At 27.4% G+C, this 57,671-nt stretch carries 45 protein-coding genes (1 of these 45 running past the window's edge); 5 read left to right on the top strand and 40 right to left on the bottom strand.

Annotation, left to right across the window (positions count from 1 at the left end; genetic code table 11):
• The 5 genes from KQI77_RS10225 to KQI77_RS10205 form a co-directional block, all read right to left on the bottom strand.
• Positions 1 to 377: the 5' end (the start) of a MoxR family ATPase gene (locus KQI77_RS10225; protein ID WP_216390330.1), read on the bottom strand. Its footprint begins 571 nt before the window's first position; only the first 377 of its 948 coding nucleotides appear in the window; it begins with the start codon at positions 375 to 377; its stop codon lies beyond the left edge, outside the window.
• Between the two features lie 89 nt (positions 378 to 466).
• Positions 467 to 1,537, bottom strand: coding sequence for a hypothetical protein (locus KQI77_RS10220; RefSeq protein WP_216390329.1), 1,071 nt, complete (start codon positions 1,535 to 1,537; stop codon positions 467 to 469).
• Positions 1,538 to 1,547: 10 nt separating this feature from the next.
• Entirely contained in the window at positions 1,548 to 2,555 is a 1,008-nt protein-coding gene (locus KQI77_RS10215; RefSeq protein WP_216390328.1) for a phosphodiester glycosidase family protein, read from the bottom strand.
• 281 nt (positions 2,556 to 2,836) lie between these two features.
• The gene (ilvC, locus tag KQI77_RS10210) at positions 2,837 to 3,853 is read right to left on the bottom strand and encodes a ketol-acid reductoisomerase (RefSeq protein WP_216390327.1); all 1,017 of its coding nucleotides are present in this window, start codon (positions 3,851 to 3,853) and stop codon (positions 2,837 to 2,839) included.
• A gap of 84 nt (positions 3,854 to 3,937) precedes the next feature.
• Positions 3,938 to 4,405 (bottom strand): MarR family winged helix-turn-helix transcriptional regulator, encoded by a 468-nt coding sequence (locus KQI77_RS10205; RefSeq protein WP_216390326.1) that lies wholly within the window; start codon positions 4,403 to 4,405, stop codon positions 3,938 to 3,940.
• A 348-nt stretch (positions 4,406 to 4,753) separates the two neighbouring features.
• Here KQI77_RS10205 and KQI77_RS10200 point away from each other — a divergent pair, with 348 nt between their 5' ends.
• Complete coding sequence (locus tag KQI77_RS10200; protein ID WP_216390325.1) at positions 4,754 to 5,725, top strand: HD domain-containing protein; 972 nt, start codon at positions 4,754 to 4,756, stop codon at positions 5,723 to 5,725.
• 93 nt (positions 5,726 to 5,818) lie between these two features.
• Here the strand turns inward: KQI77_RS10200 and KQI77_RS10195 are convergent, their stop codons facing one another.
• The 16 genes from KQI77_RS10195 to KQI77_RS10120 form a co-directional block, all read right to left on the bottom strand.
• Positions 5,819 to 5,977 (bottom strand): hypothetical protein, encoded by a 159-nt coding sequence (locus tag KQI77_RS10195; protein WP_216390324.1) that lies wholly within the window; start codon positions 5,975 to 5,977, stop codon positions 5,819 to 5,821.
• 214 nt (positions 5,978 to 6,191) lie between these two features.
• Complete coding sequence (locus tag KQI77_RS10190; RefSeq protein WP_216390323.1) at positions 6,192 to 7,202, bottom strand: WYL domain-containing protein; 1,011 nt, start codon at positions 7,200 to 7,202, stop codon at positions 6,192 to 6,194.
• Positions 7,186 to 8,475 (bottom strand): YafY family protein, encoded by a 1,290-nt coding sequence (locus KQI77_RS10185; protein WP_253289426.1) that lies wholly within the window; start codon positions 8,473 to 8,475, stop codon positions 7,186 to 7,188. Before KQI77_RS10185 ends, KQI77_RS10190 begins: the two co-directional genes overlap by 17 nt.
• A 27-nt stretch (positions 8,476 to 8,502) precedes the next feature.
• Positions 8,503 to 9,726 (bottom strand): RtcB family protein, encoded by a 1,224-nt coding sequence (locus tag KQI77_RS10180; protein WP_216390322.1) that lies wholly within the window; start codon positions 9,724 to 9,726, stop codon positions 8,503 to 8,505.
• On the bottom strand, positions 9,707 to 11,188 hold the full coding sequence (locus tag KQI77_RS10175; RefSeq protein ID WP_216390321.1) for a TROVE domain-containing protein: 1,482 nt from the start codon (positions 11,186 to 11,188) through the stop codon (positions 9,707 to 9,709). Before KQI77_RS10175 ends, KQI77_RS10180 begins: the two co-directional genes overlap by 20 nt.
• A gap of 341 nt (positions 11,189 to 11,529) precedes the next feature.
• Positions 11,530 to 12,711, bottom strand: a complete 1,182-nt coding sequence (locus KQI77_RS10170; RefSeq protein WP_216390320.1) for a MerR family transcriptional regulator — start codon at positions 12,709 to 12,711, stop codon at positions 11,530 to 11,532.
• 245 nt (positions 12,712 to 12,956) lie between these two features.
• Complete coding sequence (locus KQI77_RS10165) at positions 12,957 to 13,895, bottom strand: LysR family transcriptional regulator (RefSeq protein WP_216390319.1); 939 nt, start codon at positions 13,893 to 13,895, stop codon at positions 12,957 to 12,959.
• Between the two features lie 65 nt (positions 13,896 to 13,960).
• Positions 13,961 to 15,265: an O-acetylhomoserine aminocarboxypropyltransferase/cysteine synthase family protein gene (locus KQI77_RS10160; protein WP_216390318.1), complete on the bottom strand. Its 1,305-nt coding sequence runs from the start codon at positions 15,263 to 15,265 to the stop codon at positions 13,961 to 13,963.
• A 548-nt stretch (positions 15,266 to 15,813) separates the two neighbouring features.
• A complete protein-coding gene (locus tag KQI77_RS10155; protein ID WP_216390317.1) occupies positions 15,814 to 18,129 on the bottom strand; it encodes a cation-translocating P-type ATPase in 2,316 nt (771 codons plus the stop codon).
• Positions 18,130 to 18,832: 703 nt separating this feature from the next.
• The gene (locus KQI77_RS10150; protein WP_216390316.1) at positions 18,833 to 19,423 is read right to left on the bottom strand and encodes an AAA family ATPase; all 591 of its coding nucleotides are present in this window, start codon (positions 19,421 to 19,423) and stop codon (positions 18,833 to 18,835) included.
• Positions 19,424 to 19,441: 18 nt separating this feature from the next.
• Complete coding sequence (locus KQI77_RS10145) at positions 19,442 to 20,158, bottom strand: amino acid ABC transporter permease (protein ID WP_216390315.1); 717 nt, start codon at positions 20,156 to 20,158, stop codon at positions 19,442 to 19,444.
• Between the two features lie 18 nt (positions 20,159 to 20,176).
• Positions 20,177 to 20,911, bottom strand: a complete 735-nt coding sequence (locus KQI77_RS10140) for an amino acid ABC transporter ATP-binding protein (RefSeq protein ID WP_216390314.1) — start codon at positions 20,909 to 20,911, stop codon at positions 20,177 to 20,179.
• 94 nt (positions 20,912 to 21,005) lie between these two features.
• Positions 21,006 to 21,911: an ABC transporter substrate-binding protein gene (locus KQI77_RS10135; RefSeq protein WP_216390313.1), complete on the bottom strand. Its 906-nt coding sequence runs from the start codon at positions 21,909 to 21,911 to the stop codon at positions 21,006 to 21,008.
• Positions 21,912 to 22,142: 231 nt separating this feature from the next.
• Complete coding sequence (locus tag KQI77_RS10130) at positions 22,143 to 23,051, bottom strand: DMT family transporter (protein ID WP_216390312.1); 909 nt, start codon at positions 23,049 to 23,051, stop codon at positions 22,143 to 22,145.
• A 198-nt stretch (positions 23,052 to 23,249) separates the two neighbouring features.
• A complete protein-coding gene (locus KQI77_RS10125) occupies positions 23,250 to 24,401 on the bottom strand; it encodes an iron-containing alcohol dehydrogenase (RefSeq protein WP_216390311.1) in 1,152 nt (383 codons plus the stop codon).
• Positions 24,402 to 24,578: 177 nt separating this feature from the next.
• Positions 24,579 to 25,733, bottom strand: coding sequence for a PucR family transcriptional regulator ligand-binding domain-containing protein (locus KQI77_RS10120; RefSeq protein ID WP_216390310.1), 1,155 nt, complete (start codon positions 25,731 to 25,733; stop codon positions 24,579 to 24,581).
• 253 nt (positions 25,734 to 25,986) lie between these two features.
• On the opposite strand from KQI77_RS10120, the gene KQI77_RS10115 reads away from it, so the two are divergent.
• The 3 genes from KQI77_RS10115 to KQI77_RS10105 are packed head-to-tail and all read left to right on the top strand — an operon-like array spanning position 25,987 to position 29,223.
• Entirely contained in the window at positions 25,987 to 26,940 is a 954-nt protein-coding gene (locus KQI77_RS10115) for a MoxR family ATPase (protein ID WP_216390309.1), read from the top strand.
• A 2-nt stretch (positions 26,941 to 26,942) separates the two neighbouring features.
• Positions 26,943 to 28,052, top strand: coding sequence for a DUF58 domain-containing protein (locus KQI77_RS10110; protein ID WP_216390308.1), 1,110 nt, complete (start codon positions 26,943 to 26,945; stop codon positions 28,050 to 28,052).
• Positions 28,045 to 29,223: a hypothetical protein gene (locus tag KQI77_RS10105; RefSeq protein WP_216390307.1), complete on the top strand. Its 1,179-nt coding sequence runs from the start codon at positions 28,045 to 28,047 to the stop codon at positions 29,221 to 29,223. Before KQI77_RS10110 ends, KQI77_RS10105 begins: the two co-directional genes overlap by 8 nt.
• A gap of 178 nt (positions 29,224 to 29,401) precedes the next feature.
• Here the strand turns inward: KQI77_RS10105 and KQI77_RS10100 are convergent, their stop codons facing one another.
• The 10 genes from KQI77_RS10100 to KQI77_RS10055 all read right to left on the bottom strand — a co-directional run bounded on the left by KQI77_RS10100 (position 29,402) and on the right by KQI77_RS10055 (position 42,387).
• Entirely contained in the window at positions 29,402 to 30,397 is a 996-nt protein-coding gene (locus tag KQI77_RS10100) for a hypothetical protein (RefSeq protein ID WP_216390306.1), read from the bottom strand.
• A gap of 1,117 nt (positions 30,398 to 31,514) precedes the next feature.
• Positions 31,515 to 32,831, bottom strand: coding sequence for an aspartate aminotransferase family protein (locus KQI77_RS10095; protein WP_216390305.1), 1,317 nt, complete (start codon positions 32,829 to 32,831; stop codon positions 31,515 to 31,517).
• A gap of 10 nt (positions 32,832 to 32,841) precedes the next feature.
• Complete coding sequence (locus KQI77_RS10090; protein ID WP_216390304.1) at positions 32,842 to 33,621, bottom strand: class I SAM-dependent methyltransferase; 780 nt, start codon at positions 33,619 to 33,621, stop codon at positions 32,842 to 32,844.
• 2 nt (positions 33,622 to 33,623) lie between these two features.
• Positions 33,624 to 35,684 carry a hypothetical protein gene (locus KQI77_RS10085; RefSeq protein ID WP_216390303.1) on the bottom strand — a complete coding sequence of 687 codons (2,061 nt, stop codon included), beginning with the start codon at positions 35,682 to 35,684 and terminating at the stop codon, positions 33,624 to 33,626.
• Between the two features lie 13 nt (positions 35,685 to 35,697).
• Positions 35,698 to 36,465 carry an SDR family NAD(P)-dependent oxidoreductase gene (locus KQI77_RS10080; RefSeq protein WP_216390302.1) on the bottom strand — a complete coding sequence of 256 codons (768 nt, stop codon included), beginning with the start codon at positions 36,463 to 36,465 and terminating at the stop codon, positions 35,698 to 35,700.
• Positions 36,466 to 37,270: 805 nt separating this feature from the next.
• Entirely contained in the window at positions 37,271 to 38,485 is a 1,215-nt protein-coding gene (locus KQI77_RS10075) for an ABC transporter permease (protein ID WP_216390301.1), read from the bottom strand.
• Between the two features lie 17 nt (positions 38,486 to 38,502).
• Positions 38,503 to 39,393, bottom strand: a complete 891-nt coding sequence (locus tag KQI77_RS10070; protein ID WP_216390300.1) for an ABC transporter ATP-binding protein — start codon at positions 39,391 to 39,393, stop codon at positions 38,503 to 38,505.
• A gap of 200 nt (positions 39,394 to 39,593) precedes the next feature.
• A complete protein-coding gene (locus tag KQI77_RS10065) occupies positions 39,594 to 40,805 on the bottom strand; it encodes a hypothetical protein (protein WP_216390299.1) in 1,212 nt (403 codons plus the stop codon).
• A gap of 39 nt (positions 40,806 to 40,844) precedes the next feature.
• A complete protein-coding gene (locus tag KQI77_RS10060) occupies positions 40,845 to 41,555 on the bottom strand; it encodes a sensor histidine kinase (protein ID WP_216390298.1) in 711 nt (236 codons plus the stop codon).
• Between the two features lie 115 nt (positions 41,556 to 41,670).
• Positions 41,671 to 42,387, bottom strand: coding sequence for a LytTR family DNA-binding domain-containing protein (locus tag KQI77_RS10055; protein ID WP_216390297.1), 717 nt, complete (start codon positions 42,385 to 42,387; stop codon positions 41,671 to 41,673).
• Positions 42,388 to 42,552: 165 nt separating this feature from the next.
• On the opposite strand from KQI77_RS10055, the gene KQI77_RS10050 reads away from it, so the two are divergent.
• Entirely contained in the window at positions 42,553 to 43,002 is a 450-nt protein-coding gene (locus tag KQI77_RS10050; protein ID WP_216390296.1) for a hypothetical protein, read from the top strand.
• A gap of 66 nt (positions 43,003 to 43,068) precedes the next feature.
• On the opposite strand, the gene KQI77_RS10045 is transcribed toward KQI77_RS10050, so the two are convergent.
• The 9 genes from KQI77_RS10045 to tnpB form a co-directional block, all read right to left on the bottom strand.
• The gene (locus KQI77_RS10045) at positions 43,069 to 43,419 is read right to left on the bottom strand and encodes a hypothetical protein (RefSeq protein WP_216390295.1); all 351 of its coding nucleotides are present in this window, start codon (positions 43,417 to 43,419) and stop codon (positions 43,069 to 43,071) included.
• Positions 43,420 to 43,534: 115 nt separating this feature from the next.
• Positions 43,535 to 44,506, bottom strand: a complete 972-nt coding sequence (locus tag KQI77_RS10040) for a 3-oxoacyl-[acyl-carrier-protein] synthase III C-terminal domain-containing protein (RefSeq protein WP_216390294.1) — start codon at positions 44,504 to 44,506, stop codon at positions 43,535 to 43,537.
• A 67-nt stretch (positions 44,507 to 44,573) separates the two neighbouring features.
• A complete protein-coding gene (locus KQI77_RS13055; protein ID WP_253289425.1) occupies positions 44,574 to 45,071 on the bottom strand; it encodes an MATE family efflux transporter in 498 nt (165 codons plus the stop codon).
• 128 nt (positions 45,072 to 45,199) lie between these two features.
• Positions 45,200 to 45,712: an MATE family efflux transporter gene (locus KQI77_RS13050; protein WP_253289427.1), complete on the bottom strand. Its 513-nt coding sequence runs from the start codon at positions 45,710 to 45,712 to the stop codon at positions 45,200 to 45,202.
• A gap of 102 nt (positions 45,713 to 45,814) precedes the next feature.
• Positions 45,815 to 50,413 (bottom strand): carbohydrate binding domain-containing protein, encoded by a 4,599-nt coding sequence (locus tag KQI77_RS10030; protein ID WP_216390293.1) that lies wholly within the window; start codon positions 50,411 to 50,413, stop codon positions 45,815 to 45,817.
• Positions 50,414 to 50,638: 225 nt separating this feature from the next.
• Positions 50,639 to 55,294 (bottom strand): carbohydrate binding domain-containing protein, encoded by a 4,656-nt coding sequence (locus KQI77_RS10025; RefSeq protein WP_216390292.1) that lies wholly within the window; start codon positions 55,292 to 55,294, stop codon positions 50,639 to 50,641.
• Between the two features lie 441 nt (positions 55,295 to 55,735).
• A complete protein-coding gene (locus KQI77_RS10020; RefSeq protein WP_367397301.1) occupies positions 55,736 to 56,830 on the bottom strand; it encodes an IS66 family transposase in 1,095 nt (364 codons plus the stop codon).
• A 43-nt stretch (positions 56,831 to 56,873) separates the two neighbouring features.
• Positions 56,874 to 57,377 (bottom strand): IS66 family transposase zinc-finger binding domain-containing protein, encoded by a 504-nt coding sequence (locus KQI77_RS10015; protein ID WP_216390291.1) that lies wholly within the window; start codon positions 57,375 to 57,377, stop codon positions 56,874 to 56,876.
• A gap of 90 nt (positions 57,378 to 57,467) precedes the next feature.
• The coding region (tnpB, locus tag KQI77_RS10010; RefSeq protein ID WP_253289424.1) for a transposase at positions 57,468 to 57,671 on the bottom strand (204 nt) is incomplete at its 5' end.

The raw sequence follows: 57,671 nt of genomic DNA, 5'->3' as shown, positions 1-57,671 counted from the left end.
CCTTCCTCCATAACTTCTAATAATGCCGATTGAGTTTTAGAAGATGTTCTATTAACTTCATCTGCAAGAAATAGATTAGTCATTATCGCTCCTTGCTTATATTCAAAATCCTGAATATTCTTATTGTATATACTAAATCCTGTAATATCCGATGGCATAACATCTGGTGTAAATTGCATTCTTCTGCATTCTAATGCCATAGCTCTTGAAAAAGCTAATGCCAATGTTGTCTTACCCACACCTGGAACATCTTCTATAAGTATATTCCCTTGTGCTAGTATACTAGTTAGTACCTTCCTTATTACTATATCCTTCCCCTTTATAACTTTCTTCACTTCAACAATTATGTTATTTACTTTTTGGTTATATTCTCCCATAGTCCCCTCCACTATTTTATTATTAATTATATATATAATTGATTTATATAATTCTTTTAATTTTTCATACCTTCATAAATGCAAGATAATTATTTAGTTAAACTCATTTTCTTAATCTTATTTCCTATCCTTATAAAAAATTCATTGTCTAATATCTTAATAATCTTTCCATTCTCATAGTTTATTTCAGAATTATCCATAAGATTCTTTAATTTATTATCTATTATTAAATATATATTTCCATCTTCACTTAACATAATATTATTTCTATCAGTATAACTATTAATATCCATTTTGTTCCAATTGTCATTCTCAATATCTTCATTGTCTAAATTCTTATAATATATCTTAGAAATTTTATTATTCTCTTCTTTTGCTATATATAAGATATTATTCTTCATTCCAAGTATCTTTAATCCACTATCTATTGATATCTTTTTAGTCACACCTGAATCTGTATAATATATAGAATTATCATCAAGATTTTCATAACACACTTCATCTTTTTCCTTCATAATCACATAATTACCTATATTATTGCATCCTAGTGATAATGCATAAGTATCTCCTGATATATCTAATCTATTTATCCAATCTGCAAGCTTATTCTGAACTTTAAGATATAATATAGTATTATAATTATTAATTGCAATATCCGTTATTTTCTCATATATATTATTTAAATAATATGTTCTCTGCTGATTATTATAATCTAAAGCAGCATTCACTTCTTTACTCTTAGGATCATATATATACATCTTAAATCCCACTATGTTATCTTCCCCCGTAGATGCTATTATTATCTTGGATTCAGTATCATGCCAAGTAAGTAGTGTATTCTCACCTCTTAACTGAAAATCTATTATTGAATCTTCTCTAGTATCATAATTAACCACATGTGCTTGATCATTGTATACATATAAAATATATTTCCCATCATTAGATATCATTACATTCTGAGCTTCCTCTGGTATATCTACACCTTTATCTTCTTCATACTTAGATTCCGTTTTAGGTTTTTCCGTAACATTATTAAATGTTATTGCCAAATCACTATCTATATAATATTTCTGAATAAATATTAATGCTAGTGTTTGTACTGCTATAGATACAATTACAGTAACTATAACTCCTATTATTATCTTACTTCTTCTCTTCATATCTTCACCGCTATTTCACATAAATTATATCTGGAACACATCTCTCTCCTGTTAAATTAGAAGGAGTGTTTATAACTTCTCCATCATAATACATAACCGAAGACCCACCTCCATCTAAACACATAGCATTAACTGCACCTAGACTTAACATAACTTCTTGTACTTGCTCTAATGTAGCACCAAATTTTAGTCCACGTCTACCATCTATAACTAGCATTATTATACTTCCGTCTTCTCTCTGTCCTATTGCAGTTCTAGGATTTATTCCATGTAAAGTTGTTTCTGATATATAAGGTTTACCATTAACAACTAATGTAGGTGAAAATGATATAGCTTCCATATATCCCTTATCTATTAAATCTTGTGCTGAAGCTTCTCCTACAAACACCTTTCCAGAATTATCTATAGCAAATACAGCTGATTCAACTTTAGAGTAATCTGTACTCTTATTAGGTGATAATATTTTTCCTTCTGATATAAGTATTCCTATTGGAAGCCCTCCATTTCCCCCAGAATACCCTACATTAGATATATCCTTATAACCACCACCATTTATTGCCGCTATTGCTCCATATCTATCAGCCATAGCTGATACTGTTTCCCCTACTTCTCCTAATTTTTTAGAATAACCTATCTTAACTCTAGTAGAATCTTTTATGATAATTGCCATTCCATTAAATTTATTAGTATTGATTTCTATAGTCTCTATATCTGAATTTGTTTCATCAATATCTATCGGTGCTATTGCTTCTACAGCAGTTTTACTTATATTTGCATCTTTTTCTATATTATTTTGTTTATTAGCCTTATTAAGTATATTCTCTATTTCCTTATCACTAAAAAACATCTTAGCAACAAACTGATAATGTGTCGTAGACATAGATAACCCCACTACCATATCTCTAACATCTTTAAACGGTCCATAGAAAACATACAAAGGAAAGGTAATGGTAGATACTACCACAAATACTACTAAAAAAAATATTGATATCTTTAATTTTTTCTTTTTATTTTTCAAGACAATAAACCTACTTCCTAAATTTTAACTTGATACTTCTTTTAATATCCCCACAATTAATTACATTATACCAATACTAATGCATATTTAACATATTTTTCTTAAAATTATCTGTCCACCTATAGTACCTAAAATTTTGTTTATCCTTCATGATAAGTTTCAAAACTTGTTTTGAAATTCTATGTAATTTCCTAAAGCGTAAAAAAGGACCTATTCCTATTAAGAATAGATCCTTTTTGTATAATTATGCAATGAATTATCTCATTTTCATTAAGCTCAAATTAGTTGTTTATTAATTTGTCTTCACCATTCCAGCTATATAATTTACGGATTTCTGCACCAACTTTTTCAGATGGATGTTCAGCAGCTAATTTTCTTAATGCTCTGAAGTGAGCTTGTCCACCAGCTGAAGACATATCTAATAAGAAGTCTTTTGCAAATGTACCATCTTGGATATCTTTTAATACAGCTTTCATTGCTTTCTTAGTATCTTCAGTTATTATCTTAGGTCCAGTGATGTAATCTCCATATTCAGCAGTGTTAGATATAGAGTATCTCATACCTGCGAATCCTGATTGATATATTAAGTCAACTATTAACTTCATTTCATGAATACATTCAAAGTATGCGTTTCTTGGATCATATCCAGCTTCACATAATGTTTCAAATCCTGCTTGCATTAATGCACAAACACCACCGCAAAGTACTGCTTGTTCACCGAATAAGTCAGTTTCAGTTTCAGTTCTGAATGTAGTTTCAAGAACTCCAGCTCTAGCTCCACCAATTGCTAATGCATAAGCTAATGCTAAATCTTGAGCATTTCCAGTAGCGTCTTGTTCAACAGCTATTAAACAAGGAACTCCTTTTCCTGCTTGATATTCACTACGTACAGTATGTCCTGGTCCCTTTGGAGCTATCATAGTAACATCTACATCCTTAGGTGGTACTATTTGACCAAAGTGAATGTTAAATCCATGAGCGAACATTAACATATTTCCTGGTTCTAGGTTTGGTTCGATATCTTCTTTATATAATTTTGCTTGAAGTTCATCATTTATTAATATCATTATGATATCAGCTTTTTTAGCTGCTTCAGCTGAAGTATATACTTTAAATCCTTGAGCTTCTGCCTTTGCCCAAGACTTACTTCCTTCATATAATCCTATTATTACATTACATCCTGATTCTTTTGCATTTAATGCATGTGCATGTCCTTGGCTACCATAACCAATAATAGCTATTGTTTTTCCTTGTAATAATGATAAGTTACAATCTTCTTGATAAAAAATCTTTGCCATTTTATCTAACCTCCATTAAATTAAAATATAAAATATTGTGTATATGTAATTTAAGAGTTCATCACTGAGCACTTAATTATTACTCTATCTTGATTTATAATGATAATGTTTTAATTCTTCATTTCTAGAGAATAAATCCATTAATTCTTTTGCAGCATTTCGAAGTCTTTCTTTCTCTTCATCATTCAAATACTGAATAACTCCAGCCACCTGCTTATCTGCTCTATAGTTAATCTCTGCTAATTCCTTCTTGCCTTCCTCTGTAAGAGAAACATAATGTACTCTCTTATCTGTTTCTGATATCTTTCTCTCTATCAAGCCATTCTTCTCGAATCTCTTTAAGATTCTACTCATATAGCTCCTATCGAACTTCAATATCTTCACCATTTTATTAGCAGTGCATTCAGGTATTCTATCAATCTCTATCAATACACGTATATCTGTTACTGAATATTTAGTTTCCAACAAATGTTGGTTTAAGTAGCCAAAATAATTTGTATAAAATAGATTGAACTTACGAATGTCTGAAATAATGTCCTTCTTTTCATCCATTATATTCACCTCAAAATTGTTGCCACTTTCTATAAACTAATATATTCCTTTTTGTTGCCTTTGTCAACTATTTTATTCACATTTTTTCATTTTTATACATTAATGTTATTGATAAATAACATTTGCTTACTATGTCTATATATATAATTTTATTACATTAATGATGTAACAATTACATAATACAATTTAGTCCTTATTTTATAATTTTAGTTTGAATAGATACTATTTTCTTATAAAATAATTCCTTATTAATAATTTTTTTATGTATAATATTATTTGTAAACACAAATAATTAAATATTGTATATAAGTTATACTTTATACAAAAGTTAATGGAGGCTTATTTTTTATGAAGAGAGCAAGTGAATATCAAGTAGGAGAAAAAATTACTAATAGTTATATAGGAATTATAAGTGCAGATATATTACCCTATTCAAGAGGAAAATATTTATTAATAAAATTTAATGATGGTGCTAGCATCGGAGTCGCAAAAAAATGGAATCATACTGAAGATGATTTAATTCCTGAAATAGGTAAGGTTTATAATGTTTCAGGAGAAATGAAGGACTTCAGAGGTAAATATATAGATATATCTAATATAGAATTAAATACTGAACCAGATGCAATAAAATATGTTACAAAAACCTCATATATTCCAAAAGAAAGCTTAAAAAAAATAATACGTTCTGCAGTTGATTCAATAGAAAATGAAGAAATAAGAGAATTTACTGAAGGTGTTATAAGTGGAGAATTAATACATACTCAAGAAGATTATTTCAATGCACCTTCTGCAGTAGGAATTCACCACAACTTCATTGGTGGAAATGCTCAACATAGCACAGAAGTTCTAGAATATGCATTATCTATGGCAACTATTAAGAATAAGACAACTGGAGATAGAGCTATTAATTTAGATCTTATAAAGATGGGTTCTTTATTGCATGACATAGGCAAACTAAATTGCTATACAATGAAAATATTCGAACCGCAAATGACAGAAGTAGGCAAGTTAAATGATCACATTGTTGAAGGTATAGGATTATTATACGAAGCTATAAATAATTTTTGCACCAAAAAGAATCTACCTCAAAAACCTAATTGGTTTAAACTACTTATTCATATTGTAGCTAGTCACCATGAAAACCTTGAATGGGGTTCTCCTGTTAAACCTTCTTTTGAAGAAGCGCTTATAATTGCTAGAGCAGACAATATGAGTGCTAGTTTAGTATCTATGTCTGAAAATATAAAGAATATTGAATCAGAAGATGGCTTTGAAACAAAGAGAAACTTCCAATTCCAAACTAGACTATATAGACTTTAATGGAACAAAATCTAAAGCTATACTATATACCCTTAGATTTTGTTTAGCCATTATGACAGGTTCTAAAACTTGTTTTTAGAACCTGTCATGGTATTATCTTTCTTTATTACGAAAAATAGATCTAAATATAAATCTAGCTAATGGTCCTACCAAAATTAACTGTAATGGAAGTGCAAATAAAAAGTTTCTGCAATATGTAACTATATAATTAGGTATAAACTGTATTATTGATTCTCCTTTTGTTTTTGGCATGTTATTCCCCTCCTAATTATTTAATTTGTTAAATTATATTTCTAACGACTTGCTAAGCGTCTCTTAAATCCATGAAACTTTTATACTTTCTAAGACGTTAAAAAAGACAATAAACATTGCTTATCCGTCCGACATAAGATAAGCGACATTTATTGTCTAAACTTAATATTCTTATTTAATTTAACAACCTTAAAATACCATAATAACAATTTACTTATTCATCATTTAAATATAAAACTCTCTTTTTAAGTATATCTATAATATCATTTCGTATATTTTCTGGTGATTTTACTACTACATAAGGCCCAAGAGTCAATATCTTTCTTATCATTTCATCTTTATTAAATGTATAATAAAATATCTTAACCTCATATTTATTATCCCCTAAACTCCTTGTACTTCTCTCATAAGAAGAAAATCCCATAAAACATCTAGCCATTGCACCCTTTATATCAGTCACCTCTAATACTATTGGCTCTTTGCAATATTTCTTCTGTTTAAGATTATCTATTATATCTGATCTCTTAATATCGACTTGCATATCTTCTAGAATTTCAATTTCTTTAACGTTGCTTAATAATAACATTATGCTTCTCTTTTCTACTAACGAATACACAGAAACCCTAATATTCTCATCTTTTAATGAATAATCTATTCTTATAGGTAATGCTAATATGTCTTTATATTCATTTCCCATCTTATCTACACTAGTGTATTTTATTATTTTATTTCTCTTTATTGAATCTATTAATAGAAAAAATTTATCCTTTAGAACACTATAATTTTTCTTATCATATGTAATTTTATTAGTCTTTTCTATTACATCTTTGGATATACTCTCTACATTTGCAAGTTTATTTTCTAGTTTATTTATTATTTCTTCTCCTAGCAATTCTCTTACCATATCGTCACTTATCATAGATTTTAACCACTGTTTCTCTATAGTTGATAATCTGACACTAAGTGCTAGACTTTTATTATTCTTTATAATAGGATAAAATTTATCATTTTCTTCTGTTAATAAATTCAATCTATCTTCTTCATCACATTCATTTAATAACATTCCCTCAAAGGTTACTAAATTTTTAGATATTAATTTTTCATCATATTCCTCTTGATCTATTAATGATATAATCTCTTCCCTACTCAATCCTCTTTGAGATAAATTGAGCAACTTAAAAACTAAGTTAAAATATCTATTTTTATATTCATGAAATAACTCCATAGTTTTTAAGCATCTCCTTCCAATCCCTATTTATCTTCTTTCTTATGTATGCAGGTTCTATTACTTCAATCCTTCCTGCATATCCTCTTATCCATGGTGTCAGTTCATTACAATCATTAACTATTTTGGTGAATAGATATGTATATTCATCTATTTTCTCTACCTCATATGTTTCTAGTTCTGCCTTTATTTTATCAATAATATAATTTTCACTACTATCTGATATACTCACTTTAAATTTAAATACTTCAGGTTCTGTATTACCATTTATCTGTACTGCTGACCAACTATACATCATTGCCTTTTTATATTTATCTTCAAGACAATCTTCATTATAATTTATATTAAGTATCCTTACATCCGCTATCCTATCTAATCTAGATATAAAACACTTATCTCCTTTAAAGCTTATTAAATACCATCTTCCACATTCAACATCATAACGTATCTTGTATGGAATTATCTCCTCTGAATTATATCTACTTCTGCTATTAATATTTTTATTATATTCTAATGCAACCCTCTTCTTATCCTTAATAGCATTTAATAATTTCCATAAAACCTCTTCTTCAATTATTGGATGAAAATGTAACTTCTGATATTGAAATATATCATCGAAACAATAATCTATCTTTCTCTCAAACTTCATATATTGCTTCAATGTATCTTCTAGATAATATCCGGATATATTAGGGAAAATAATATTTTTGCATAAAGAAACTATATCCATGAGCTTATCAAGTTCTTCTGAAGTAAGATCTAAAAATATATCATCTGCTATACTATATACTTTACTACGTCCTACTTTCTTAGATTGAATAATGCCCATGGAATCACTTAATTTTTTCACTTTTCTCTCTATTGTCTTGCTACTTATAATTTCATAATCAATCAGATTATTTTTCACTAATTCATCTTCAATTTCATTCATTGTAAGGGGCTTATCACTCCTATTTAATATAAGAAGTATATTATAATGAAGTACTATATCAGTTTTAGTGAAACTTTTATTAAGATATGTGCTTACCAAAAAGTTTTTAGTATTAGTTATAGCATCATAGCTCAAACTAAGAAGTTTCACTTTTCCATCCCTATCTATTCTAATAAATTCTTTTTCTATATATTGCTGAATTCTCCTTATCTCATAACTAACCTTTCTAGAACTCCCTATCTTCTTATTCTCATAATCCTCTCTAGAAAAGCAACCATATAAAAACATCTCTCTAAGTATAGAGCGAATGTTATCATAATGTTTTATAAAATCAGCAAACAAATTATTCTCCCCCTTACCTCATACAGTTTATTCTTTTGCTTTGAAGTTATATATTGGTTTTATTATATCAATAATATCAACTGTATCACATATATTTTTGATAATTTCCTCCATAGGCTTATATACCATAGGGGCTTCATCTATTGTTGATTCACAAACTGATGTTGTATATATTCCTTTCATGGAATTCTTGAATTCTTCATAACTTATTTGTTCTTTTGCCTTAGTTCTACTCATTACTCTACCAGCCCCATGAGGTGCAGAATAATTCCAGTCATCATTACCTTTCCCTATGCATAGAAGACTGCCATCTCTCATATTTATAGGAATAATCAACTTTTCTCCTTTATAAGATGATACACTACCTTTTCTTATTATATTATCTTTAAAATTAATATAATTGTGTATAGTTTCATAATGTTCGAAGTCTTGTAAACTCTTATTCATAAGATGATTTAATATAATATTTGCCATAGTTTCTCTATTTAGTGTTGCATATTCTTGACATATATTCATATCATTAAGATAATCCTCCCTATACCTTCCTGTTAAGAAACATAAATCTTTAGGATATATAGGTTTTAGTTCTTCATATAATGCTTCTAATTTTTTTAATTCTTTCTGTATTTCTTTTCTTCTTCCTTCTTTTTTGAAAGTTTCTATTATCTCATCTCTCTTGGTATAATAATCTCCTCTACCTGAACATAAGTCTATGGCTAACTTTTGATATATTATAGCGACTTGATTACCCAAGTTTCTACTACCTGAATGGATAACTAAATATAATTCTTCATCATCTGAAATATCTACTTCTATAAAATGGTTTCCACCACCTAATGAACCTATACTTCTTTCGATTCTCTTGGTATTTTTAAGAGATCTATAACATTTTAGCTCTTGTAATTTAGGATATTTTATCATTCTTCCTTCATGTACATTTTGTCCTGATGGAATAAACTTATTTATTATCTCATCTAACCTCTCTAAATCTATATCTACCTTGCCAAGCTTTATAGTTAACATTCCACATCCTATATCTACACCTACTATATTAGGAATAACTTTATCTCCAAGATCTGCCGTAAATCCTATAACACAGCCTGATCCTTTGTGTGTATCAGGCATTATTCTTACCTTACACCCTTCTACAAAAGGTTGATTACATAATTCCGTTAATTGATCTATAGCTTCTTCTTCTATATTATCTGTAAAAACTTTAGCCATAGTATATTTACCCTGTATAACCTTCATAACTTATATTTCCTTTCTTAAAATAGTAATTTTCAATTTCATTTAACATTTTTTTCTTTCCAGAATCCTCAACTGAAGATATAAATTTAAATATATTTTCACTCCAACCCGAAATTATATTTACATTACCTCCCCAAAATTGTTGAGTTCCATATCCATTCATATCTATTGCATGTACCCATACATCTGGATTAACTTTACATCTATATTCATCAACATATTGTTGGCATATTCCTTTATATGAATATCCTGCTTCATTATCAGATAAAATAATTATTCTATCTACATATATATAGTTGTCAATTAAATATCTAAGTGGTGCAATCATGTTGGTACCCAAACCTGTTATAGGTACACTTTTTGCATTAGCTATTATTCCTCCACTACTACTCATAGGATATAGTTCAAATGTATCGCTGAAAGTACCTGTTATAGCTTCTTCGCATATATAATTTGCAATAGCCATCATTACTACTGCAATATCTGCTGATGTAACTTCACTTCTACTACTTATAGGCATAGTCATAGAGCCTGAAACATCTGCAGCTATAAAAGTTCTTCCAGATATTTTGTCAATATTACTAGTTGAATATTTTATTGCATCTTCTAATACACTATATATCTTAGAAGTTCCCATACCTTCTCTACATAATGTATTATAAGCAGAATAAAATCTAAAAGGTAATTGTTTACTCTTTAATACTCTATCTTCATTACTTAATATTTCGTAAACCTTATCAATATTACTAGGATTGCATTTTAATATATTTCTCAAATTTCTAAGTATAGCCATATAGCCTAACTTATCACTTGCTATAAGCTCTTCCCAAGCTTCCTTTGTATTGCCTATAGTAGAAAGCTTTGTCTGCCATGTTAATGTTTTTTCTAATTTTCCTTCTATAAGCCTCTTAAACATATCATTTTGCTTTTCATCCTTTGCCTTTGGATGAACAAGGCATAATATATCTTTTAGTTTTAACTGGCTATAAGCACTGTTATACTTTGCTAAACTATATTCATCAAATCTAATGAAACTATCTGCTATTCCTTTCTTAAGAGAATTAGGTATTGGTTTTCCAAAAGTATTTATATAATATGAAAGAATCTCAGTCATATCATCTGGTCTTGTTACAATCTCTTTTGTAACTTCTCTAACATATTTTTTACCATTATTAGAATGAGCAAGTTCAGCTACAAGCATATGAGATATACTTCTTAAATTCATAACACACCTAGAATATATAGCCAAATTAGCAATAAAATCAGGTTCTATTTCAATCATCTTTCTAACATTTTGTATTATGTCATTAGTATTGTCATTATAAAATTTTAATTCTCCAAAAAAACTAGATAGGGCTTCTACTACTACTAATTCTTTAAGTTTCATCTTATAAGCAATATGGCCTTCATTGTTAATTGTTAATTTATTTTTTCTTACAATTATATTATTAAATTTACTCATTCTATTTCACCCTTTCATAATAAAAAGATTATTTTATAAAAATAGGAGAAAATCAAAAAGTGTTTTGCTCATTTCCTACTTAAGAGCTAACATAAAATCCGAAGTAACACTTTTCTACACTACCTATTTTATTCATGGAGAAAATCTATTTGAGTAATAATCCACTCATTAATCGAAGTAACTCAAATATTCACTGCCATGCGTTTATCTTACAGTGATTATTATATATATCCATAAATACTTATTACAGACAAAAACTTTGCAAGTTTATCTATTTAATATATTTATTTCTAATTACTTCTGTAATTTCAACTTAATTTCTTCGATCATTTTCTTTAAATTTAAAGAAGCTCACATACAACATTTCCTGTTGATTTATGAATATACATACACCCGTCCATATTCTTCTTCAAGCAAACACGTTCTAAAAATAGTTCTTTTTCTTTACTTATTATTTCTTTTGCAGTCTGTGAATAAGATGTAACATAGTTAAAAATAGTTTCTTCATCTGGTACAAGCAAATCATTGTCTTGTTCTTCAACCTTAAGCACTTTGAAATACTTCTGCAATTCTTCTTCAGCGTTTTCTAATAAAATATCAAACTTTTCTGAAGCGACTCCAATACTTGGATAATATTCCTCAATAAAATCATTAATCTCTTTCATATGATTTTTCCCAATTAAGCTACATGAAAAACGTCCTCCCTTTGTAAGTAAAGCTTGAATCTTATGATATAACTGAATTCTACTGTCCTTACTCATGTGAAATAATACATGATTTGCCATAATTCTATTAAAACCTGAGACAGGATAAGAAAAATCGGTTGCATCCCTTTTGTCCACCACAAACTTAAGACATTTCTCAGGATATTCTTTCAAAATATCATTTACACTTTTTTTAGCACTTTTAATCATGCCTTCAGAATAATCAACTAAATGAATCTCAAGATTTTTTGGAAGATCCTTTGCTACTCTCTTCCAAAAATATGCATTTCCACATCCTATGTCTAAAATCTTCATATTTTCCTTTAGTTCTATCCTTTCTAACAACCAACTGTAAAAGCTTTGTTTAGAAGTACTAAAGTTATGAATGGATATTCTGTTAATTAAGTTCTCATCAGTTGCATACTGTGCAACCACCTCTTCTCTTTCTCTAGTAATCTTAATGGTACGAAGCATGTTATCCCAAAATTCTTCATCCGAAGAATTTTCAGTTTTTCTAACAGCATCAATTATTCTTAAAATATGCTCTTTCTTCTCAATTAGCATCAATTCCTGTTCTCGTAAAGATTCCCGAATATCTCCGCCATCATTTTGTATAATTCCTGCAATCTGTTCTAGAGAAAAATTCATAAACTTCAACATCATTATTTTTTGTAAACGTTGAACACTCTGCTCATCATATAAACGATATCCTGAATCTGAATATCCACATGGTATTAAAAGTTTTTTCTCATCATAAAATCGTATTGTTCTTGATGAAACTCCTAATAACTTTGCTAATTCTCCTGCTGTATACTGCATAACACAAACTCCTTTCTCTTCTCATTATCAAAATCGCCAAGGTAACTATGGCGTAAATTAAGTTTACACCTTCACGTAACGTAAAGGTCAACCCCCTAACTTGTAAATCTTATGTTCACTATAGAGTAAAAAAAATCGGCTTAATTGTACCAAATCGTCTTCCCAAAAAAATTAGATTGAAAAAATCTAACAATTGGAGTTCGGTACACATTAGCCGAGTTTTTAAATTCATTTTTTATATTTAACTAAATCTTTTTTTCTGTTTCTATATCATCTTCATCTACCAAGATTCCAATGTATTTTTTTACTTCTTCAATATATTTCTTGCCTATATCACTTATTACTGAATTCTTTCTAGTTATATAACCTATTTTCATAACTTCTTCTGTCTCAAGTGGAACAGCAACATAGTCACTACCATTTAGTTCTTCACATATAATACCAGAACATAGAGTATATCCATTTAATCCTATCATAAGATTTAACATAGTTGCTCTATCACATGCTTTTATTATCTTGGGATAATTATATGTACTCAAAATTTCTTCAGCAAAATAAAATGAATTATTTTCTCCTTGTTCAAAAGCTAAGCAAGGATAAGCCTCTAAATCCTTCATTGTAATAATATCATTTTTAGCTAAAGGATGATCCTTCCACAAATATACATATCCTTTACACTTAAATAACTCTTGAAACTTAAGTTCAGAAGATTTTATTAGCTTAGTTAAAACTTTTTCATTGAAATCATTAATATATAATATACCTATTTCACTTTTGCCAAGTTTAACGTCCTCTAATATATCATTAGTTCTAGTTTCTCTAATAGCAAATTCATATTGATTCATATCAAAGCCTTTAACCATCTCAACAAATGCCTTTACTGCAAAAGAATAATGTTGAGTAGATATTCCAAACTTTTTCTTAATCTTATGATCCATATACTTCTCTTCTAAGAGATCCATCTGTTCCATAATTTGTTTAGCATAAACTAAAAATTCTTCTCCATCTTGAGTTATAATTACACCCTTATTAGTTCTTGCAAATATGGTTATCCTTAATTCTTCTTCTAAGTCTTTTATAGCACTCGACAAGTTAGGTTGGGATACAAATAATCTCTTGGCAGCTTCATTAATAGAACCTGTACTAGCAACTGCAATTACATATCTTATCTGTTGTAAAGTCATTTAATATCCCTCCCCTAATAACTTATCTTTAATATATCATAACTTTTTTTTCAGTTCAAATATACCTATTTTACTGCTTTAAATGCTTCATCTAAGTCTTCAATTATATCATCAATATTTTCAGTACCTATTGATAATCTTATTGTATTAGGCTTAATTCCTTGTTCTAATAATTCTTCTTCATTAAGTTGTGAGTGTGTTGTTGATGCTGGATGTATTACAAGTGACTTAACATCTGCAACATTTGCAAGAAGTGAGAATAATTCTAGATTATCTATGAAGTCTTTAGCTTTTTGAGCATCTCCCTTTATTTCAAATGTAAATATTGATCCACCACCGTTTGGGAAATATTTCTTATATAATTCTTGTTGAACTGCATCTTCTGAAACTGATGGATGATGTACTTTTTCAACTTGAGGATGATTATTTAAGTATTGAACTACTTTTAATGCATTTTCTACGTGACGTTCAACTCTTAAAGATAATGTTTCTAATCCTTGTAAGAATATAAATGCATGAATTGGTGATAATGTAGCTCCTGTATCACGTAATAATATTGCTCTTATCTTAGTAACAAAAGCTGCTGGTCCAACTGCCTTTGTAAAACTTATTCCATGATAACTTGGATCTGGTGCTGTTAATGATTCAAATTTTCCACTTGCTTCCCAGTCAAATTTACCACTATCTATTATTACACCACCTATAGTTGTTCCATGACCTCCTATGAATTTAGTTGCTGAATGAACAACTATATCAGCACCATATTCTATTGGTCTTACTAAATAAGGTGTTGCAAATGTGTTATCTACAACTAGTGGGATTTTGTGTTTATGGGCAATTTCTGCAACCTTAGCAATATCAACGATATCTGAATTTGGATTACCTAAAGTTTCTATATATACTGCTTTTGTATTATCTTGAATAGCATTTTCTATTGCTGCAAAATCACTTGGATCTACAAAAGTTGTAGTTACTCCATACTTTGGTAAAGTATGAGCAAGTAAATTATAAGTTCCTCCATATATATTTTCTGCTGCTACTATATGATCTCCATTTTGTGCTAAATTTTCTATAGTATAAGTTATTGCTGCTGCACCTGATGCTACTGCTAATGCTGCAACTCCACCTTCTAGAGCAGCTATTCTCTTTTCAAATATATCTTCTGTTGGATTAGTAAGTCTTCCATATATGTTACCTGCATCTGTTAATCCAAATCTTGCTGCTGCATGATCACTGTTTCTAAATACATATGATGATGTTTGATATATTGGTACTGCTCTTGCATCTGTAACTGGATCTGGTTGTTCTTGTCCTACATGTAATTGTAATGTTTCAAATTTAAAATTTCTATCTTCTCTTTTCTTTGTCATAATTATCTCCTCCAAAATTTCCATTTATTATTTCTTTATCTTTTAATTCTTCGTTTTTTTCTTATATAACCTAATACTTATATACACATTCGTTCTACCATCAATTCATTTTTAAAGTAACTATCAACAATTTTCATTTTCGATCAGCTCCTTTTTTCTTTTTTACATTTCATATATGTTTGCTAGGAATTACTATGTATTTATCTTACCAAGTTAAGTCTTCTTTGTAAAATATATAAAAGTTCTAACTTGTTATAATTTTTATTTATAACAAGTTGGTCTGCTATTTTATCACATATTATACAATATAATTTTTTCCTTTGGGGCTATATTTATATAATGCATTATTATATTGTTGTGATAAGTAACAGCAATGTAAACTATGATTTATTGTATACAAAAAGGTCTCTGTTAATATTATAAAGTTATAAGTAAAATACAAAGAAGAAATAAAATATGAGTTTAGTATAAAAATTTAAAGATTATAAAAAAAAGCTAGTTTGTCACAAAAACAACTAGCAGAAAACAAAAATATTTCTAATTAAAATTTAATTACAAGTTATTTTATTTTTAGTGGTTATAATAATTGTACTAAATATAAATAATATACCTAGTACAATCATTGCTGTACTTCCAATTGAAGATAGTTGTAATAAATTCTTAAAGAGAATTGTGGCCACAAAAAAACCTACTGCTGTTGTACTAGCTAAAAATGCTCTTAACTTATTAAATGGTCTACAAGCTTTAATAACTGCTAATATACTAACAAATCCTACTATGTAATACATAACAGTAGTAGCTTCATCATATTTAATACCTAATGGTTTATATAATAAATACATAATTATTATATTAATTATTATTGTTACAGAATATATCCACACATTTCTTATAACACTTCTAAGGAATGTATCTTTAATTCTCTTTTGATTTTCTTCAAATGAAAGGAAAAATGATGTATATCCCTCTATAGCTAAATCTATCAAAGTTATCTGTATAGGAATGAACGGGAATTGAGTACATGTTACTATATTTAATATAGATAATAAAACTGAATAGAAAGTTTTAATAAAGAATATTCTAGCAACATTAGTTATATTATTTACAACTCTTCTTCCTTCCATTAATACATCTTTTAACACGCCAAAATCTGATTCTAATAATACTACTTGAGATACTTGTTTAGCAACATCACTTGCTTCAGGCATAGTTATACTACAATCAGCTTGCCTCAACGCTATGACATCATTAACTCCATCTCCAGTCATAGCTACTGTATGACCTTTTTCTTGTAGAGCTTTAACAAGCAAATACTTCTGATCTGGCGATACTCTTGCAAATATAGAGTATTTATCTACTAATTCTGGTATTATATCATTTGATTCTATATCTGATAAATCTATATAAGAATTATATTCTTCAAGTCCTGCTTGTTTCGCTATACTTGAAACAGTTATAGGATTATCTCCTGATATTATCTTTACTTTCACTCCTTCTTCTTTAAAGAAACCTAGCATTTTTTTAGCATTCTTACGAAGTGGATCTGTTAATTCTATAGTTGCTACAATATTAAGTTCTGGTAATTCCCCTTCTATTATATCTTCATTGGTAAATGCAATTAACAATATTCTCATACCACTTTCTTGAAGCTTAATCTTTTCTTTAGGCATTACAAAACTACTTTTCTTCATAAGTCTCTCTGGTGCTCCAATAACTATTGTTCCAATATCTTTAATTGTTACCGAACTCCATTTTCTTTCTGATGAAAAGTTCACTTTATCTATTACTTCAAATTGATGATCATCTTCTGTAAAATAATTCTTAAGAGCTTCAAAGGTAGCATTATTATCCTCCATATTATTAACAAATGCCCCCATCGCTTTGTTAACATCTATAGGAATAACATCCTTATCAAATATATCCACATTAACAACTTTCATTTTTCCTTCTGTTATTGTTCCTGTCTTATCCAAGCACAACACATCTACATGAGCTAATGTTTCTACACTATATAGATCTTGAACTAATACTTTTTTCTTGGCAAGTTTCATAACTCCAGTTGCAAGTGATATACTTATTAACAAAACCAATCCTTTAGGCAACATACCTAATAGTGCTGCTGATGTTGCAATTACTGATTCTTTTAGTAGATCACCTCTAAAAACATATGCTTCAATAAATAATATTGCACCTACTGGAATTATAATAAAACTAGTTAATTTAGTTACTTTCCTCATAGAATCTAATAACTCTGAATGTAATTTCTTGTGCTTTTTAGATTTCATAGCTATCTGAGTTGCAAAATTATCTTTACCTACCTTCTCTACTATAGCACTACATTTACCACTTACTACATAACTTCCCGAAAAAAGTTTATCTCCAGGATTCTTAACTATAACATCTGATTCACCTGTCAATAATGACTCATTAACTTCTATTCTTCCATCTGTGACTACCGAATCTGAAGGAATCTGATCCCCCATACTAAGTATTATTGTATCATCAATTACTATATCACTAACCTCTATCTCACAGCTTTCCCCATCTCTAATAACATTAATCTTAGACACATTTAATACTGATAGTTTCTCAACCATATTCTTAGCATGTATTTCTTGAACAATTCCAATACATACATTAATTCCAATTATAAGCATAAAAGCCAAATTAGAATAAGCTCCAACAGCTGTTAATGCCACTGCAATTATAAAGTTAAATAAGTTAAACAATGTAAATACATTTTCAGAAATTATCTGCCAATTACTCTTTGTATTTTTATCCTCTATAATATTTACTTTTCCTTGTGTTATTCTCTCCGAAACTTCTTCAGTAGTTAATCCTCTAATTCTATCACTGTTATTCATAGATCAATATACTCCACTTCACATTTTTAGTTAATTTTTTACATTTACTTGTTTAGTATATCTTCTTTATGTAAAATCTATGTTAAAAATAAGTAAAATCCGCTTTAAAAATGAAAAAGTAATTAATTAAAATAGAAGTGATTTGATTTTACAAAGCGTTTGCTCAATTTTATTCATACTTACCTTTAATTTCTTACAGTATTTTATTTATTATAAACATTATTAATTCTTCCCTAGCAAAAATGCTTTGTTCCATCAAATTACTTCTATTTTAAATATTCAAGCGTTATGGTGTTTTTTTAGCATATCTCTATTATCAACAAGTATCTTATGTATTATGCACTTCTGTATAAAAAATTAGTTAATTAATATCAAATTATTGATTTAAGTAAAATAATATTATTATAATGAATTTTAGTATTTCTTATTATAAAAAAATTAAGGTAGCGTTTAAAATGTTGTACTGTTTGAACTTTAGTGAGTTTACAACATTTAGCTAACTTAATTTTTTTATATTTAGAAATACTTAATGAAATTATGCTATTTATGAAAACACATGATATTGATACTAATAACAAACAGAATATTAATCAAACCAAATAACATTGGATTTTATACATATTATATTATTTACTTAAACATATAATTTTGATATTAATTAATTGTAAAATATAATTTATCTAATAAATATTGCAATAATTTTTTATTCTATATTAAACTTCTGTTTTATTGCTTTACATATTAAATCTACAGTTCCATCTACTCCGAAATAACTAACATCTACCATAATGTTTTTTCCATCTCTATCACCACGGTTTTTTCCTGTAACATATTTATAGTAATTATGTCTCTGCTTATCAACTTTCTTAACCATCTTTTCAGCCGCCTTTTCATCTAATCCATACGCTTCTGCAATATGTTTGATACGATACTCTAAAGGTGCATATAAGAATATATTAAAGCAATTAGAATATTCCCTCAAGAAATAATCAGAACATCTTCCAAATATAACGCAAGTTTCTTTATCTGCAATTTCTCTAACGACTTCAGCTTGTGCTTGTATAGCCTTTTCTGAATAGAAATTAGTTGAAGATCCATATAAAAATTCTTTTAATGTTCTTGTAACTTTCTCATCATTTTCTTTTATTATATCTACATGGATTCCTGCTTTTTGTGCAACTAGATCTATCATATCCTTATCATAAAATTTAAGTCCTAATTGTGATGATATTCCATGTCCTATATCTCTTGCAGCACATCCGAATTCTCTACTAATTGTTATTACATATTTCATATCTAAAACCCCCTTGACTTATCTTGAACTCTTACTTACCTTTCTTTCTACTAACTTAACTAATAATGACAATGGAATACATATACATAAATATACAAGTGCTAATATTGTATATGATTCAATAGTTAAGAATGTTTGAGCAGTATATGCCTTAGTAGTCATAAGGAACTCTTGAGCTGTAATGTAAGCCATTAATGAAGTATCTTTTACTAACATTACAAGATAATTTCCGAATACAGGAACAGACATTTTAAATGCTTGTGGTAATACTATTCTAAACATAGCTTGTCTAGGTGATAAACCTAATGCTAAAGCTGCTTCTGTTTGTCCTTTATCTATTGATATGATTGCTGAACGAATTACTTCTGATATATATGTACCATAATTAATTCCCATACCAATGATACCTGCAACTACTGGTGTTAATTCAACCTTATTATCATTACCTGTAATCAAATATACTATTACTTCTATTAATAACGGTACAACATAGTAGATATATACTAATTGAACTAGTAATGGAGTACCACGAATAATTTCTTGAAATACAATTACTATTCTATTTAGAACCTTATGCTTAGATACTCTTGCAAGTGCAAGAAGAAATCCTAACACTAGTGCTAAAATAAAACCAATTATTGTTACTGTGACAACTATTCCCAACGCACTTCCTAACAACTTAGGAAGTAGCTCTTTAAATGCTCTTAGAAAATCTAAGTTTTGTATAACTCTCATGTCTGATTCCTCCTGCCTCTAATTATTTAATACTCTTGATAAGAATGCTTTTGTACGTTCATTCTTTGGATTAGAGAACATTTCTTTTGGACTGCTCTCTTCAACAACATATCCGCCATCCATAAATATTGCTCTATCAGCAACATCTCTTGCAAATCCCATTTCATGAGTAACAACAACCATTGTCATTCCATCTTTAGCTAAATCTCTCATAACATTTAATACTTCTCCAACTAATTCTGGATCTAATGCTGATGTTGGTTCATCAAACAACATTATTCTAGGCTCCATAGCTAAGGCTCTTGCTATAGCTACACGTTGTTGTTGTCCACCTGATAATGTAGTTGGATAAACATCAGCCTTATCTTTAAGTCCAACCTTGTCTAATAATTCAAGTGCAACTCTTTTAGCTTCTTCCTTGTCTTTCTTTAATATTAAACATGGTGCAAAAGTTACATTTTCTAATACAGTCATAAATGGAAATAAATTATACCTTTGAAAACACATTCCTACTGATTGTCTATATTTTTTTACATCAAATTTTTTCTCTAATATATTCTGTTTATCATATATAATCTCACCTGATGTAGGTGTCTCTAGGAGATTCAAACACCTAAGAAGTGTACTTTTTCCTGATCCAGAAGGTCCTATTAATACAAGAACTTCTCCTTCTTCTACTTTTATATTTACGTCTCTTAAAACTTTTAAATCTCCAAAACTTTTTTGTAATCCCTTAACTTCTAATAAAGCCATAAAAAAGACCTCCTTTTTTGCTATACATCTCTGTAACACTCTTTTAACTTATAACGTGTAGGCTTAAATCGCCTACACGTTAATATTTATTATTTTAGCTTTCTGGCTCATATACACGTTCATCATTAGTAATCATATGAAGCTTTGGATCTAATCCATAATCTTCAAATACTTTATCTATAAATCCTTCATCTCTCAATTGTACAACAACATCATTTATCTCTTTCATGAAATCTTCATCGCCAAATGCTACTGCTGGTGCAATATGACCTATTGCTGATTTTTCGTCTTTATAGTTCTCTGCCATCTTTAATCCTTTTACTGTATCAGGTGAATTAGCAAACCAATTTTCAACAACTGTTGAGTCTGTTATATATGCATCTATCTTTCCATATTGTAATGCTACTACTGATTCAGATTGATCTCCTGTTGCTACAGCTTCTTTGATTAATCCATCTTCTTTCCATCCTTCAACTATTCCTTGCCATATAGTTCCTGGTGTATATCCTACTTTTGTTGATTTTGGATCAAAATCATCTACAGATTTTATATCACTGTCTTCAGGTACTAATAGTCCTCCACCTTGTGTATACCATACTTCACCATAATAAATTTGTTTTGCTCTTTCCTTCTTTATATACATACAATCTGCTATGATATCAATATTTCCTGAATTTAAATTCAATATTAATTCTGAGAAAGGTATTAATTGCATTTCTACATTTTTAATTCCAAGTCTTTTTGCAACTTCTTTAATTATTTCAGCATCAACACCTTTAAATTCTTTTGTATCTTGATCAATATATGCAAATGGTGCATCACCAGAAGATCCAACTACCAAAGTACCTTCTTTTCTTAATCTTTTTAATGTATCACTTACTTGTTCACCATCTGAAGAACTTCCCCCATCACTTCCTGAATCACCTTTTCCACATCCCATAATTCCAATTGACATTACCACTAATAACATTATTGCTAATCTTTTTAACATCTTTTTCATAATTAGTTCCTCCCCTATTGAAAAATGCTTGATAAGTTTTTTAATGCTAGCTTTAAAAAAAACAGGAGCACATTCCATTTACCAACTAAATGGATGTGCTCCTTTGCAACTAAAATTTATTTGCTTTATTTATTATCTGATTACATAATAACAAATTAGTATACCTTGTTCAATGTTTAATCCACCACATTTTTATAGCTTTTTTTGTGCAAGTGCACATTTTGTACAATTCTACTCAATCTTCTTTTGTTTCGCTGATTTAATTGCCACTACCTCAACTGCACCTATTATACATATAAAGCCAACTATGTCTATTATTTTAAAAGTAGTCTTTACTATAATCATTGCTAACAAAGCACTAAATATAGGCTCTACTGTTACAAACAAACTAGCCTTTACATTACCTAACCATTCTACTCCTTTGCCATATATAACAAAAGGAATCATAGTTCCAAATAGAGTTATAATAACTGTTAATACGATTGTATAGTTGTCGAAAGTAACTGGTGTTTTATAACATCCTGTTAAAACAAATAACAATGCTCCACCTATTATAAATGCCCACGACATAATTGTAAGTAATCCAAACTGTTTGTATAATTTCTTTGGATACACTGTATAAAACATAAAAGAAAGTGCCGACAATAATCCAATAATTAAAGCTTCTGTTGAAATACTTAAAGATGAAATATGCCCATGAGTTGCTATTAATACAACTCCAACAAATGCTATTATGATTCCGCATGTCTCATATAATTTAGGTAACTTTTTCATACTAATTGATGTATATAATAATACTAATATAGGATAAGTATATTGTATTACTGTTGCTGTTGCAGCATTAGATGCTTCTACTGCCGCAAAATAAGTATACTGAACTGCCATAAGCCCTACAACTGTGAATATAAAAAATGATAGTATTTGTTTTTTTTCCTTCCATATTGAAAAAGTTTTTTTCCCTTGTTTAATTATAGAATATATTAAGATAATAACTCCTGAAGCAAACATTCTTAATGATACTAACCATCCTACACTTATATCACTATTTTCAAATAAGAGCTGACCTAATACTCCACTTAATCCCCATAGCATTCCACAAATTATAACTATTATTATTCCTAATCTTTCTTTTGACTTCATATTTGCTTCACTCCTAACTAATTCACTAACGTCTATTCAAATTATTACTTTAACTAAATATTCATAATAAATTTTAATATTTCTCATTGTAAAAAAATTAAGGTAGCATTTAAAATGTTGTATTATTTTAACTTTAATTAATTTTCAACATTTAGCTAACTTAATTTTTTTTTACTCTATAAGCAACTATGTAATTTATTACCATAACCTTTTATATATATCAATCAAATCCTCCTTAGAAACATCTTTTATTGTGTTACTAGGGCTACCACTATCTATTGCATCTTGTGCCATCTTGTCTATAACTTTATCAAAATCAGCTTTATCTATTCCGTATTCTTTTAATGTTGGTATTTCACATATTGAACATAAATTATCAAGAGCTTTTATAAATTCCCATGAAGCCTCTTCACAAGTCATAAAGTCATGAGATACATTAATGCACTTAGCAAGTTCACTGAATTTCTCATAGCACCCATCTAATGCATAACTTAAACATTCCTTTAGAAGCATAGCATTTGACAGTCCATGTGGAATATGAAAAATTGCTCCTATAGGTCTACTCATTCCATGAACTAATGTTACAGAAGAATTATTTATACAAACTCCTGCTTCAAATGCAGCTATAGCCAATTCCTGTCGTGCCCTCTTATCACTTCCATCTTTATAAGCTATAGGTAAGTATTCAAATATTCTCTGTATTGCACGTAATGCATACATATCTGTTAATGTATTTCCTCTTCTAGATGTAAAACTCTCAATTGCATGAGTAAGAGCATCTAATGCTGTTTCTGCTGTAATATTCTTAGGTGCTGTCACCGAAAATCTATAATCAATAACAGCTAAATCTGGTAATAAATCTTCACCTTTTAATAACATCTTTATATCATTTTTAGTATCTGTAATTATAGTGAATTTAGTTGCCTCCGATCCCGTTCCAGCTGTTGTCGGTATAAGAACAAGCGGTGGAAAATCCCCTACAATATCTTCCCCCATATAATCTGATATATCACCATCTAGAAACGTCATAGCCCCTATAGCTTTCGCACTATCTAAGGTACTACCTCCACCTATTCCAATACAAAAATCACACTTATTATCTACATATACCTTTACCCCATCATGTATCATCTTATCTGTAGGTTCTCCGATTATTTTATTATATATCTTGTATTTTATCCCCTTTTCTTCTAATAAACTAACTAAATATTCTACCGTTCCATTTTTCATCATAACCTTGCCACATACAATTAATGCCTTTTTCCCTAAACCCTTAATTATATTCATACTTTCTATCAATGCATTCTCACCGATAATAGTTTTGTTTGGTAATATAAATTCATATGCCATGTTCCTCACCTCGCCAATACTCGTATAAAAGTACAAAAAAAGAGCCCTCTCTTATAAGAAAGCCCCATTGCCTAAATTATATTCTATTATATTGTAATTATATTATGTTGAAAAAGCACTTTCAATTCACATATGACTACAATTCATTGTGCATCTGCATACAATTACAAGTCTTTGTTATATTATATCCTTTATTAAAAATGCCATAATAAACTTAAACTTATTATTTAGCTCTAAAGGATTATAACCTGTAATCTTCTCTATCTTTTTCAATTGATTATTAACAGTATTTCTATGTATAAATAATTTTTCTGCAACTATTTGTTGGCTACCATTATTATCAAGATATACCTTCAAAAATTCCTCTAAATCTATATTATTATCTTCATCATATTGTGCAAGCTTTCCTAATGTATCATTATAATAATCAATAAGTATTCTCTTATCTTTACTTGCTAATAATATCTTATATATATCTAATTCATCATAATATTTTATATGTTCTTCTTTTTTTAATGCTAGAGTAAGAGAACTAATAGCTTTGTCAAAGCTGTCTCCTAATTTATCTATTCCTTCTATATTAGGACTTACACCTAAATATGCATCTATCTTATTATGCGCTCTTTCAGTTTGTTTAATAAACTTTTCTATAAACTGTTTCACTTCATATTCTCCATAATCCACTAAAACAACTATTAAACAATTATTATGTACAAATGATATATATAATTCATGAATACTCCTAGCAACTCTTTCTGCAATCCCCTTCATCCTATCCATAGTACTATTTATTTCAGAATTATTATCAAATGATATTGCAACTACACAAAATCTAGCATCCCTCATATACCCATATCGTTCCATCTGAAGTATTTGAGTGTCTAAATCTCCTATTTTAAATATTATATTCTTTATAGTTGTTGCCATGCTCATCTCAACATTTTCATTACGCATTATCCTATGACAAAAATCTCTAGTCATATCTACCATACGAGTTTCCCATGGAATTGTAAATAGAGGCATTCCTACATTATTACAATATTCTATAACTTCACTAGGAATTTCTTTAACATATGGTCCTAAATTAACTACAAATGCACTTGCTCCAACTTCATATAGCCTCTTAGCAAAATTCATCAGCCATTTACCACCATTATTCTTAATTCCTGCTGTAAAAACAAGCTCTTCTCCATGTAAAAATTTACTTACGTCATCATCTTCTATAATATGAACCCAAGTAACCAAGTTATCTAATCCATTTCTTCCTGCCACAAGTTTCATATTATACAACATAGTAGCATTTTTAAATAGCTTTGCCACATTAACAGCCATGAAGTCTTCCTCCTTTTATATATTAATAAGCATGTATACATCTAACACTTGTATACTTTTTAGACAAAAAATATATCTTATTTATTATAGTACTATAATAACATATTTTAATCACACTTCCATTATATATTATATAAAATTCCATTTATATATAACAATTGTCTTGAAGCCTACATTACATAATAGTAGTATAATTATGTAGAAGTAATTTACACCACTTACTTCTCTATACATAGAAAGGATGATAATACTTATGGAAATAAAAGAACTAAAAGAAACAATAGACACTATTATTTCTAACATAAATACCGTTATAGTTGGAAAAGAAAAGCAAATCAAATTATTACTTACTGCAGTCCTTGCTGAAGGACATATTTTACTTGAAGATGTTCCAGGCACAGGTAAAACTATGCTTGCAAAAACTTTTTCAAAATCAATTGATGCTAATTTTAAACGTATACAATTTACTCCCGATTTACTTCCTTCAGATTTAACTGGAATAAATGTCTTCAATCAAAAAACTAATGAATTTAACTTTATATGTGGACCAGCATTTACAAATATATTATTAGCCGATGAAATTAATAGAGCTACCCCAAGGACTCAATCAAGTCTTCTTGAAGTAATGGAAGAAAGACAAATAACTGTAGATGGTGAAACTAGAATATTAGATAAACCTTTTATAGTTATAGCAACAGAAAATCCTATAGAAAATGCCGGAACCTTTAATCTTCCAGAAGCTCAATTAGATAGATTTATGATTAAATTATCAATGGGATATCCAGAGGATGATGAAGAATTATTATTAATGAATAGGTTTATTAATAATATAAGACTAAACACTATAGAATCAGTATGTAATAAAGATACAATAATAGAAATGCAAGATACAATAAAGAAAGTATATGTTCACAAAGATATCCAAAAGTACATTTATGAAATTGTTAAAGCCACTAGAAACAATAGTGAAATCAATTTAGGAGTTAGCCCTAGAGGAACCTTAGCCTTCTTGCGTGCTTGTCAAAGTTATGCTGCAATTAATGGAAGAAATTTTGTTACCCCTGATGATGTAAAAGACCTTGCAATCCCAGTACTATCTCATAGAATAATAGTACAAAATACATACCTTACTTCTAAAATAAATGAAGATATACTTATTAAAATACTCGATAGCATAGATGTTCCTACCGAAGATTGGGAGAATTAATCATGATAATATTCTTATTATTTGTATTTGCATTTTGTTTATATGGATTGCTTAATAAATTTTATGAAAAAATTTGGACTAAAGATTTATTTATTTCACTTAACTTTTCTGAAACTAGGGTATATGTTGGGGATAAATTAAAATTAATAGAAACTATTGAAAATAAAAAACCGTTTCCTCTTTCTAACTTAAACATAAAATTCAGAATATCTAAAAATATAGAATTTACTAAAAATAAAAATGCAATTATAACAGATAAATACTATAGAAACGATATATTTCAAATACAATCTAATAGCAAATTAATAAAAAGCATGGATATAATCCCTCACAAAAGAGGATACTATACAATTAGTAACATTGATATAATAGGTCATAATATTTTCTTTAATATGACTGATACTAAGAACCTACACAGTAATTGTTACTTATATGTATTTCCTAACATTTGCAATACACCAGAAGTCTTATATCCTATACAATCTATGGTTAATGAAGGAGTATTTAATGATAATATATTTGAAAATTCATATATTTTCAAGGGACTTCGCGAATATCAACCTTATGATGGTTTTAAAAAAATTAATTGGAAAGTATCTGCAAAAAAATCCACACTTATGGTTAATCAATACGAAAATATCCACATGTTTAAAGTAAATATACTATTAAATGTGGATAAACCTAACATAGGTGGTGAATCCCTTGTGGAATATTCCATAAGAATAGCTTCAACATATGTAAGAGAATTCTGTAATAAATCTATTCCTATAGCTTTTACTTGTAACTATTCATTCCGAGAAGATCAAAATAAAATAATTATAGATGCCGGCACATCTAATGCTCAATACATTAAAATAAATGAAATACTAGCTAAAGTAAAAATTGATAAACCTAGTATTGCTTTTGAAAATATAATAAAACAAAACTATAAAGAGGATTCTATAAATATTATTATTAGTAGCAATATAAATAATAATATTACTGATGCTTACAATGAATTAAATACCCGAAATATAAAAACTATGCTTGTAATCCCTACTTATTCAAAAGACGATATTAGTATAAATAGTGGCAAGAATATATTTGTTATGGAGGTGAAAAGAGATGAATAAAAGAATAATTATTATAAGTGATTATATTGATCTTGTTATGCATTCAATAGCATTTTACATAATAACATTAAGCTTAATATATATAACAACTAAAGAAATAAATTATATTGCAGCACTATATCCATGTATAATTGTCTTCTTATCATACTTCGCAAGAAAGCTATCTAAAAAATACTATCAGTTTATTATTTTTCATACACTTATGTTTATTCCAATAATAATAATGAAAACCAATATAGTCTTACTACTTGTTATGACTGCAACATACCTTATATTATTTAAACTATCAAGCTTCTATTACAGTAAAAAAATTGACCATATAAATATATCTATTCCTAGCATATATCTAGTAGCAATCTTCGGTATATTAATTTTAAGCATCAATAACAAGAGCATTTCTTCTCTACTTAGTATTCTTACTGGAATATATATAATATTATTTTTTATTGCTAAATATGTATTTAACGTTAGAGAATATCTACATTTGTATGGAGATGGTGAATTCTTAGACCCTCATAAAATGCTTAAAATAAATAACATCTATATAGTAGGATTCTTACTATTACTAATTATATGTCTTATAATGATAAAAGCTTTTGATATAGACAAACTATTTAATGTATTATTTTCACCTATAAAAAATCTATTTTGGTTACTTTTAGATAGTGGCTATGGTTTCTTGCAAAAAAGCTTAAATATAAACCGAAAACATATAACTATGCAAGAACAAGATAATTCTTTAGAATTATTAAATATGCAAGATGTAACTTCTGGAAATAATGTACTCCAAATAGCTATGATAATATTAAAATTTATAGCATTTGTTATGATAATGGCATATATAATATATACAGTTTTTATGTTTATAAATAACTTTATTAAGAATAAAGTTCAAGTTGTAAATGAAGATAGTACTACAATAAAATTAAACGGAAATGATAATTTATTCAATTATCTAAAGAAAAAAAATACTAACTTTCCTGACACTGAAAACGGAAAAATAAGATTAGAATATTACAAAAAAGTCAGAAAATACAAAAAGAAAATATCTAAGTTAAATAACTTAACCCCCAATGAAATAAACAACATAATAACTAAACAATATAAAAATGACATAAATGAATTAACAAAAAAATATACTCATGCAAGATATGATAAAGACAACAATTAAAATATAATTTAAGGTTGAGCACTTATTTTTTCATTTGATTAATATCAATTATTACTGATTTAAGTAAATTATTTATAATAGTATTTCTTATAATGAAAAATCCAATGTTATTTAATAATATTTCTATTATCAAATAACATTGGATTTTATTTTAGGACTTCATAACAGCCCCTTTTAGCTATATGTATGATATTACTACATTAAATGTTTCTAACAATAATATTCCTTTTACAAGTATACTTATCATTCCAAATAGCACTAAACTACTCTTAATTCCATCTTCTCTCTTAAAGAATCTCTTTACTTCTGCTTGTGCTTTTGCATCTAAATTATATGAATTAAATATTGTGGATAATATCCAATATCCATCGAATTTTACAAATGGTATTGTATTAAAAATAGCTATTCCTAAATTAATTATTGCATATACAATTAAAACATCAATTCTATTATTAAATCCTATTAATAAAATATTATAAAGAATAATTGCTACTGATGAACAAAAAATCTGAGAAAGTATTCCTGCTGAATATGTAGCTATTTTTTTCTTTTTATCATCTATTAGATATAATTCACTTAAATCACAGTAAGCTATTAATTGCAAGAAATAGAACTTCAGTCCTATTTTGCTTACCTTCATATTATAATGCACAAGAGTAAGTGCATGTGCCAATTCATGAATTCCTATAGTAATTATTACTCCCAAGTATACGAAAAACATTTTACTTAAATCTTGCTTAGTATAAAAACCTAATGAAAAAATATCTATTCCTTCATTTTTTATAAAATGTAATGAAAATAATGCAATTAAAATAGTAAATATATATATACACTTAAATTGTTTTGTGAATATTATCTTATTAACAGCAGATATTTTATTTAATAACTTATCTGGGTTTATTTCTTTTACTTTAAAATTAAAAATATTAAATTTTTCTTTATTGTTTTTTATTTCTTGATTCTCACCAACTATTATATTTACATCAAGAAGAGCGTTAAAAATATCCCTATCCTCTTTATTTAAAATTTCTGCATCTTTGTAATCTAAAAACATTAGATATACTCTATATTCATTATCAGTAAATCTAATAAATGAATTATCAACTTTATTTCTAAGTAGATAATAATCCTCTTTTTTATATATATCAAAATTACTATTTACTATATATTGCATTATTCTCACCTCATTCTTTCCTTAGCTACATTTATATTATGTTAATGTAACTATTGCTACTACTACTCCTACTCCTGCTGCGAAACAACATCCATGACATGGTGCTTGTACCTTTTCTAATTTTTCTACTTTTATTTCTGTATTCATATTTTTTTCTCCTTTTCCATTACATTTTATTTTTATAATTTATATTTTATATTATGTTAATGCAACTACTGCTACTACTACTCCTACTCCTGCTGCAAAACAACATCCATGACATGGTGCTTGTACCTTTTCTAATTTTTCTACTTTTATTTCTGTATTCATATTTTTTTCTCCTTTTCCACTACATTTTATTTTTATGATTTATATTTTTTATTATGTTAATGCAACTACTGTTGCAACTAAACCTATACCTACAGCGAAGCAACATCCATGACATGGTGCTTGTACTTTTTCTAGTTTTTCTACTCTTATTTCATTATTTTTCATTTTATTTCCCTCTTAATTGATCTATATATTTTTTATTCATTATTTACTTATTAAGTTAATGCTATTATTGCTATTCCTACACCTACTCCTGCTGCAAAACACCATTCACATGGAGCTTGTACCTTTTCTAATTTTTCTACTCTTACTTCATTATTTTTCATTTTATTTTCCTCCTAATTAATCTATATATTTTTTGATTTATTATTTACCTATTATGTTAATGCTATTATTGCTATTCCTACGCCTACTCCTGCTGCAAAACACCATTCACATGGAGCTTGTACCTTTTCTAGTTTTTCTACTCTTACTTCATTATTTTTCATTTCATTTTCCTCCTAATTAATTTTAATATTTTTTATATTAGATTATTTTTATTTAAATAATATTTTTGCTATAAATATTGGTATTATTGGTATCATTGGTCCTATAATCATAATATCTTTCACCTCCTAATTTATTATTTTTTTATATTAAAATTATCAATAATAATGATAATTCAATTTTCATACTATCTTTAAAATATCTGAATTAAATTATTATTTGATTCTCACTCTCGTCATTTGGCACTGGCTCTTTTGACAAAAGAATCAATATATTATTTATGAACTCAACCATATTTACTAGATCCTTTCATAAAACTTTCTTAAGAAATTGCTACTCTTTTTATAGCATTCTCAATATCTTTTATTCCTGCTAGCCATTCTTCCTCTGTTGTAATGAAGGAAGGCATTAATGTTAATCCAGAACTAATACTTGTATAATATCCATAAATAAGAGTTCCTTTATAAACTAATTTTTTGATTAATTCTTCTATTCTAAAATCGTCTATTTTAAGACGTTCAGTCTTGCTCTTACTTAATTCTATGGCAAACATAAATCCAACTTGCCTTATTTCAAAAACACTAGGATATTTTCCTAATTTGTTAATTAACATTTCTTTAAATTTTTCACCTTTTTCTCTAACTATCTCACAGTAATTCTCTTCTTCATATATCTCTATAGATGCTAATGCAGATGCACAACCTAATGGATTACCATTTTGAGTAGATAAATGAAAGAAAGGTTCTTCTACACTACTCATAACTTTATTCACTTTATCATTAATAAGTGCTGCTCCCATTGGAATGTATCCATTATTTATTCCTTTAGATAGAAGCATTATATCTGGCTTAACTCCATATAATTCATATGCAAACATACTACCTGTTCTAGCAAATCCAGTTGCTACTTCATCAAATATCAATAATATGTCTTTTTCTTCACACACCTGTTTTATTCTATTCATATACTGTTTTGGAATAGGAATCACCCCTGCTGATCCTAAAATAGGTTCTAATAGAAATGCAGCTAATTCATCACCATTTTCCTCTATAAATAGCTCTAAATCTGACATGAATTCTTTCATGCATGAATCCTTTATATCTTCAGTTTTACAACACCTACACATTGGAGTTTTTAAATATTTTATATTGTTTAAAATTTGACCATAGCCTTCCTTAACAAAAGGATAATCCATTCCACTTACAGACATTGACCCATAATAAGTGCCGTGATAAGACATGTCTAATACCGCAATATTTTTTTTGTCCTTATTTCCCAATATATACTGATATTTATGAGCTAACTTAATTGCAACTTCTATTGATTCTGAACCTGTACATGTATATATTGTCTTAACAAATTCCTTATCTGTCATTAGATAAAGCTTTTCTGCTAACTTTTTATCTATATCATTAGACAAGTTAAATAAATTAACATATGGTAATCTATCTAATTGATCCTTTATTGAATTTTTAACTTTTTCATTTGAATAACCTAATGGCATATTCCATAAGCCACTAATAAAATCTTTATATTCTTTTCCTCTTGAATCCTTTAATATAATTCCTTCTGATTCAACTACTTCTACATAATCTTCTCCCTCTTCAAAAGATCTTAAAGGATGATATAAATTATACATTCTATTCACCTCACTTCATTAATACATTCATTCTTACGTCACCATTTAAATGTTCATCTAAACAATTATCTTCATCAAAATAAGAATTAATAATATGATTTTCTATATTCCTTTTCATCATCATATTTTTTGTAGTAGATGATAAATATTTTTTATTATCCTTTTCTACATAAAAATTCACTATTGTTTCATGATTATCATAATCTATAAATTCTTGATATATGCAATCTTCATTCTTATCAACTACAATAAAATTCCTATTTCCATTAATGAAGCCAGATTTGCTTTCATCTTCATTTTTATAATCAAATATAAACTTTCCACCCTTTTTTATTGCTTTATATACTTTGTTGAATAATATACTTATCTCCTCTTCATTTAATAAACATATTGTAGTTGCTGGAAATATTACCATATCAAATTCTTCTTCATAGTCTAAGTCAAGAATATTCATATTTTTGATGTTAACATTTTTCCTTAACTTTCTTGGCAAACCTTCTAGGTTTCTTCTTAATACTCCCAACATAGATTCTGACAAATCTATAGCTTCAACTGTAAAACCTCTTTCTAATAATGGTATTGTTATTCTTCCAGTTCCACATGCAAGTTCTAATATCTTTATATCTCTTCTATTGAATGAAAACGCTTCTTGTAAATAGAAATCCAAATCATATGTAGTTATTCCACAAAATTTATGATAGAATTCTGCAAAGTAATCATCATATATTTCACTTTCTATTACATCTAAATCAGTATCCTTTATATCTTGAAACATTCCATAATATCTCATATCTATGCAATCCTTTCTATAATTTCTGAATATTCTAATTGTGCTGTAGCTTCTTCTATACATTTTTCAATATCATTATTGTCTTCAAATTCAGACTTCGATATTTGCTTTATTTCCTCTAAGTGATATCCTTTCATATAACCTTCTAAGGTATATGAAACTAATGATGATATTGCAATAACATTATTAGTAATAAGGTCAAATAACATAACTTCATCTCTAACTTTTATCATTACTACGCTCTCTTTTACTATACTATTTGAATCTTTCTTAACACTTTTATTAAATAGATTATTAACATTTCTATTAATTATCCTTATTTCTTCTACATCTATATCACTAAAATATTTAGAAGAATCCATAAGCATCTTAATTACCAAAGAACTAATTATAAATTTATCAATATTATCAACTTCCATCATCAATGAGCAATACTTTTCTCTACTCACCACCCCTGGTAGCATCTTACAAGCTCCACACTTATCTATAGCGCTACATTCTGAACAATTTCTATTAATTGTTTCTTCACTAGACTTTTTATATATATTATTCATTAAGTCAAAGTAGTCGTCTCCTAATTCACCTATTTTATATTCACTATCACAACTACTAATTTTGCCTTGTCCATCTATATCGATTCTTGGTATTGAATTGACTTGGCATCTTCCCTTCGGTAAAAATCTACATGAGTTCTTTAATATTCCATTAACCATATATATAGGAAGCTTTCCAACCTTGTTAAATATCTCTATGTCATTTCTAAATACTTCTAGATCTTCATCATCTAATATCTTTAACATATAATTATTACCTGAAAAGTCTGATATATTTCTTACTTCTTTATATTGAACCTCTATATATCTTTTTCCAAAGGAACCTTTGTCTAATCCTATTTGAATATTTGATTTAACACCTTTTTTTATTACATGTTCATGTTTGCTATACGATATTCCACTATTTTTATCATTTGAATTTGATATAATTGCATGATTTACAGACGCTATTTTATCTAATTCCTTAAGTTTTGATTCTTCTATATGTTCACTTAAATATATATGTTTTACAGTATTATTTAGTGCTGTTGGAGGATATGTGCCTTGGTACCACATCATAAGCCCATTTTCTATAGCCATATTCTTTATACCAGTAATACTATTTACATAAACACAACTAAAATTCTTTTCTTCATTTGAAACAAACACTCTTATTCTTGTTGCACTTACCTTCATCATTAACTCTTCTATCATTGAATTATGTTTATTGGCATCATAATCTGAAACTATAATTGCCACTTCACAATTGTCTTTTACTTTATTAGAAACCTCTTCAGAATAAATATCCTCTAACATTTTAGTTCTAAATATTATACTTGAATAATTAAACTCCTCTAGCTGATTAAGATCATTAATTGCTTCCACCATTATTCCGTATTGTCCGTTATTTTCCTGAGTAATATTTATAATTTTCTTCAAGTTTTCTTGACCTATATTAATTAATTCTTTAGATTTAAAAAATATTTTTAAATCTTCATTTTTGTTTAAAATATGTTCTATATTCTTCTTTATAATCTCTAAATCAATTACCTCTGAATTATAATCTGTTAAATCTACAAGGAAATTCTCACACTCTTTTATTCCATCTACGTTATCAAATTCATATATATCCATATTGGAAAGATCATAATTATCAATTTCTAAATTTTCTAAAATGCCAGTTATATAATCCTGATTTTCATTATGTATCTTTATGCCTTCTATTTCTCCCTCTACATCTCCAAACAATATAATATTTGCATCATCACATTCTTCTTTTAATAACTCTATCAATTTGCAAACCAACTTATAATTCATATCTGTTACTCTAAATATTATATTTTCTTCAGTAAATGATAGTATCTCGTCAACAATATCTATAACATTAGGTAAACTTGATTCAATATACTGAAAAGTAGTAACATTATTTTTCTCTAAAATATTTTTTAACAAAATTGTTTTATTGCTTTGTCCTATCGAATATATACAATCTAAATTTAATTTAATATCTACTAATACAACTTCCTTCATACTTTTTATCCCCCTATATACTAGTGTAACCACCATCTATTATTATATTTTGTCCTGTGATTAGTTCCGAATCAGTATCACTTAAGAATACACACGCTTTTGCAATATGTTCGGGTTTTGCATATTTTTTTATTGGTATTTTATTTAAATATTCTCTTTTACCTTTACTTGAATTTAAATATTCTCTATTATTGTCTGTTTCAACATATGTTGGACTTATGCAATTAATTCTTACACCATACTTCGCCCATTCATACGACAATGCTCTAGTCAAATTAATTATTCCTGCTTTACTAGAACAATATGCTGCTCTATTCAAATTACCTATCACTCCATGTTGAGATGCAATATTTATTATTGAACCATTAATATTATTTACTATCATACTTTTTACGACATGCTGTGTCATAAAAAACGTTCCTTTTAAATTCACATCTAATACTTGATCCCATTCATCTTCTAAAAGTTCTAGAGAATCTTTAATAATATTTATTCCAGCATTATTAACTAAAATATCTATCTTATTAAAAGGTTCTTTTAATTCACCTAATTTTTTTCTAATATCTTTTATATCTTTTATATCCAAGCACAAAATTTCAATGTCAACTTGAAACTTCTCTTCTAGCTGTTTCTTTACTTTTGTTAATTCTTCAAATCTTTCTTTAATTTCCGTTAATACTAATGTTGCTCCTAAACTTGCAAATTCAGTTGCTATTCCTAATCCTATTCCTCTGCTACATCCAGTTATTAGTACAACCTTATCTTTTAACTTAAAATTCATTTCAAGCCTCCTTTGTTATTTTGTTGTTCCCTTGGAACATCTTTATCTTACCTTATCTTTCTCTATATATTTCATCTATTACCTAAAAGGTTATTTTATAATACACAAAAATAAGTCAAACTTAATTTTGTGCTTTACATATTATTCATAATTACTTTTATTCTTTTTCTTCTTATGTTTTTCATCAATATTGGCATGAAAATATGTAGTTTATTAATGATAACGCCTAAATTTCTATAATCATCTACACGAAAATCACTATACAGTACACGAAAGTAATTATTTTAATTTTATTAAATACTTCATTCATATTTTTAGGCTTTATTTACATAAAACCGTTTTGAAAACCTTTTCCAATATATACTTAGTACATACTAAATAATGATTTTGAGGTGTATTTAATATGTTTTATTTATTTAAATATTTTTTTTGTTAAAATAACTTAATTAGAAAAAGTATCTTCTATTAGTAGTTAAAAACTACTAATAGAAGATACTTTTTTTATGCCTGTAAATTGAAAAAATAATTTACGCTTCATAAACGAAACGGAAGTTAGTCTTGCAAATAATTTGATATAATTAATCTAATATTTTTGCACATCATAAACACGAATGGAATACACAGGACTAAAATATTTTATTGTAAAAAAACTGTCGCATTAAAAGTTTTTAACTTTTAATACGACAGCTACTTTATATCAATTTTATTTTTTCATTTTCTTTGGTTTAACAGCATAAGCTATTAACATTGATACACCTATTCCTGCTAACAATAATATAATATGATTCATAAAATATTCCCCTCTCTATTTAAATATCGATAAAAATGATAATTTTTTACTATCATTTAATGTTCCTTTACTATATATAAAACTACCTATTAATGAGAATGCTACTATTGTCATTACTAAAAGTACTGCATTTACAATAATGGCTGTATTACTTATATCTGCCATTACAACTCTTATTATCATAACCATAGGCGAGAATAACGGTATACACGATAAAGTATTTAACACACTTATATTAGGATATATTAAATATGCCATAGCTAAGACAACACTAACCATAAAACATATTGTAACTGGTAATATAGCTTGATTTAAATCATCATTATTATTTGCAAAAGAAGCTAATGCTCCAGCTGCTAACGAATACATTAAATAACCTAGTATGAAGAATACTACTACTAATGCTAATTGTCCTTTTGTTAATATTGATAAGTCTATTGAAATACCTTGAAATTCAAATGGTTCAACTCCACTGATCATATATGTCCCTACTCCTACTATACCTAACAACACTATTTGTGCTATAGAAGCCATACAATTTCCTACTATTTTGCCAAAGAATAATTGAGTAGACTTTGCTGATGTTAACAATACCTCTATTACTCTATTATTTTTTTCAGATACTATTGTTCCTGCTACTCCTTGAACATAAAAATTAAGTAATATCATAAATGCTAATGTTAAAATATAAGCTATAGCCATTCGGCCATCTGATGTTTCACTACTAGTGCAATATTCTATTTGAGGTTCTGCCATTAATGCAGTTTGTATAGTACTATCAACTTCTAATTGCTGCATTATACTATATCTAGATAATTGTTTTGTAGCTTCTGCTAAAGTGCTTATTTTACTTGCATCTGCATGTCTACCCTTATATATTTTAATATCATATATTTTTTCCGCATTATCCTCTATACTTAACATCATATTTTCTAGATTTTTATTTAATATTTTTTTTGCTTCTCTTGAGTTATCTACAAACGCAATATTGTCATCTGGAAACAATTTCTCCATTTCTTCTTTATCAACTATAAATGTCTCACTCATATTATTTATAATTATAGTTGCTGATTTAGAAGCAGTAGAATCATCTGTAAATATATTCTTTAAAGCTGTAAAATTCATTCCACCTATAATCAAAACTCCAAATATTATTGTTGATATTAAAAAGAACTTACTCTTAACCTTATTTTTAAATGTAAACCACACAGTATTTAAAAAATTATTCATTTTTCTTCCTCCATACCTTATGATAATTTTTCTATAAATATTTTATTTAATGACACTTGATCAACACTTATATTATTTATAAGTATTTTTTCTCTTACAATATTTTCAATCAAATGACCTATGTTATAAGCATTATCTAATGTAATCTTATATGACGAATTTACTTTTTCATGTTCTAATTCTAAGTCATTTAATATTCCACATATCTCTTTATCTGTTTCTAATGTTAATATTTTTTTCCCGAATTTATTTTTTATTTCTGAAACAGTCCCATAATCAACTATCTTTCCTTTATTCAACAGTACAACATTGTCACAAAATTCTTCTACATCATCAATTCTATGACTTGAAAAAATAATAGTTTTCTTTTGTTCTAGCAGTTCTTTAAACACCGATTTAAACAATTCCACATTAACAGGATCTAATCCACTAAAAGGTTCATCCAAAATAATAATTTCTGGATTATCAATTAACGCTGTTATTAATTGTACCTTTTGTTTATTTCCCTTAGATAACTCCTCAACTTTTCTATTATAATACTCAGATATTCCAAGTCTCTCAAGCCACTTTTTTGCATTTATTTCTGCTTGTTTACCTGATAGTCCCTTTAACTTACCAAAGTATTTAAGTTGTTCCTTAACAGTAATTTTTAAATATATTCCTCTTTCCTCTGGAAGATATCCTATTCTTATTTTTTCTTTAAATATATCTCTTCCATCATATAATATTGATCCAGAATCCTTACCATATATCTGCAATAATATTCTTATTATTGTAGTCTTTCCCGCACCATTTCTACCTAGCACTCCAAAACTTGTACCTATAGGTATGCTTAAACTCAAATTATCTAGTGCGACAATCTTCTCATTGTTAAAAGTCTTTCTTAAATTCTTTATCTCAAGTTTCATATTAACTCCTCCTGTATTTATCTATGTACTTATATTATTATATTCAGTACTTAAAATGTTTTATTATGCATAAAACAGAAAAATATATACTTATAATTCCATACAAGAATTGTGATTAATAGTGAAACAAAAATAAGTTAGCTAAATGTTGTATTGTTTGAACTCTTATGAGTTTACAACATTTAACTAACTTAATTTTTCTATATATTTATATCCATAATCATATATTGATTTTTTATATAGAAGTTTATCTTTCCTTTTCTTTTTTCTATAATCTTCTTGGATAAAGATATTAGATTATCTTTATCATTTTTTTGAATATATTCTAAATTAACGTATTGATTCACACTAAATTTTAAGCTTAATGAATTTTTATCATTATCTTTTGACTTTAATTCTATATATCTCTTCTCAGAATTCATTGATAACTTAATTGCCTCATTTAACAAACTATTGAGAACATAAGATAATTCTGAATCTGTTAATTTCGACTGTCTCACATCCATATTTAAATTATTATACTCGAAACTTATATCATTTATATCACATTCTTGAAGCTTATTATATATAATTGCTTTTATAAGTGTATCATTTATATACTTAAGTTTTGAATATTTATCTTCTATTATTATAGCATCTGTATAATTATGAACCTTACATTTCAATCTATCACTACCTTGAGAATCCACTATAGATACTAACTTATTAATAGAATTCATATATTCTTGTTCATTATCCTTAAATTTATTAATTAATTCGTCAATTACCTTTGTATATTCTAACTTAATTTTTAATTTTTCCTTTTGTTCTAACATCTTGTAAATAGATATATATAAATATATATTTATTACAATAAATATTATAAAACTCCCTTCAATAAACACAAAAATAGGCTTACTAGTACCTAATGTATCAATTATAAAATTATTTAAGAAAAATATACAAAGAATATTAATAATTATGTACCAAGCATTCTTGCTTTTTATTAGATATATCTCTAAATCTTTATTCGTTTTTTTCATTATCCAATTCATGAAAACACTACACATGCTATTACATATAACTATTATTAATATATAATACTTATTTTCTATATTTTGCCCTACTGAAGTATATTTTAACCCAGCAATTACCAAAATTAATACCATAAGTATAATGTTAGCCATTATCATTTCCATAAATGATAAAATCACTTCTTTATTCAATATCTTACTTTCTATAATTGCTACAATAAAAATACATACTAACGAGTAATAATCATTTGTAATATTTAATATCTTAAGCGAAAGGCAAGTATAGCATATACTAATTATTGTATGTAATATAATATTTTTTTTCCAATCCCTATTAAAAAGAATATTATAAAAAATAAACATAAAAAAAGTTTCTATACATCCTAAAATAAACATCATAAAAAAAATCTCTCCTGATAAAATAACTACTCTTGTAAACTAAATAGTTATTGTTAATATAAAATATTCATCCTTCGTATCAACATCTATACTCCCATTATTTTTTTCAACGACTCTCTTTACTGTATATAATCCATATCCTCTATTATTTCCTTTAGAGGATTTTCCTTTTTTAAATATTTCTGAAAGATCAATTGATTTAGTTGTATCATAAGTATTACTCACTTGAATTATATATCTAACATCATAATATATTTCTATATTTATTCTTCTATTTTCTAACAATGCCACTGCTTCTATAGCATTATTAATCAAATTATTAATAACTATAGATAATTCTGTATCTTGGATTGAGCAATCAGTCATATTACTCTTTACACTATAATTAAATTTTATATTTTTCTCTTGGCATTCTTTTATTTTATTATAAAGAACTGCTTTAATTATTACATTATCAATATATTTCAGATTAGAATATGCATTAGACACAGCTATCTCTTTTACATATTTATTAATATCATTACTTAACGCTTCATCTCCGTCTAAATTAACCATTGCAGCTAATGTATTTAGATGATTTTTATATTCATGTTCTGTAGCTCTATATTTATGTATTAATTCATCCATAATATTCTGATACTCTACGTTTATCTCAAGTTTTTTCTTTTCTGATACATTTCTATATATATCTCTCACAAAAAATATATTCATTATAATAAAAATAACTATAAGCAATAAGCTTTTCTTCAAAAATTCCCCTCTTAACAAATCATTATTTGCTAAAAATCTTATTAATATTATGTAATATGCAAAGCTGAATATAAATATATATAGGTTCTTATTTTTCAAAACTTTCTTAATCATGTTAATTTATTTTCTCCATCACTATATCTTTATATTTATATCCTAATGGAATATTATCAGTACAATTCCAGAAAAAGATATCCCATATTTTATTTTCTATTTTAACAATTTTTTCTATAAATCTTGTATTCACAGCAAAAGCTTTATGGCATTGCACAATATCTTGATTCTTTATTTCCCCTAACAATTTTGCCAGTCCAAATCCTTTAGCCACGATATCTTTATCTTTAGTTTTTATCCTACAATTTCTATTGGCATATTCTATATAAATTATGTCCTCAGAATATATTTTTGTTTTAACACAACCATCTACTGTTACAACTATATATTCTCCCTCTTTTTCTTTTACATCATTATTTCCTTCAAATAAATCTATAATTTTCTTTACATCTGCTTCATTATATGGTTTAACCAAAAAATCATAACAATGTATGCCTTTAAACGCCTCCATTATATGTATGATATTATTTGTAATAAAAACTATCCCTGTTAATGAATATTTCTTAATACTTCTTAATTGTTTTGCCAAATCCATACCAGATCCATCAACAAGTTCTATATCTAATAAAAATAAACTAATATCTTTTTCCTTTGCTATCTCTAATGCTTTTTTTACTGAATCTGTACTATATATTCTTGAATCAAGATAATTTCTTTCTATCATCTTAACTAATGCTTCTCTTTGTTCTTTTACGTCCTCTACTACTAAAATATTCATAAAAGTCCTCCCAAAACCATCTATAGTTTTATTTTACAATGCATATACTTTTTTTTCAACGCAATTATTTTCATGTATATTATTTTCCCTTTTATACATATCATCTCATTTAACATTATTAACAAAGTATAATATACTTATAATATTATATAGGAGGGTTAAATTATGTTTACTAAAATAGAGCAGATTGTATTGTCATTAAATTATAACTTTAATAATATCAACTTAATATACATTGATGATACTATGACCACAGATTATATTACCTCAACATTAGAGCTTAATGAGAAAAAAGAAAATACCTTTCTAGTTGTTTATAATTCATCTATCACTAATTGTTCTAAACTAAATAAATTACTAAATGAATTTAATAAAATCAATATTATTTATCTTGATAATGAATTAATTTTAGGTTCAAATATAGATTATTCTTTAAACCTACTTAATTTAAAAAAGTTTAAAGTAGAAGACTATTCTATACAAGAATGTAGCAATATAATCAAGAATATAATACTATTATTATCTCAAACTCTTTTAGATAATAATAAGCTATATTCAATAAAGAAAAATAATAATGATATTACTCTATGGAAACTTAATTCTTCATTTAGTTAATTAAAATATAATTTTGGTTATAATAAAAAAGTAGTAGTGTTAAATTTCAACACTACTACTTTTTTATTATGATAATTTAGGGGCTTGATCTACAAATTCAAATGATGCATTTGCTTCTTTCGCAATTCTCTTCATTTGCATTTTAGCTGTTGCTGTGCTCGGATTTATCAAATATACTTTTCCAAATTCTTTATCATATTTAGAAAAACATTCTTTTAATATCGGAATTAACTTAGGACTTGCAGTCATAAGATCCTTACCATCCAACACTAAAATGCTATCTTTAGTATTTTTTATATCACTTACTGCATTATTATAATCACTCATAAAATTAACAGCATTCTCTTCATTGTAAAATCCTTCGAATTTAATAGTTAAATTCTTACCTTCTCTTATAAAACTATGTTTTCCTGACACATTTATTCACTCCTTTGTTTATTATATTTATCATAGCTTTATAATACTCCTATATTTACCTTATTTCTATAAATATGGATTTTCTTAAAATATATTTTACAAAATACAAATTTTGTTAATATCTTAAAATTATTGCACAAGAAGTCCAATATACTCCTACAGACCAAAATGCAACATATTCTCCTCTGTGTATCTTGCCTTGCTTAATTCCTTCATAGAAAGCAACAAAAGGTGAACTTGTTCCAGTATAACCATATCGATCCCCAATATAAATAAATTTTTCTTCTGGTTCATCTAATTCTTTTATAATGCCTTCTAACATACTTTTTGCATATTGTGATAAACAATAATGGTCAATATCTGCAAATTTCATATTATGTGTAACAAGAATATCTTCAAACATATCTTTTGTACATTTAGGAACAAAACTTGCATCAAAAGGAATCCACTTTAATTCTGGCTTTATATTATTATAAAATCCTTCTTTTGGATAAAGCACATATGTATCAGCTTCTTCACTATTAACCATATAAGTAGATCCAACAACACCTTCTTCATCTGTTTTTTCTAATATTAATGCACACCCTAAATCTCCAAACATAGGATATGTATATTCATTATTTATATCACATCCATAAGTCATACAGTCCGCTCCAACAATTAACGCTGTGTTAAATCTATCTTTTTGTTTTAAATAACGTACCGCTTCATCTACAGCTGCAAGCATCCCTAAGCAATTAGAATTAACATCCTGAACCATTGTTGTAGGCTTTCCTCCTATTGCTTTATGTATTTGTAATGCTTGAATAGGGCATGTATTTTGAGGAAATTGACTAGCAAATAAAATCATATCAATATCTTTTCCTTCTAGATTGGCCTTTTTTAATACTTTCTTAGCAGCACTTATTCCTAGAGATACCGTATTCTCCTTATGTTTGTCCCCTACATACCTTTCATTTCTTCCAAATGTCTCTAATAAACCTTCTATATTTTTACCCTGTCTTTTAAAATGATCTATATAATAGTCATTTGAAAATTTAGTCTTAGGCACTACAATTTCAATTTCTTTAATTTTTACATTTCTCATATTTAATTCTCAACTCCTTTTATATAATTTCCCCAAATAATAAAAAACCCTTTTATTACCCTCAATACTACTCTTTACTTAATATTTCTCCTTCACACTTCAACAACACACTATGCTTTACCCACCTATAAGCAATTAAACATATTATTACTGATAACAATGATCCCGCAGGTGCCGCAAGTCCCATTGGAAATAATGTATTGGGAAAATACTTAGAAGCATAATATGATCCTGGTACCCTCACTAATATAATAGCTAATATATTATGTGAAAATCCAATATAAGATTTACCATAAGCACAAAAATATCCAGTAAAACAAAAATGAATCCCAGCAAAGATACAGTCCCAAATATAACTTTTAATATATTGACTCCCTAATAAAATTACTATCGTATCTTTAGTAAATAAATTTATAACTGAACTTGCTATTAATTGTATAACAAGTACTACAATTATACCATAAATGCTAGTTAGTATAATTCCATAATGTAATGTCTTTTTAGCTCTATCATGTTTATTTGCCCCTATATTCTGCGCAGATACTGCTGAAACTGTAGCTAGCATTGAAGAAGGTATAATAAAAATAATGCACTTATCATCTTCTCTACGATTCCTACAGCAGCTGCATCATCTAACCCTCTATGATTCGCAATAACTGTAATTATAACAAAGGCTACTTGAATACAACCATCTTAAACTGCAACAGGAATTCCTATCTTCAACACTTCTGATATAACAGATTTCTTAAGTATAAAATCTTCTTTTTTTAAATTTATGCCAATATTTCTCTTCTTAATTGTTATAAGTGCGATAATAACGCTAATAGTCTGAGATAATGTAGTTCCTAATGCTACTCCAGCAGCCCCTAATTTAAATACAAATACCCCTATGCAATTTCCAATTATATTTATTATATTAGTAATTAGATATATATACATTGTTACATTAGTTTTTCCTATACTTCTACATAAAGATGCTCCTGCATCATAAATAGCCAATGCTGGAAGAGAAAGAGTTGTTATAACTAGATATATTTCACAGGCATTCATAACATCTGCTTCAGTTTTTCCAAATAAAAGTCGCAACAAAGGCCAACGGAATATTAAAATCAATACAGTGTTAAAAGAAGTTGTTAAAGAAACTCCAGACACATCAGCTTCACTAGAGAAACTAACCACAAAGGTATCTGCAATACCTACAAACATCAAAAGAAATTGTTCAATAAAAAGAGGTATAATATTTCCTCCACATAAATATAATAAAAGACTAGTCTTTTAAATTCTATTCAAAAGACTAGTCTTATCTAATTACATAACTTTATTTACTTTGCCATTAGAATATGTGTAATATCCTATACCGAATTCATAATTTCTTCCACCAGCACTATCCCAATGTCCATTTCCATCATTAAAGCACGCTGTTAATTTATCCTCATATCCTAAATCTATTATTATCTTGTAATCATATCCTTCCTTTTCAGAAGTCTTTTCCATTTTAACTCCTGGAACGTTAGTCCAATTTCCATTACCTACTTTGTAATGAATATATGGATTGTCATATCCTTTATAATATATTGTTGTTATGTTTTTTGAATTTTCTTTAACATTTATTATCTTTTTTAAAGTAGTATATCCACCTTCTGCTTCTCTTGCATATGCTGTTATTTCATATGTTCCTGCTTCTGTTGGTGTCCATGATACTTTATTAGATGTTTTATCAGTCATTATCGACTTTCCATTTACTTCTAAATCGTAGTAATTTTGTCCTTTTCCTCCTGTAGTATTAATTATTAATTCTGTAGTTGACCCTGCTTCAAAAATATCTCCATAAGTTGATGTTATAGAACTGATTTCCAAATTTTTATATTCTTGTATTTCAAACTCTAAAGTCTTTCTATCTTCATTACCCACTGAGTCTTTTGCTTGTACTGTTAATGTATATTTTCCTGGTGTACTTAATAAAGTTGATAAAGTATTATACTCTGAATAATCTCTAAGTACTCCCGAATCTCCTGTAGTATTGTTTTTATATTCAAATCTATATTCTACTTTTCCTTCACCATTTGAAGATTTAACTGTGAATATATTTTGATTTCCAGATACATACAAACTTCCAAGCTTTGAATCAATTGAATTAATTTTGAATTGTTTGTTTGGTTTTTCTATTTCTGTACTTACTCCATTACTATAAGTATAATATCCAGTATTAAACTTATAATTTTTTCCTCCATTACTGTCCCAATTTCCATTTCCATTGTTAAAACATGCTTCTAATGTATCTTCATCGCCTAAATCTATTGTTACTGCATAATTATAACCTTCTATATCTGAATTTTTATCCATCTTAATTCCTGGTACATTTGTCCATGCTCCATTTCCTATTCTATAATGAATATACGGATTATCATATCCTTTATAATATATTGTTGTAGTAGTCAATTTTGCCGGTTCTGTTACTGTTACTTCTATTGTTTTATTTGCATAATTTCCTGCATTATCATTACAATTAATCTCAATCTTATAATTACCTGTTTTACTAGGTTTCCATTTTACTTCTTCATTATTACTATTCTCTTTAAAATATTCATAATTATTATCTTCATCTATTGCTACTAAACTATATTTCTTCTCTCCATATCCTCCTGACAACTTAATGGAAAAGTTAAATTCTTCTCCAAGCTCTATTGTATCTTTGTTTGCTTTAAATGTATCAATAGTTATAGGATCTGTTTTAACATTAAAACTTAAATTACAAGTATTAACAATTCCTCTACTATCCTTTCCTTCTATAATTAAGTAATGATATCCTCCCTTTGTAGCCTTATACTTTAATGTATCCGAATATGAAAAATCTTGTATCACTTCAGATTGTCCACTATAATTATCAATTACTTTATATTTTACTTTATCAACGTTGTATCTACTTTTAAATTTAAAATTAATAATACCATTTATTTCGACTTCTTTTTTATCCATCTCAGGATAATCTATCTTTAAATCCCCCTGAGTAATTTTTAATTTTTTGTATGCTGTTGTTGAATTTCCTGCTTCATCCTTAACAATAACTTCAAATTTATATTCACCAGGTTTCTCTAAATTAGGATAGAAACTTTCCCAACTAACATTATCAATCTTGTAATACTTATTATTAAAATAATAACCATATTGATAACTATAGTTTCCAACTCCTCCAACAGCAACTGTCTTTAAGCAATAAGTTTCACTTGCTTTTATTTCATCTAAATCTTCATAATCACTATAACTTTGTTGAGCTTTAAACGAACTTACACTTAATTGTCCTTCTTTTATTTCATAATTAAAAGTTATGTTATCTTCTTCTCCAGTAGTATTATTTTGAGCTGTTACATAAAATGTATATGTTCCAATCAATTTTGTTTCAGTAAATTTATATTTGTCGTCTTCTGTATAATCTCTATATACATTTCTCTTACTACCATCTGGTAAAATTACATATACATCATAACTTATATTATTATCTGTATTATCTACATTAGTATTAATACCGAAAGATATATTTGTATTTCTTAATTGAGGTGATTTCTTTTCAAAATTAATACCTGTTATTTTAAAATCTTCTTTATTTTTTACAATACATTTAATTTCTTCACTTGAAACACTTTCATGAGTTATCTTATCATAAACACTATATGATATAGTATATTCTCCTGCTTCTGTAGGTTCCCAAATATAATAGCTTTTACTAACAAGAATACTATGTTTTACTTTTTTATCTATATTAAAGGTATAACTATATTCACCTGAGCCACCTGAAACATCAGTATATATTTTTATAGCCTCTCCTACTTTTAGTGATGTTTTACTAACTTGTATACTATCAATTTTCAACTCACTATTTTCTTTATTAATCTTTCCATTTTCTAAAGTATTTGAACCTTTGTCAAATAAATAATTACTTCCATTATTATTATCCCAAGAATTTTTCCCATTATTAAAACATGCTTCTACCTTACTTTTTTCTGGGTACTCACTCATATCTACAATATATTCAAAATAACCATCTTTACTAGTTGATTTATTCATTTCTTTACCTGGTACAGTTGTCCAATTACCATTATTTATTCTAAAATGAATATATGTTGAACTGTAATTATTATTTTTATAATATATTTTGCAATAAGTATTATTCACCTTCTTCTCTACTCTTTGAGATGTTTTTCCTTCTTTATCTATTGCTTTTACTGAATAAGTGTATTCTCCATTTAAATCTTTTTCATCTAAAAATGTTGTATCTTCAGTAGAACCAATAAGTGAATTATCTCTATATATTTTATAATAACTTATATCATCAGATGCTTTATCCCACGATAACTCACCATGATTGTCTTTATTAATATTAACTTTAAAATTAGTTGGTGATTTTACTTCTGAAACTTTAGATTCTACTTCTATACCTTTTCCATCTAATTTAACACTTTTATCTAATAAAGATGTTCTTGAATTATTAGATTTATCTATTAAGGCTACATCTTTTACCGTTAAATCTACACCATCTTTTTTTGTATCATCAATATTTACCTTTATTCCGTCCTTTAATATCTTTTCCCTAGTAAGTGTATCATTATATCTACTTAAATCAATTACAAATTTACCATCAGAGGCATTAGTTGTTCCATCATAACCATGTTTTCCTCCACGATTGTCAAATATAGGTTTTAACATAGTTATGTTTTCTTCATCTCCTGTATAACAAGTAATAGCGACTGTATTTCTTAATTCTGTATTTAAATCTAATTCTAAATACAAATCATCATTATTAGCAGTATCAGTCATATTAATTCCATATGCCATATAATCTTCAATAACACCTATTCTACTTGATGAATAATCAGATAAAACTGAAGATTTATAATTTAATGCATCATATGCAACCCATACAAAACCTGAATTTTTATATCCTTTTCCCCATGAGTTTGCTATTTTTATAGCACCCATTTCTCCTTCATCTACTTCATTATCATTATCTATATCAACCCATATATTATCATCATAACCTACTATAGTCATTTCATGATATCCATATTCACCTTCACAACTTGTTACTATTGTTTCTCCAGCATGATCATATCCTTCGTTAATAGTATCATATTCAAATGCATATATATATGTGCTAAAACTTAGTATTTCTCCTTTAGCTAACACGCTTTTAAGAACATTCAAATTAGAATCATTTGGTGACTTAATTGGTGTATCCTCACCTAATTTTCCTATTTCTACAGAATAGCTTTCACTAATCCTATTTTTTAAAGCATTTTCCCAAATGTTATCTCTTGCAAAATAATCATAATGAAAATTTTCTGGCATCATTCCACTATATGATCTTGGAACATCTTTAATACTTGCTGCCCCATTTCTTTTTAGTAAACTAAGAACGCTAGAAACTGATGATCCACTATTATTTCCATCATTAGTTAAATTGTAACACCACCTAGGTGACATAAGATTTTCTTCACAATCTGCACTAGTATTATGATACTTGTTATATTCATAAGTCATTAAATAATACCCTATTGAATAGCTTACACAAGAGCTTCCATTCTGTCCTACTATAGGTGGAAAATATTTATTCTTGCTATTATCCACACTACTTGGGATTTCTTCACTTTGAGAAGCTGCCTTAGGAACTTTTTTAGGTGATCTGCTATTATTATTTAACACCTCATATACTTTTTCTTCTGAATCAACTTTTACTAAATTTTGATCAAGCCATTCTTGTCCAGCTTTATCTTCTGGAATAAGTCCAGTTTCATATTGGTTATAATTATTATCATCTGATGTTTTTGCTTGTACCTTATAGTTATACCCCGTAGTAAACATGGAAAAAAGCATAAATGATGACATTATAACCGAAAGAATTTTTTTCTTCATTTATTTATCCCCCTCTTTCTTAAATTAGAAATACCTATTAGACCAGCAAAAGGTTGTATATAGGAATTTACTTACATGTAAATACTAACACGGGAGTGATTTATTTACAATAGAGTTTAATTTATTTAAAATCATAAGAAAACATTTACATAAACTCTTTAATTATATGGATTTTTCTCATAAAAAATGCTGCACCTTTTAGTGCAGCATTTAAGCCTTTTATAATTAATTAATTTTTGTTATATTTCCATTTGAATAAATATAATCTCCTACACCAAATGCATAGTTCTTTCCATTATTGCTATCCCATGATCCATTTCCATTGTTAAAGCATGCTATTAAATTATCAGCATCTCCTAAATCTATTGTAATCTTGTAATCATAACCTGGTTTTTCTGAAGTCTTCTTCATTTTAACTCCTGGAACGTTAGTCCAATTTCCATTACCTACTTTGTAATGAATATATGGATTGTCATATCCTTTATAATATATTGTTGTTATGTTTTTTGAATTTTCTTCAACATTTATTATCTTTTTAAAAGTAGTATATTCACCTTGTTCTTCTCTTGCATATGCAACTATTTCATATGTTCCTGCTTCTTCCGGTGTCCATGATACTTTATTAGAAGTATCATCAGTTATTATTGATTTTTCATTGACTTGTAAATCATAATAATTTATCCCTCTTCCACCTACAGTATTAATAATTAATTCTGTTGTTTCTCCTTTTGAAAAAGAGTCTCCTAAACTTGATGTTACTGATTCAATCTTTAAATCTTTATATTCTTCTATTGTGAAATCTAAAGTCTTAGAATCTGTATTTCCAGCTTCATCTTTTGCATAAACTGTTAATGTATATTTACCTGATGTACTTAAATAAGTTGATAGTGTATTATATTCTGAATAATCTCTAAGGACCCCTGAATCTCCTGTAGTATTATTTTTATACTCAAATCTATATTCTACTTTTCCTTCACCATTTGATGATTTAACTGTAAATATATTTTCATTTCCAGATACATATGAAGTTCCAAGTTTTGAATCAATTGAATCAATTTTTAATTGCTTTGTTGGTTTCTCTATTTCTGTAATTACTCCATTACTATAAGTATAGTATCCAGTACTAAACTTATAATTATTTCCTCCATTACTGTCCCAATTTCCATTTCCATTGTTAAAGCATGCTTCTAATGTATCCTTATCTCCTAAATCTACTGTTATTGCATAGTTATATCCATCTAATTCAGAATTTTCTTCCATCTTAACTCCTGGTGCTGTAGTCCAAGTTCCATCTGCAATTCTGTAATGAATGTATGGATTATCATATCCTTTGTAATATATTGTTGTAGTTGTTAATTTTACTGGTTCTGTTACAGTTACTTCTATTGTACTATTTGCATAATTGTAAGCATCATCATGACAATCTAATCGAATCTTATATTTTCCAATCTTACTAGGTTTCCATGTTACTTCTTTTGAATCACTATTTTCTTTAATGTAAGTATATTCTAAATTTTCGTCTGAAGCTAAAATATTATATAATATTTTGCCATATCCCCCTGATAACTTGGTTTCAAGCTTAACACTTTCTCCAAGTTCTATTGTGTCCTTATTCGCTTTAAAAGAATCAATTACAATTGGATCAGTTGTAACTCTAATATTTACGAAATTAGAATTAACAACTCCTCTGCTATCTTTACCTTCTATAAATAAAGTATGATATCCTCCCTTTGTGGCTTTATACTTAAATGTATCACCATAAGTAAAATCTTGTATTACCTCAGACTCACCATTATAATTATCAATAACTTTATACTTTACTGCATCAACATTAAACTTACATTTAAAATTAATGTTAAGATAATCATTTAACTTAACCTCTCTGGTGTCCATTTCTGGAGGTAAAATATTCAAATCTCCTTGAGTGATTTTTACATTTTTATATACAGTTGCTGAATTTCCAGCCTCATCCTTTACAACTAGCTCAAATTTATAATCTCCAGGTTTCTCAACTTGTGGATATAAATAAGAATAATCATTACCATCAATTTTATGATATTCATCATTATAATAATATCCATATTGATAACTATATCTACCAACACCTCCAACAACCTGTGCTGCTAAATAATAAAAATCACTTGCTTTAACTTCCTTTATCTCTTCACTATCATAATAATTTTTAACAGCCTTAAATGACTTAATAGTCAATGGTCCATCTTTTATTTCATAATTAACTGTTTTGTTTGATTCTTCTCCTGTATCATTATTTGTAGCTTTCACATTGATAGTGTATGTTCCAATTAAATCAGTAAAATAATATTTGAATTTAGTTATATCTGAAGCTTCAGGATACAAATTGCTTTCATTTCCACTAGGATCAGTTATTAATACTTTATAAGATATATTATTATTAAGATCATCTGCATTAGTCTTTACATTAAAAGTTATTACAGAATTACGTAATTCACATGAATCATCTGAAAAGTCTATGCCTGTTACTTCAAAAGGTTTCTCATTTATAATTCTAAAATTGACTGCATCTGAATATTTTGTTCTTTCCCCAGTTACTTTATCTTCTACATAACAATAAATCTGATAATTTCCAAGTTCAGTTGGTTTCCAATAATAAATTTTATTAGTCCCAACATACCAAGCATGCTTTTCTTTTTCAATTGCTAGAGAACAATAATAATCTCCTGAACCACCTTCTACTATAGGAGTTATTATTATAGTATTACCAATTGATTGAGGTGATTGACTTTCAATATTGACTCCTACTAATTTAAGTGGTTTTTTCTCTTCATTAACACATCCATTTTCCACTGTAAATATGCCTTTTTTTAAACTATAATTTTTACCACCGTTATTGTCCCAAGCACCATTGCCATTATTAAAGCATGCAGTAATATTACTATTTTCTGAAGATTGGCTTAAATCAATAATATATTCTGAATATCCTTGTTTATCCGAAGAAGAATTCATTTTAATACCTGGTGCTATAGTCCAAGAATCAGAATTTATTCTATAATGTATATATGATGATGAATAATTTGAATTCTTATAATATACTTTACAATATGAATTATTTACACTTGTATTTTCCTTTTTAGATTTATTACCATTAACATCAACGCTTCTTACAGCATACGAGTATTTACCATTAAGATCTGAATCATCTACAAATGTTGTGTCTGTTGTTTGCCCTAAGTATAACCCATTTCTATATACTTGATAGTAAGCTATTGATTCATTATTCTTTATTGACCAATTTAATGATACTTTTCCATTATCAACTTTTGCAGATAAATTATTAGGCGCTTCTACACTAATATCCTTTGAATAAACTTCAACTGTTGATTTCTCAACCTTAATAGGTTTTTCAATTAACGATGTCCTTGAATTATTATTCTTATCAACTAATACCAAACTTTTTATTGATAAATTATTATAATCAGGCTGTATATTTGTAATATTTATTTTTAATCCATCTTTTAATATTTTATCTTTAGTTAATATACTATTATATCTACTTAAATCAAAAACAAATTTTCCATCTGTTGCATTAGTTGTTCCATCATACCCATAAGAACCTCCTCTAAATCCATCTAATACTGGATATAACGATTCTATTTTGTCTTCATTAATATCTGAAACATTTATTTGGGTTTTAGATCTATCAGAAGAATTTGCCACTACCTCTAAATAATATTCTTCATTTTCGCTTTTATCTTCCATAACTAATCCAATTACTTCATTATAATCAATAGCTCTATACCTTGTTGTGCTACTAATATTTTTATTATTAACACTTGATACTTCATTTAATGCATCATAAGATAACCATACGAATCCTGAATTTTTATAAGAAGTTCCCCATGAATTAGCTACCTTAAATGCACCTTTTTCACCTTCATCAACTATACCATTTTCATTAATGTCATACCATATGTCATCATCATATCCTACAATAGTCATTTGATGAGGACCACCAGAACCATAATCACATCTTCCCACTATATATTCGCCAGCATATTTGTCATTCTCTGGCACCTGACTATTTTGAGAAATTATTCCATATCTAAATGTATATATATCTGTTCCAAAAGAAAAAATTTCTCCCTTAGATAATGCATACTTTATTAAATTTAAATCTTCATCTTTAGGTGATGTTATAGGTGTACTTTGCTTACTATCTCCTATTTTTATATAATATCCATCTTTAATTCTATTATCTTGAGCATGTTCCCAAATATCATCTCTTGCAAAATAATCTGTATAATAGTTTGTAGGCAAACTACCAGAATATTTTATAGGAACTTCACTAATTGATACAGCTCCATTATCTATTAATCTTCTAACACAACTTGATGCAAATGTCCCTGCATTTTTACCTCCATTTGTCAAATTATATGTCCATCTAGGTGACATAATATTTTCATCACAATTAGCACTTGTATCATGATACTTATTATAGTCATAAGTCATCACATAATATGTAAGTGAATAACTGACACATGACCCACCAATTTGATTAGCTATTGGTGGAAAATATTTCGTAACACTATTATCCACGCTAGAAGGAATTTCGCCTTCTATTTCATTATATGAATTTTCTGCACATGGATTAGCTGAATACGATTGTATTTCATCACTTCCATTTTCAATTACTTGATTCACTTGTTCTTTTGACTCAATGTTAAGCATATTATCATCAAGCCATTCTTGCCCCTCTTCTGTCTCTTCAAGACGTCCTGTTTGATAACTACTATAATCTATATCATCTGTATTTTCTTTAGCTTGTACTATTGGAATACTTGAGCTAAACATTGAAAAAATCATAGATACCGATACTATAGCAGCTATAAATTTTTTTTTCATTTATTTTCCCCCTCTTTTGTAAATAGAAATACCTATTAGTTATTTTAAATTGCAAATTAGTTAAATATTGAATATAGGTAATTTTCTTACACGTAAATATTAGCACATAAACAATTTTTTGACAATAAAATTTAATCTATTTAAACTTTTATGAAAACATTTACACAGAATCTTTACTATTGACACATTTCCCTTTACCTTTTTTTACAAAAAAAAAAAAAAAAACTACATACGGAAATAGAAATTTAGGTATGCTAAAATAAGCTCAGATATTAGGAAGTAACTAATACCTGAACTACAGTTTAATATTTTTTATTTTATCATTATATATATAACTAAAACGTAATCGTCAAAAATTTCACGTATTTTAACTATAAATATCTGATGATAAAATAAACTCAGATAGTAAAAATGCTTACTGTCTGAGTTACAATTTAATATTTATTTTGAAGATTTAAGTTTCAATTCCTCTGGAATTGTATCGGACCAAGGTATCAATTCTAATAATAAATCTTTTTCTCTAATTTCCATATTTGATAAATGATCAAATAAATAAATTAAGTACCTTTCTATTTTTAGATTATTAGCTTTAGCTGTCTCTATTATACTATATATCGTTGCACTTGCCCTTGCTCCTTTAGCAGTATTAGCAAATAACCAATTCTTTCGGCCAATTACAAATGGCTTTATTGAACGTTCTGCTGCATTATTATCAATTTCTAAAGAACCATCTTCTAATATGTTCTTCATTGTTGGAACTGTTTTTTGAGCATATTCTAATGCTTTTCCGAGAGGACTTCTTGGAAGTGCATCTTTGATTTCTATATTTATATACTTTTCAAAAGCTTCTAAAATCGGTGATAGTTTTTCAAGCCTTATTTCATAACGTTTTTGATAATAATCATCATCGTTACCATATTGTTCTCTTATATCTTTTTCTAATTTATAAATTTGCTCACAATAATTAAACCCTATAATTGCTCTTGAGTTTTTTAGGGCTTCATCACTTAAATTATTTACAATTTCATGGAATTTTCTACGTATATGTGCTAAACAATATACTCGCTTAACATTTTCAACTTTATTGTATCCTTGATACCCATCGGTTTGCAAGAATCCACTAAAGCCTTTCAAAAATTCCTTAGGGCAAGAACTAGATCTTGTTTTTTGATAATCATAAAGTATTATCGGATTTCGGCTTGAACCTGTTTTATATAGCCACATATATTTTTTTGCTTTAGATTCATTGCCATTATGTTCAATAACTTTTATCGTTGTTTCATCAGCTTGAACATAATTAGACTTAAGTACTTCATCTTTCATTAGATTATATACATCCGTAAGTTCTGCAGCTACTCCAATAACCCAATTAGATAAGGTTTGTCTAGATAAAGTAGCTCCTAACATATTAAAGTAATTTTCTTGCCTATATAATGGAACTGAATAAAGAAATTTTAATGAAATAACATGACTTAACAGATTATTAGAAGCCATTCCTTTATTAATTAGATTTTTAGGAGCTTTTGTAGTAGTAATATTAGAATTTATGTTGTCTGCTTCGCATTTACGGCAAGCGTAGCTATATGTTATATGTTATATGTTCTTCAACATATAATCTCGCCGGAACAAATTTTAATACTTGTTTAGTAGAATTAACTCCTATTATTTCTAATGGAGAGCCACATTCCTTACATATAGCTTCTTCTTCAGAAAGTTTATGTTCTATAATAACCTTTTCTAACCCTTCTAAATTATCTTTCTTTCCTGTATTATTAGAAGATTTCTTTCTTGTATAGCACACTTCTTCAATAATAGGTTCATTTATATTTGAATTACTCTCTTTTTCTGCTTCATTAAAAAGAGATAGTTGATTAGAATCTACTTTTTCACTTGAAGAAGAGAAGATCTTTTTGTTTCTATTAGCCAGTTGTGCTTTCAAATATGCTAACTCATTTTTAAAATTATTAATTTCATCATTTTTAGATTTTAATTCTTCATCTTTTTTATCAAGTTTTTTTTCCATTTCAGCTATTAAAGATTTTGTTTTTTCATCTAATTGATTTTCTAAAAATTCGTCCTTCATTTCTTACCTCAAAGCCTTAGTTTTACTACCTCTATTATACCATAAAAGCCCTTTGTTTCCAAAGGGTTTCGGACATTTTGCAATATATTATTAATAGTAATTTTTTTGAGTAACAGGCTTGAATTTTGATGTATTTCTAATTTCATAACCTTTTAATAACCATTTTAGTTCATCCTTATTTACCTTAAGTGCTTCTTCTGGATTCTGAGGCCATTTAAAGTGACTATGTTCTAATCTATAATAGTAAAGCCAGAACCCTTCATCAAAGTGCAATATCTTTAACTTATTCATTTG

It is taken from the genome of Clostridium sp. MSJ-8 (assembly GCF_018918325.1).
Taxonomy (GTDB): domain Bacteria; phylum Bacillota; class Clostridia; order Clostridiales; family Clostridiaceae; genus Clostridium.
This window is presented reverse-complemented; position numbering and strand designations above follow the sequence as displayed.

Bases quoted from the DNA above. Each gene is read 5' to 3' on its own strand.
- KQI77_RS10030 (WP_216390293.1), bottom strand. From the start codon at position 50,413: ATGAAGAAAAAAATTCTTTCGGTTATAATGTCATCATTTATGCTTTTT.
- KQI77_RS10050 (WP_216390296.1), top strand. From the start codon at position 42,553: ATGTTTACTAAAATAGAGCAGATTGTATTGTCATTAAATTATAACTTT.
- KQI77_RS10085 (WP_216390303.1), bottom strand. From the start codon at position 35,684: ATGAAGGAAGTTGTATTAGTAGATATTAAATTAAATTTAGATTGTATA.
- KQI77_RS10155 (WP_216390317.1), bottom strand. From the start codon at position 18,129: ATGAATAACAGTGATAGAATTAGAGGATTAACTACTGAAGAAGTTTCG.
- KQI77_RS10090 (WP_216390304.1), bottom strand. From the start codon at position 33,621: ATGAGATATTATGGAATGTTTCAAGATATAAAGGATACTGATTTAGAT.
- KQI77_RS10190 (WP_216390323.1), bottom strand. From the start codon at position 7,202: ATGGAGTTATTTCATGAATATAAAAATAGATATTTTAACTTAGTTTTT.
- KQI77_RS10095 (WP_216390305.1), bottom strand. From the start codon at position 32,831: ATGTATAATTTATATCATCCTTTAAGATCTTTTGAAGAGGGAGAAGAT.
- ilvC (WP_216390327.1), bottom strand. From the start codon at position 3,853: ATGGCAAAGATTTTTTATCAAGAAGATTGTAACTTATCATTATTACAA.
- KQI77_RS10130 (WP_216390312.1), bottom strand. From the start codon at position 23,051: ATGAAGTCAAAAGAAAGATTAGGAATAATAATAGTTATAATTTGTGGA.
- KQI77_RS13050 (WP_253289427.1), bottom strand. From the start codon at position 45,712: ATGTTTGTAGGTATTGCAGATACCTTTGTGGTTAGTTTCTCTAGTGAA.
- KQI77_RS10125 (WP_216390311.1), bottom strand. From the start codon at position 24,401: ATGGCATATGAATTTATATTACCAAACAAAACTATTATCGGTGAGAAT.
- KQI77_RS10070 (WP_216390300.1), bottom strand. From the start codon at position 39,393: ATGAAACTTGAGATAAAGAATTTAAGAAAGACTTTTAACAATGAGAAG.
- KQI77_RS10080 (WP_216390302.1), bottom strand. From the start codon at position 36,465: ATGAATTTTAAGTTAAAAGATAAGGTTGTACTAATAACTGGATGTAGC.
- KQI77_RS10175 (WP_216390321.1), bottom strand. From the start codon at position 11,188: ATGAGTAAATTTAATAATATAATTGTAAGAAAAAATAAATTAACAATT.
- KQI77_RS10055 (WP_216390297.1), bottom strand. From the start codon at position 42,387: ATGAATATTTTAGTAGTAGAGGACGTAAAAGAACAAAGAGAAGCATTA.
- KQI77_RS10135 (WP_216390313.1), bottom strand. From the start codon at position 21,911: ATGAAAAAGATGTTAAAAAGATTAGCAATAATGTTATTAGTGGTAATG.
- KQI77_RS10115 (WP_216390309.1), top strand. From the start codon at position 25,987: ATGGAAATAAAAGAACTAAAAGAAACAATAGACACTATTATTTCTAAC.
- KQI77_RS10180 (WP_216390322.1), bottom strand. From the start codon at position 9,726: ATGAAGGTTATACAGGGTAAATATACTATGGCTAAAGTTTTTACAGAT.
- KQI77_RS10105 (WP_216390307.1), top strand. From the start codon at position 28,045: ATGAATAAAAGAATAATTATTATAAGTGATTATATTGATCTTGTTATG.
- KQI77_RS10165 (WP_216390319.1), bottom strand. From the start codon at position 13,895: ATGACTTTACAACAGATAAGATATGTAATTGCAGTTGCTAGTACAGGT.
- KQI77_RS13055 (WP_253289425.1), bottom strand. From the start codon at position 45,071: ATGCTAGCTACAGTTTCAGCAGTATCTGCGCAGAATATAGGGGCAAAT.
- KQI77_RS10205 (WP_216390326.1), bottom strand. From the start codon at position 4,405: ATGGATGAAAAGAAGGACATTATTTCAGACATTCGTAAGTTCAATCTA.
- KQI77_RS10140 (WP_216390314.1), bottom strand. From the start codon at position 20,911: ATGGCTTTATTAGAAGTTAAGGGATTACAAAAAAGTTTTGGAGATTTA.
- KQI77_RS10220 (WP_216390329.1), bottom strand. From the start codon at position 1,537: ATGAAGAGAAGAAGTAAGATAATAATAGGAGTTATAGTTACTGTAATT.
- KQI77_RS10065 (WP_216390299.1), bottom strand. From the start codon at position 40,805: ATGATGTTTATTTTAGGATGTATAGAAACTTTTTTTATGTTTATTTTT.
- KQI77_RS10160 (WP_216390318.1), bottom strand. From the start codon at position 15,265: ATGACAAAGAAAAGAGAAGATAGAAATTTTAAATTTGAAACATTACAA.
- KQI77_RS10150 (WP_216390316.1), bottom strand. From the start codon at position 19,423: ATGAAATATGTAATAACAATTAGTAGAGAATTCGGATGTGCTGCAAGA.
- KQI77_RS10015 (WP_216390291.1), bottom strand. From the start codon at position 57,377: ATGAAGGACGAATTTTTAGAAAATCAATTAGATGAAAAAACAAAATCT.
- KQI77_RS10200 (WP_216390325.1), top strand. From the start codon at position 4,754: ATGAAGAGAGCAAGTGAATATCAAGTAGGAGAAAAAATTACTAATAGT.
- KQI77_RS10195 (WP_216390324.1), bottom strand. From the start codon at position 5,977: ATGCCAAAAACAAAAGGAGAATCAATAATACAGTTTATACCTAATTAT.
- KQI77_RS10145 (WP_216390315.1), bottom strand. From the start codon at position 20,158: ATGAGAGTTATACAAAACTTAGATTTTCTAAGAGCATTTAAAGAGCTA.
- KQI77_RS10075 (WP_216390301.1), bottom strand. From the start codon at position 38,485: ATGAATAATTTTTTAAATACTGTGTGGTTTACATTTAAAAATAAGGTT.
- KQI77_RS10025 (WP_216390292.1), bottom strand. From the start codon at position 55,294: ATGAAAAAAAAATTTATAGCTGCTATAGTATCGGTATCTATGATTTTT.
- KQI77_RS10040 (WP_216390294.1), bottom strand. From the start codon at position 44,506: ATGAGAAATGTAAAAATTAAAGAAATTGAAATTGTAGTGCCTAAGACT.
- KQI77_RS10110 (WP_216390308.1), top strand. From the start codon at position 26,943: ATGATAATATTCTTATTATTTGTATTTGCATTTTGTTTATATGGATTG.
- KQI77_RS10100 (WP_216390306.1), bottom strand. From the start codon at position 30,397: ATGCAATATATAGTAAATAGTAATTTTGATATATATAAAAAAGAGGAT.
- KQI77_RS10170 (WP_216390320.1), bottom strand. From the start codon at position 12,711: ATGCAGTATACAGCAGGAGAATTAGCAAAGTTATTAGGAGTTTCATCA.
- KQI77_RS10120 (WP_216390310.1), bottom strand. From the start codon at position 25,733: ATGGCTGTTAATGTGGCAAAGCTATTTAAAAATGCTACTATGTTGTAT.